The organism is Alteromonas sp. KUL17 (assembly GCF_006538305.1).
Classification (GTDB): domain Bacteria; phylum Pseudomonadota; class Gammaproteobacteria; order Enterobacterales; family Alteromonadaceae; genus Alteromonas; species Alteromonas macleodii.
In genome coordinates this window covers 1-49,008 of record NZ_BJKJ01000031.1, presented here as the reverse complement: position 1 = coordinate 49,008, position 49,008 = coordinate 1, and the positions used below count along the sequence as shown (strand labels likewise).

Below are 49,008 nucleotides of genomic sequence, written 5' to 3'. Positions count from 1 at the left end.
CGCGATGGAAGAAGGTCTTCGTTTCGCAATCCGTGAAGGTGGTCGTACAGTAGGTGCTGGTGTTGTATCTAAGATCCTAGACTAATCTAGACTTAGCAACACAAGCCAAAAAAAGCGCACTTAGGTGCGCTTTTTTTATGCCTGCGATTTAGTTCGTGATTGTTGTGCCCTCTGAAACACGCCGTAAACCCATCCTTGCTTTTATGTAAGAGCTCCGATACCGCATCCCTGCGGTGTCAGGTTTAGAGAGTGATTTCCCTCTGTAATAGGCATAAAAAAGCTAGGTCTATGCCTAGCTTTGTTTTTTCGGTTGGCAGCAAAGTGGGGTTACATTTGCTCGACTTTGTAGCCTTTCGCTTTTAATAAGGCGATAACACTGTCATCGCCAACTAGGTGGCCAGCACCGACTAAGACAAATTCTTGGTCATCATCGCCAAACATGGCTTCGATTTGAGGTAGCCAGTTTTGGTTGCGCTTAGTAAAAACATCGTCGTACGAAGCGGGAGATTCACGTTTGAATGTGTCTACCACCAGTTCATCGATTTTCTGAGTATTCCCTTCTCTCCATGCTTTTATGGTGCTTTTAAGCATGTCTTTTAGCTCTGGTAGCGTTTCCAAAGTTTCAGAAATGAGGCGGTCTTCTTCACCGGCTCCCATATTGGCAAGCATACTGATTTGAAAATCTAACGATTCCAGATATTCACTGGCTTTTCCGTCGCGAGCAGCTAACTGCATGAAGTAGGCATCTACACCTTGTCCAGCTAGCTGAGAGCGTTGTGCTTCCATAGCTACCAGCATTGATGCAACCATGCCTGGCTTAAACTGCGCTAACTGATCGGCTGTTGCGCCAAAGTTGGCTAAATAAACATTGAGAGCCTGATAGGTCTCTTCTGATACATCATCTTTAAGCGACTTACCGTCTTTGTAAGCTAGCCCAGCCATCATTTTTCGCTGACCTTCTATATCCGTTGGGGCAGGCATTTTTACTTCAAAAACTAATGTGTCACTTTTTTCATAGGTTTCAGTGAATGTAGCGGGCAATGGAAATTCAGAGATTGGCAGAATATGTATTGTACCACCTACATAAACTGCATCATCGCCTTTCGACACTTTCCAAACCGAGGTCTGGTCGTGCTCTACATTTCCTGCAAAGGCTGTTGCCGAAATAGCGAAACTTGCCGCCATTGCCCATTTACGAAGGGGTATTCTTTTCATTGTATATATCCTTATTAACTATTCTACCAAGATGTCTTAGAGTGTATTGGCTACATGCAGCTTAATTCTTCCTGTCTGCCCCCAAAACACGCTGCGCTCGACTAGTATTTCCAATCATATCAGATGCACAACCAAGTAAGGACTGATCTTCAATACAGATTTTATTACTCTTTGTTGTGTCACCTTAATGTAGAACCAATATACCTGTGGTAACACGCCGCGGTCGCGAACATTTCAACTCTCGCTGAGTGAGTAATTATCTGTGCGGACTGGTATAAACTATATGTTGAAGCTTCGGGCGAGTGAATACGTTACGCTAAGCACTCCATATTCGGTGTAGGCTGGTAGGATTTATACATTATTGGCACCAACTCGCTGCTTATTAACTTTAACACTGCAAATAATGTCAAAACCTAACGAACCAAAAACACAGACCGTTAGTGATGCTCTTAAGCATGCTATCGAAAAATTTCCGACGACACCTATCGCAGAGGTTAAGGCAACGGTACCTCAAGATGCTGCTAGTTGGCGGGAGCTCGTGCAGCAACGAAATGCACAGCAAAAGAAAAAATAAAGAACATGCGTAAACAATTAGATGTCAGTGTGGAATTACTGGAAATAGCCGGCGTAACAGTTCGTAAGCTCACACCGAAAGAGGTGTCACCGCATTTTGAAAACCATGTTTATATAGACGTGCATGGGGGCGCCTATGTATTTTTTGGCGGCTTGCCGAGTATTGAAGAAGGGTTATTGATTGCATCACGGTTAGGAATAACCGTATTGAGTGTAGATTACGCTATGCCGCCAAATGCCCCAGCACCTGCCGCGCTTTGTGATTTAAAAGCTGTATACCTAGCGCTTTTAGATAGCGTTGAGAGTCGTCGCATCCTCGTTGGAGGGACATCTGCAGGCGCAGGGCTGGTTCTTGCGCTTATACAATCACTGGCCGCCGAGAGTATAAGCCTTCCTTGCGCTATCTATACAGGCACACCATGGGTAGATTTAACGCAGGCAGGGGATAGTCGACAAGTTAATGAAGGTGCTGATCGTGTGCTGGTTACCTACGAAGGACTACTACAATCTGCGGCAGCGCTTTACGCTGGAACTATCGACTTATCACACCCTAGTGTTTCGCCTATTTATGGTGACTTTACTTCGTTTCCGCCTGTTTTCATCGTGGCAGGAACACGCGATCTATTTTTAAGCGATGCAGTCCGTCTGCATAGGAAAATTCGCGATTTCAACGGTACGAGTCAACTTGAGATTGTGGAAGGGCTGTCTCATGCGGAATACCTCATTGCCCATGAAACTCCAGAGTCTTATATGACTTATGATGAACTAAGGGCATTTTTCTTACAGAATCTCTAGCTCAATTCTACAAAACCATACTGTTACAAAACACCTTTAGCCAATGAAAAAGAAAGCCATATAAGCTTGTGCTTATTCTTAATCAACCCGCGTTTTATCAGTTCTGACTGTCAGTTTAGTGTAAATTTTTAAAAGCATATGCAAATAATAATAATTTGCATTTAGATTAATCTCTCTGTATTTTACTCGGTGCCAAAATTCAACTCGGTACATTTAGGCATTTAATCACACACTTAAAAGCACTAAAGGGACTTCTTTTTCATGAAGAAAATGAATACAAAAAAAAGCGCACTAGCGCTGACAGTCACCGCAGCAATACCATTTGGAACCGCACTCGCTCAACAAGAGAATACCGCAGTTCAAGAGTTAGAAACCACTAAGGTTCAAGCTACCGAAGAAGCGGGTTATAAAGTTGACGAAACCTCTTCAGTAAAGCTAACGCAACCCATCGCGAATACCCCTCGTTCGATCAACGTGATTTCAGAACGCCTTCTTGAAGATCAGGGGATTACCAACTTAAACGATGCGCTTCGAAACGTTGCAGGCGTATCAACGTTTGGTGGTGGTGAAGGTGGTGGCGGTGTCGTGTCTGCCAGCGACAAGGTCACCATTCGTGGTTTTGATGCACGCTCAAATATCTATGTAGACGGTATTCGCGATATAGCTGGTTACAGCCGCGATACTTTCAACTACGAAGCTGTAGAAGTTATCAAGGGCGGAAGCGGCTCGTTAGACGGTCGCTCTACCGGTGGTGGTAGCGTTAACCTGGCAACTAAGCGTGCGCGACTTGAAGATTTTGGTGCAGTGTCAGGTCGCTATGACTCTTTCGAAAACGCACGTGTAACACTGGATTACAATAAGAAGCTTTCTGAGAATGTTGCGGGCCGTTTAAACCTGTTATACAGCGATGGCGGTGACTTCTTTGACAATGGCGTTGAGGAATACCAAACCACTGGTGTGGCGGGCTCATTACTTTATAAAGTGAATGAAGCAACAGACATAAACCTTGATGTATTTGTGATGGAGCAGGATAACGTTCCGGTGCTTGGTCTTCCCTTCCTAACTTCAGCGGCTGCAGAAGCTACAGGTCAGCCCGAAGGACCGATAGATTCGGGTTTGTGGGACGAATATTACAGTGTGCCGGGCCGTGACTTCGAAGAAGTGTCGACACAAATGTACACCTTAGTTATCAATCACAAAGTAAACGACGTGGTAACGCTTCGTAGCCAAACCCGTTTTGGTAGCAACGAAAAAGAGTCAGTAATTGGTCGTCCGTGGTGGAATTCAGGTGAAGAAGCTAACCTATTGAATGCTGAGCGCTTGCAAGCATTGGACGAAGAGACTGATTTATTTGTATCACAACTAGACGCAATTCTTTCACTTGAATCAGGGGCTTTGAAGCATCGAGTTGTGCTGGGTGCAGAAGTAGCAGAAGAAGAGCGTACCAGTTTTGGTGTGACAGCAAATTACACCTATGTCGATGGGCAAGGCAATGTGTTGGAAGCTCCCACCATTACCCCTTTCGACTTGCAAAACAACGTGTTTGTAACAGGTGGTACAACGCGTAGCGGCAATGACACTTCGGGTGATGCGAGCACGGTAGCCTTATATCTTCTAGATACCATCAAAGTCGGTGAGCACCTTCAAGTAGACATAAATGCGCGTTATGACGATTTTGATATCTCCGGTTCTGCGTGTGGTCGACGTAGCGGTTGTTTCGATGGGCTCGACGCTCAAGACAGCTACTTTAGCTACGGTGCAGCGGTGAGCTATATGCCTACAGAGAACGGTAATATTTACCTAAGTCACAGTAATTCTAAGCAGCCGCCCGGCGTAGCGTTAGCGCTATCAACCAACGCCGCGCAAAATGCGGTAAGGCCTGAAAATGCAGTAACCACTGAACTTGGTGTGAAATGGCAGTTCTTTAACGACCAGCTACTTGTGAGCGGTGCGGTATTTGAAACAACAAAAGACGTGGTCGATTCACAAAATATCGAAGACGGTGTCACAGTGTATTCGTTAGCGGGTGAACAAGAGTCTAAGGGCTATGAAGTCAGCGTTACAGGTATGCTTACTGATTCACTGTCAATCTCGGCAAACTATGCGAGCTTAGATACTGAGGTCACGCAGGATACCACTGCTGAGTCTATCGGTAACGGTCTACAAGCGTCGCCAGATGATACGGCTAACATTTGGGTTAACTATGCTGCAATGGATAACAAACTGAATGTGGGCGGTGGTATCTATTACAACTCTGGTGAAACATACTGGCGCAGAAATACGGCTTATTTCACGGTCGATTCTTACACTACGCTTTTCCTAATGGCATCTTATCAAGTGACAGAGGATTTAAAGCTTCAGTTAAACGTTGATAACTTAACAGATGAAGAGTACGTGGTAGATTACAGCGCTAAAGGGCACTTCCGTCCAGGGAACCCTCGAAGTGTAGCTGTCTTTGCTAACTATACTTTCTAATTGAGTATTCGTTATTATAAAACCAGCCTTAGGTAAAAAGACCTCTGGCTGGTTTTTTATATTTTACTCGCTTTGCCACAATGGGAACATCATGCTGGTTAGAATTGAGAACTTCCTTACCAAACAAGAAGTCACCGATGCGGTGTCGCTTCTTGAGAAAGCCGATTGGGTTGATGGCGCTGTAACAGCGGGGCATTTAGCGTTACATGCCAAGAAAAACCTGCAGTTGCCTGAAGATTCTCCCACGGCACGTCAGCTCGGAGATTTCATTTTGAGCTTGATGGGTCAGTCGCAGCATATTCTTGCAGCAGGATTACCAAACAAAATATACCCTCCCATGTTCAACTGCTATCAGAGTGAAGGAGAGTTTGGCGATCATATCGACAATACCATTAGGCGAGTGGCAGGAACCGCTGTTAAGGTTCGTACAGATATCTCAATGACGGTTTTTCTCAGTGAGCCCGAAGAATATGAAGGGGGAGAACTTGTAATCCAAGATACCTATGGAGAACAACGTGTGAAGTTCGCTGCGGGCGATATGGTGATGTATCCCTCGACCAGCTTACATAGAGTGACGCCAGTTACAAAAGGCCGTCGGCTCGCGTCCTTTTTTTGGATGCAAAGTTTAGTAAGAAGTGCTGAACAACGCCGTATTCTGTACGACTTAGATATGAGTATTCAGGCACTTAGCGCCGAGACGCCTAATAACGCTGAAATTGTCAGGCTTTCGGGTGTGTATCACAATCTGTTAAGACAGTGGAGTGAAACCTAAGCTTAAAGACCTGCAAGTAATGCGTGTTTGCGCGGTGAAATTTTCTAAGAAATTATCTAATCTGTGGGCCATAAACAGTGCTTATTTATTTCTTCTATGGTGCCTACGCCGCAAAGCGCCATTGTCATTTCAAGCTCGTCTCTCAACAATCGAATAGTGTGAGCAACACCTAATGCCCCCGCCGTGGCTAATCCGTACATCAGAGGCCGACCAATAAGCACGGCGTTAGCACCCAGTGCCATGAGCTTTACCACATCAGCGCCTCTGCGCACACCGCTGTCGGCCAGTACCATCATTTCATCACCAACCGTTTGGCGAATAATAGGAAGCATTTCTACCGGTGAAGGCACGCTGTCCAAAGCACGGCCGCCGTGATTCGACACTACAATACCCGCTACGCCAAGTTCCGCTGCTTTTTGAGCGTCCAGTGGATTAAGAATACCTTTCAACACAATGGGCAATGATGTGTGTTGCTGGATAAAAGTAATATCGTCCCATGTAGGAGCCTGTGCCATAAGCCCTTGAAATACCACGCTCTTGCCTTCTCCAGGGTGTGCTAAGGGAGGAGGCGTATCTATATTGACCGCGCGCACATTTGGAGGGAGCGAAAATTCAGTTCTCTGCTCACGGTTTCGCAAGCCGTTAATTGGCGCATCGATGGTGATTACCAATGCTGAAAACTGAAAATGTTCTGCTTTTTGTATGAGTTCTAGAGTTTGTGAAAGGGTAGGTTGAACATAGAGTTGAAACCAGCGGGGGCTTTCCACCTGACTAGAAATATCTTCAAAGGAGCAACTGGCTAACGTGCTCATCACCCATAAGCCGCCTTGAGCTTGTGTTGCCATCGCCGTAGCAATCTCACCACCGGGATGCGCTAACGCTTGATAAGCAACAGGCCCTGAAATTATAGGGTGTTCAAACTGCTGCCCTAACAAGGTGGTTTTAGTTCCCCCCAGTTTGACATCTTTCAAAGCGCGGGGAAGTAAACACAGGTCGTCTAATTTTTCTCGATTTCTTCGCATCGACAATTCATCTGCAGAGCCACCGGCAATATACGCCCACGATTGTGGAGTTAGTCGCTCCCGAGCCAGGTTCTCGTAATCAGACAGTGCTGCAAGGGTTTTAGGAATTGTATTTAGCGGTGTTTTAAGCATATTCGTCAGTTTTATGTAAAGAAAGTAAAAAGCCTTTCAATATTAATTAAATTGCAAATGATAATAATTGTCATTAAGATGCAGTGCGATTTGAGCACGATTAGCCACTTCTTGCAAATAAGAAGAGAAATAAAGCGATGAAAATTCCCTATGACAGACAGGGGATGCAAGTTTCTACGGATAGTCTCACTTTTGGGCATTCTTTCTTGGAATAACAATAATCACACCAATTGCCCTAACTCAAATAGTTAGTGCTTTGCTCATGTTTGGCGTTAGAGCCATTTATGAAGTTAAGCCGCGCGTAACAAGACACAACATTTTGAAATGGCGAGCCACTGGCTGGCCAACACTCAACACATTAAGGATTATCAAATGCCTGTAAATGGTAAGCGCATTATTTTGTTAGTAACCCTGTTTCCCATGTTGTCAGCGGGTGTGCTGGCGCAAAGCGAAGAGATAGAAACGCTCGACACCACCGTTGTGCAATCTGCGTCTGAAGAGCTGAAGCAAGCCCAAGGCGTGTCTATCATTACGGAAGAAGATTTCAAACGTCGTCCTGTCACTAACGATATCGCTGAAATTGTAAGAACCATGCCGGGTATCAACCTTACAGGTAACTCAAGCTCAGGACAGTATGGCAACAAACGTCAAATCGACATTCGCGGAATGGGTCCAGAAAATACGCTTATTTTAATTGACGGCAAGCCAGTGTTGTCGCGTAACTCTGTAAAAATGGGCCGTTCAGGCGAGCGAAACACACAGGGCGACAGCAACTGGGTTCCAGCTGAAGCGATTGAGAGCATTGAAGTTATTCGTGGTCCAGCAGCGGCTCGCTATGGCTCTGGCGCATCAGGTGGTGTTATCAATATTATCACTAAGTCTCCTGATGAAGCTTCTACCTCTATCACCGCTCAGACCGAGCTTTCTTCAAATAAATACGAAGGCGACAACCGTCGTTTTAACCTAGTAACAAGTGCGCCTTTATCTGAGCGTTTCTCTCACCGCACTATTGTTAACTACAACGAACAGGACGCTGACGACCCACGCGTAAATTTAGACGCAACAGACGTAACAACTGGCCGCGGCGGTACAGCAAAAGCGGTAGGTGCAGGACGTGAAGGTGTTGAAAATATCGACGTGCGTACTCTTGTTCGCTTCGACCAAGATGATATTAATCGCTGGGACTTTGAAGCAGCCTATAGCCGCCAAGGCAACCGCTATGCCGGTGACAATGCATTTCAAGGCGTAAGCTACCCCGTTGATGAAAACGGCAACGTCATCATACCTGAACCTGAAGACCTGGCAGAAACCGATCCTCAGAGCCTAATTGGTGAAGAAACACTAGTAATGCACCGTCGTACGTTCGGCGTAACACACAATGGTGAGTATGACTTCGGCGATTCATTTAGCTATATCCAATACGAAAGCACGTCTAACAGCCGTTTAGGTGAAGGCTCTGCAGGTGGTGGTGAAGGTCGCATTAATAGCCTTGAGATGACCACCATCAAATTAGAGAACATTACGGCAAAGACCGAGTGGAATGTGCCTTTAACGCTAGGCGGCTTCAATCAAACCGCAACGTTTGGTGCGGAATACCGCAAAGAGATCCTAGACGATTCAGTTAGCAATCAGCTTTCTCTGAATGTGGTTGATGACGGCACTATTCCTGGTGTAGAGACTGACCCAGAAAATCGTCCATCTGAAACCGACGCCACGCTTGTAGGTGTGTATGTTGAAGACAACATCATGCTAACGGATTCAATCACGCTTACGCCTGGACTACGTTTTGATGATCACAGCAAAGCGGGTACAAACCTTAGCCCGAGCTTGAATGCATCATGGCAGGCATCGCCTAATATTGTGGTTCAAGGTGGTATTAGCCGTGCTTTTAAAGCACCAAATCTCTATCAATTAAACCCTAACTACGTGTACTACACCCGAGGTAATGGTTGCCCAGTTGACTTCTCTAACCTAGGTGGCGGGTGTCACATTCTAGGAAACCCTGACCTAGAGCACGAAACCTCAGTAAACAAAGAAATTGGTGTTAACTACACCAACGAAGAGGGTTTGAACGCGGGTATTACTTACTTCCACAACGACTATAAAGACAAAATTGGCACCGGTAATGTACCGCCAGAGTATGTGTTACCTGGCGAAGAAGGTGGCGAGGCAAACGTTCAGGTATTCCAGTGGTTTAACGTTCCTGAAGCGGTTATTTCTGGCCTTGAAGGTAACTTGTTGTTCCCTGTAACCAGCACTATTGAGTGGTCGACCAACTTTACCGTGATGCTTGAGTCAGAAGATAAATCTACTGGCCAGCCATTATCTATCGTTCCTGACTACACAGTGAACTCGCTAATAAGCTGGCAAGCCACCGATGCACTTGAGCTTGTGCTTAGCGCTCAACATTACGGTGAGACAGAAAGCCCTACGGCCAGCGTTAATTCGGGCGCCGTTATCGAAGCCGATGATCGCGAAGCCTATACCATAACCAACATTAACGCCATTTACGCGTTCGACGAAAACTTAAGCTTCAACGTGTCGGTTAAGAACTTGTTTAACGAAAGCGTTAAGCGTGAAGGTACACAAGCATCTAACGCAGGGGCGAATACTTTCAATGAACCAGAAAGAAGCTTCTTGTTGTCTGCTACTTACCAGTTCTAATACTTAGCAAGCAGTAACAAGACATTAAAAATGCCGGCCTCGATAGCGATATCGACGTGCCGGCAATCTCATTAATTCAGCCAAGAGATGTAAGGGATTTGAATGAAAGTTAAAAGAAGTGCAGCGCTTTCTTTTGTACTGGTATCACTTGCCGTGGCCTCATCAGGTATTGTGATGGCAGCAACAAAAGCCAGCGATATCGACGGGCTCACTGAAAAGTGGATTAGCATTGAGCGCCAGACGCAAAAGCTAGAAAACGAGTGGCGTGAATCAGAGCCTGCATTGCGTCAGCGTATTCAACTGCTTAAAGCTGAACGTACTCAGCTGCAGAGTATGATTGACGAAAGTAAGGCTGCAACCACCGACGTAGAAGCCCAGCGAGAAGCACTGCTTTCTGAGCAAAGTGAGCTTGAAGCACAACAGGGTGGGGTAGAGCGTGCATTGACTGGAGTAATAGGGCAAGTAGACAGCCTTTACTCGTCGCTGCCTGAAATTATTCGCCAGACGTGGGATAAAGAGCAAGCCGAATTAGCGGCTTACGCCGACACGTCAAATAAGCTTCAGGTTACCCTTGCAAAACTTTCATCCCTTCAACAATTTAATAGCAAGCTTCTGGTTAACGAAACCGTAATGCGTGCTCCCGATGACAAAGATGTATTAGTTAAGCAGTTCTTTGTTGGCAGCAGCTATGCGTGGTTTACCAACGCCGATGGTCAATATCAGGGTGTGGGTCGCGTTCGAAACGGGGAATGGCAGTGGCAATTCAGTGACAATGTAGATAGCGAAGCGGTGGCCCTTGCCGTTGCTATTTTCGAGAAGAAGCATGAGCCCGATTTTGTTTCTTTACCACTTACGCTGGCTCAAGGAGAAGGCGAATGAAATGCTTATCTCACGTTTTCACAGCATTTAATCCAATGTTGAGATCCTCTCTCATCGCAGCATGTGTTGCTTTGTGTGCTGCTGTGGTTTGTGTACCGGCAGTGGCAGCGCCTGAAGATAGCATGCTGGCCAATATTAAAGACGCGAAAACTCGTCTGGATCGCACCGAAAGTAAAATTAGTAAAGAGCGGGTAGCGCTGGCTAATGAATTGCGTGCGCTTGAACAGCAGGTAATGAAACTACGCAATGAAACCACGGTAGCCCGCCGTAAAATGGACGAAAGAACCCTTAGTCTTTCACAGTTAGAAAATCGCCTATCGAGCTGGAGCGAGCAACAAGAGTTCCAACAAAATTTGTTGAGCCGTTTCCTGCTTCAAACTGGTGTAGACAGTCTGTCATTAAGCGAAATAAGCTTGTCTGACAAAGTCCAGAAAGTGGGTGAAAAAGCGAAAGAGTTTGCCAATCAACAAACCCCTAATTTCAGTACAGGAAAGGTTGTACTGGCGAATGGCGAAGTGACCCAAGCAAAAGTGCTTACTCTTGGCCCGGTGACGTGGTATCTGGCGCAAGCACAAAACGTTGCGGGTACGGCAGAGCGTAAGCAAGACCTGTTTACCTCTACGTCCACTTTTTCAGATACCGATACCGAAAGCCTTGCAAGCTTGGCAAGCAGCGGCAATGGCAGCATTAAAATAGATCCTACCCTTGGCCGCGCAGCAACGCGCGAGCAAGCGTCAGAAGGGGTAATTGAACATGTTGTGAAAGGCGGAGTGTGGGTGATCCCTATCGTTTTGTTTGCCCTTCTCGCTACGCTTATCGCACTGTTTAAAGTTATTCAGCTATGGCGCTTACCGAAGGTTAAGCAAGTAGCATCAGGCAAAGCTCTGGTGAACATGGTGGGCAGTTCAGGTGTGGGCTTCTTTGATGGCATGCAGCGCGAGCTGTATGACATAACTAAGCGTGCAAGCACGCCAACTGAACGCGACGACGAACTGTTTTCTGCACTCCAGCAAGACAAAATCAAGCTAGAAAAATACAACGGTACCATTGCTGTAACTGCTGCCGTTGCACCCTTGCTAGGTCTTCTAGGTACGGTAAGCGGCATGATTGAAACCTTTAGAATGATGACGGCATTCGGTTCAAGCGACCCCGAAGTTATTTCTGGCGGGATCGCTAAAGCCTTGGTTACGACAGAGTTAGGCTTAGTTGTGGCCATACCGGCATTAATTCTAAATGCCGTACTCTCTCGCAAAGCGCGACATTACTACGAAGAGCTCGAAAGTTTCGCGCTTGTACTTAGCAATGACGAGCCTGACGTTGCTGAGAAAAGCGACCAAAAGAGTGATGGTCAACAGCAAGCGAGCGCAAGCTAATGATTGAACAGCTAGCGGGGAATGCATTGTGTTGGTTAATGCTGCTGGTGGCATGGTTTGCTTACCAGCAAATCTTTGTGTTGTTTACTACACGCAAAGAGATAGCCCAAGTGCGTGATGGAGAGAAAGAGCTTACAAAGCGAGAAATGGTACCTGCCGTACTGGTTAGTGCTCTTCCCTTGATGGGCCTGCTAGGAACAATTGCAGGCCTACAAGTGAGTTTCACCGGAATGATGTCGTTAGGTGTCGATAGTCAAGTCGTCACTGGTGGCATTGCCGATGCACTTTTTACCACTCAGCTTGGCTTAACCTTGGCTATTCCTGGCTGGCTTTTGTTGATGTTTGTTAATGGTGCGGTAAAGCGCGCCGTAGCAAGGGAGGCGTAAACATGGCAAGTCGATTACAGCGACGCCTTGAAAACCAGCAAGCGCAAGGCATTGATATGTCTCCGCTACTAGACGTGGTTTTTATACTTTTAATTTTCTTTATCGTTTCAACAGTTTTTGTAAAAGAGACTGGGGTAGAGGTAGATAAACCACAGGCAATATCAGCACAAAAGCTCGATCAAATGGCCATTATGCTGGCAATTACCCGAACCGGTGAAGTGGTGTATGACAGTGCCAATATCGGCGTGAGCGGTGTGCGCTCTACCGTTGAGCAATTGTTGATGAAAGAACAACGCCCAGTAGTCATTCAGGTAGATAAAGCCGTTCGCTCTGAATTGTTGGTAGAAGTCATAGATGAAGCCAAACTGGCGGGTGCCGACACGGTAAATATCGCCACTTTGAAGCCATAGCGAACGAGGCAAAATTCAATGAAATACAATCTTCAACCTTCTCTACTTAGCGGTGCGGTGCTCGTTAGTGCACTTGGCGTTATGTGGCTAGGGCACCTTTTGTCTAATCTGCAGCCCGACACTATGGTTGTGCGCAAGTTGGACATTGCGGTAACGCCTCCGCCACCGCCGCCCCCGAAAACGCAAAATGTAGTAGAAGAAACTGAACTTGTGATGCAGGTAGAGGGCAGTGGCGCAGCCATGACCATGGCGGATTTAAGTGTTGAGCCAGATATTCAAGTGCCAAAGCCCGACATGCCAAACGTCAAAGTGACCCAAACCCAATGGGATATGCCTGATATTGAATTGGACGCCTTTGGGCTAAGCGAACTGGATTCGAAGCCTACCTTGCTGACTCCGGTCAAAATACGTTTCCCCAAGCGACTCAAAAAGCAAGGTATCAAGCGGGTGATTGTAAAGCTCGACGTCATTATTGACGAACACGGCAACGTAAAGCTGATGGATATTGTCGAGAACCCGCATCACGAGCTCAATAAAGAAATAATGCGTTTTGTTAAAGCCAGCAAATTTACATCGCCCTACAAAGAAGATGAAGCGGTGAAGGCGCGTTTTATTTGGCCCGTAATTATAGAGGCCTAATAGAAGCTTAATAGAGGCTTGGTTTAGCGCAGTAAAGCGAAATAGAAGCTAAAGAATTTAGAGGTTGATTGAGACAATGTTAAAGAAAATTACAGCCGTAACTGTCCTCAGCTGTGTAGTGAGCGCGCTGGCTTTTGTTAAGCCGGTAAGTGCAAAAATAACGGTGGAATTGGAAGAGCCCGATTGGCAGTTTGTCCTGCGTCAGCACCATAGAGATGATCATCGTGAACGTATATCCCGTGAAGAAGGTGAGTTTATCGGGCGCATTCAGGCCGACTTGCAAGCAGGCAATTATTCAAACGTTGCCAGCGCATTTGCAACCCAGGATATTTCTCAATTTAGTCCACGCTTGCGTGAGCTTTACGGACAAGTGCTATTGAATGAGAAGAACTACGCGCTTGCCGAAAAAGTGCTGTTAGACGTTATAGACGCTATGCCAAACCTTCCATCGGCGCACAGAAGTTTGAGCATGGCGTATTTAATGACAGATAAATTGGCCAAAGCACGCACTCATTTAACTAAAAGCGTAGAACTAGGTATTCAAGATGCCCAACTTTTCGGGCAGCTAGCCTATACCAATGTACAGCTTGGAAAACCTGTCACTGCTATTGGTGCTTATCAAAATGCGTTGATGCTCGAACCTGAAAACAAGCAATGGTATCAAGGCTTATTGTTCGCGCTTATTGAAAGTAATGCACTTGCACAGGCTGAAAGCTTGCTAAGCGAAATGTTGGTAGATGATGAAAGTAATCAGCAGCTTTGGCTCCAACGGGGACAAATAGCGTTAAAGCAGGGTGACATGGTAAAGGCGCTGAGCAGCTTAGAGACTGCCCTTTCTTTGGGTGACCGCTCGCTGTCGAACTTGATTTCAGTGGCCAAATTGCACGTTTCTGACGGCAGTTCGCGGCGCGCAGCAGACATACTGGCTAGCCATGCGAAGACTTTCATTACCGACAAAGATGGGGAAGGCTTCGACGCTTACTCTAAAATAGCGGCTTATTTAGCGGCCAATGAACAATGGTCTGATTTAGGTAAATTAACGCAAGCTGCCGACAATAACGTGAAAAGCCTCACGGCCTCTCAAGCAGCTACGCTTAATGTACTTAAAGCTCAGTTGGCTATGGGCAAAGGGCAAAGCAAAACGGCAATTTCCCTTTTAACCAAAGCCATTGCTGACGCCCCTGACAATGGAGAGGCGCTGTTGTCTCTTGCTTCACTTTATCGTCAACAGAACAACGTCGAACGTGCCAAAATGACCTATCTGCGAGCTGAGTCACTCGCCGACGTTAAACAGCGCGCCATGCTAGGACGTGCGCAAATTGCCATAGATCAGCGTCAGTACCAAGATGCACTTACGCTTTTACGACAGGTATACAAATCGTACCCATCCCGTTCTGATTTGCTTGGCAACATCCAGTCACTAGAAAACCTAGTGAAGAACACAATATGAAAAGCCAAACGGTAAACCGCGTCGCCATAAATCGTGAACGATTGGATGTCGCACTTAGAACGCTGATTGCTGTGGCACTGGGCTACGCTTTTTCAGCGTGGCTAAGCAGTGCTATCGCCAATTTTATAGGGGCTGACGGACGAGAGCACGAAGTGCTGGTAAGAATGCTGTTCTTTTGTGTTTACTGCACCTTCATCCTTTTTACGTTCATCTTTGATACGACGAAAAAGGCGTCCATCATAATGACAGCGCTCTCTGCGTTAGCCTTATGTCTTTATTCAATCAGTACAGGGCTTTAACATGAAAGGGAATGTCAGAAAGTCTATGACGTGGCTTCATACTTGGAGCTCGATACTTGTTGGTTGGTTACTCTTTGCGATTTTTTTACCGGTACGCTGTCGTTTTTTAGAACCGAAATAACCTATTGGATGCAGCCAGAACAACACGCCGCAGTACCCAGCGAAAAGGCGCTAGAGCACGGTTTACGTTATCTTGCGATCAATGCGCCCAATGCAAGTGAATGGCAACTCTCACTACCAGATGCGCGCTCGAATACACTCGACTTGTCGTGGCGCGACGCTAATGCAGGTAACGAGCGTCGTCGAGGTCCACGGGTCATGTTGAACCCGTCCACGGGTGAAGAGATAAAAGTAAGGGAAACGGCCGGTGGCAACTTCCTTTATCGTTTTCATTTCGAGTTATACGGTATCGACAGAACCATTGGACGCTGGATAGTAGGCGTAGTCAGTATGATGATGTTTGTTGCTATTATCAGCGGCGTCATCATGCACAGAAAAATCTTTGCCGATTTCTTTATGTTCAGGCCAAAGAAGAAGCTGCTGAGCTGGATAGATGGGCACGCCATAAGTGCGGTATTAGCACTACCATTTCATATCATGATCACCTTTTCTGGTTTGATTCTATTAGGCGCCACGCTATTGCCTTTTAACAGCGAGGAGCGCGTGCGGCACCGTCCTCAAGGTACAGAAGTACGCCAGAATGCGCAGCAGCAAAATCTAGCTTCACCAGACATTAATGCCTTATTGGCCTTACCCATCTCTTCGATGATTGCTCACGCTGAGCGCACATGGCAGGTGCCGGTTGAAAGCCTATCTATTACTCACCTGGGTAAAGCTAACGCTCAGTTTACGCTAAGTGGGAACAACAGAACGCAGTTAAGTGCGGGGCGTGGAGGAAGTAGTGCGCTGGTATTTAACGCACAAGGCGAAGTCATTAACGAGCGCCCAGCCTCAGTAGCCGCTAACGCCAGCCAGGCGACGTATAACTATTTGGATATGCTACATCAAGCGCGCTTCGCCGATACCCTTACTCGCTGGTTACTATTTTTTGCCGGTATTCTGGGTACCATTATGGTGGGAACGGGCTCTGTTTTGTGGGTAGTGAAACGGGCAAAGCAGCAGCTTGGAGAGTTTGGTTTTGAATTGGTCAGAGGCAGTAATATAGGCAGCATTGCAGGGTTAATGTGTGCAACCGGCGGCTACTTTTGGGTAAATAGACTACTTCCTGCTGATCTAACGTCTCGAAGCTTATGGGAAATTAAGGTGTTTTTCGCAATATGGCTGGTGTGTGTGGTTGCAGGGTTTATTTGGCGAGACAAAAAAGGGTGGGTAATTCAACTTGGCTTTGCAGCAGTGTTGTTTGCGCTTGTGCCTTTGCTTGACCACCTCACCTCAGCAACAGGCTTAGATTTCGCAATTGCAAATGGTGATAGCCTGAGAGTGGGTTTTGACCTTATGTGCATAACACTTGCGGCAGTACTCGGCTATGCTGCTTACCACGTCAAAAGAGCCAAAGCCGTGAAAGCAAAACGGGTGAAAAGCACACCGTCACCTAAGCGAAAAAGACAGAGCTCCCCAAAATAAGCCGCAAGGTGACAACAGCGAGGCATTAATATGAGTATCATTCTGGATGTGGTGTTCGCATTTGTGCTTACTTATTTGAGTTTCTTACTACTCTCGCTTGGCAACAAGAAGCATGCCGGTATCACTCGACTAACCAGCACACCTTCACCACTACTTTTAATTGTACTTCATAGTTTAGCGTATTTGCTTATGGCAATAAGCCTCATGAACTGCATAGACGTGTGGAAGACCGAAATTGGCGTGGTGGTATGGATAGGGCTTTTACAGCTTGCAAGCGTGATGGTTTCAGCAACGTTTACCTATTTACCTACCCTTTACACCGTGGTGTGTAATTACCTATTGCTTGTCGCTTTTTGGGGGCCTCGTTTACGCGAAAAGTGAAGCAATACTTAAAGGTTGTTGAGCAAAAAATACAATAATGAGAATAAATCTCATTTACATTGAAAAGGGTGGAAATATCTGTATTATCTAGCCCGTTGAATTAATCAATATCACCGAGTAGTACAGAGAGTTAGCAACGAAATTATGAGTTTTTCTTTAGGCGGCATCCGCCAATGGCACTGGATTAGTGGCGCAGTCTGTCTGGTCGGGATGATGTTATTTGCCCTAACGGGAATTACGCTAAATCACGCTGCAGACATTCCAGCGAACAGAACTGTAACGTCAGCTGAATCAAGCCTACCACCGTTGGTTGTCGAACAATTGGTTTCTCTGGACACCGGTGACATAGCCATTCCAAGCGAACTCGTCGCGTTTATGCAGTCGCAAGAGGGTATTTTACTACCTTCATCGGTGACGGGAGAGTGGGATGGTATTGAATTTTATGCCGCTTGGCCTGGACCCGGTGCTGACAGTTGGATAGCAGTAGATGCTGAACTTGGCACAGTGACTTATGAAAACGTTGATAGAGGATGGATATCTTATTTCAATGACCTGCATAAAGGGCGGAACACGGGAAATGCCTGGCGCTGGTTTATCGATATCTTCGCTGTTGCCTGCATTATTTTTAGCGTAACTGGGCTGCAACTATTAATGCGTCACTCGAAAACACGCGCGTCTACTTGGCCCATTACTACGCTCGGTGTGCTCATCCCGTTTGTCATTATTTTACTGTTTGTGCACTAGCGCGACGCTAGTGGCACTTACCTACACAATTTTAAGGAGTGTTTACATGAAAATGCGAAAAGGCGCAGTGATCGCATCGACTTTATTAAGTATGACATTTGCCTCTGGCGCTATTCACGCTGCAAGCCAAGCCAAACTTGACGTGGCCTTACCGCAACTTGATGTGGCTGAATATCACAAACCTTATCTTGCCGTGTGGATTGAAGACAGTAAACGCAAGGCTACTCAAGTCGCCGTATGGTACGACGTTGAAATGCGTGAAGACAAAGGGAAAGAGTGGCTTAAAGACTTGCGCCAATGGTGGCGTCGTGGTGGGCGAAGCCTTGATTTGCCTTATGACGGACTTACCAGTGCAACAAAAGGCCCAGGCGATTACAGTCTTGATTCGCAGTTAAATAAAGCGTTAGCAGAACTGCCAGAGGGCGATTACACGCTTCGCGTTGAGGCATCACGAGAAGTAGGCGGAAGAGAAGTACTGTCTCTGCCATTTTCATTACCGCTATCTGCTGCGTCACTACCGGTAGAGGTGAAAGGAAATTCAGAACTTGGGCGTGTAGTACTGCGTCTGGAAGACTAATCTGCTGAGGCGCTAATTCAACGCTCACTCAGTAGAGAGCCAATAAGAGGACATTATGAAAAAACTATCAGTAAAAGCTTCAGCCATTGCGCTAGCAGCAACACTTGCCGTGTCATTTTCAGCCAGTGCGCATCGCGCGTGGTTACTTCCAAGCTCTACCGTACTATCAGGTGAAGAAGCGTACGTGACGTTTGATGCTGCTATTTCAAATACTATTTTTCACCCTGACCACTTCGCAATGAACGCCAGTAACTTAGTGGTTCAATCGCCAGAAGGTGAAGCCGTAGACGTAGAAAATATGGCACGCGGTAAGTACCGAACCACGTTCGATTTGAAATTAAACAAAGAAGGTACATACAAACTTACGTCTGCCAGCAATGGCATTCGCGCATTTTGGCGAGATGAAGAAGGCAAGCGCAAGATGTGGCCCGGCCGTGGTGAAGAATATAAGCCGGAAGAGTTCGCAACAGCCGTGCCTAAGAAAGCAAAAGATCTTCGCGTAATGCAAAGCTCTCGCCGTGTAGAAACGTTTGTTACTCTTGGTGCACCATCGAATAAGGTGTTCACGCCTGATAACGTGGGTTTGGAGCTAGTGCCAGTGACTCACCCTAATGATTTATTCGCCACCGAAACGGCAACCTTCAAGTTACTTATTGACGGTGAGCCTGCGGTTGGCGCCGAGGTGGAAGTTGTGCGCGGTGGTATGCGCTACAGAAATGATCAGGAAACGATTAAAGTCACGTCTGACAAAAATGGTCAGATTGAAATTACATGGCCGCAAGCCGGTATGTACTTTGTAGAAATTGGCTATGAAGACGATAAAGCGCAAAAGCCTGCAACGTCTCGTAACGGTAGCTACTCAGGCACATTTGAAGTACTTCCGCTGTAATAACCGCACGTTATCGCGCAGCTAGGGGCTGTAAACGTTCTTTGAATACTCACAGAGCAACAGCCTCTTAAGTTTCTAGCTATTTCAATACAACGGCATAAAAGTTAAGCACATGACAGAAACACACCGTCTACTCATAGCAATAGTAAGCATTGGCATGTATATGCTGTGGGTAGCGGTGTTATTTTTTAAACATCGAAAGAAAAACAACTATGCGGTATCAGGCGAGGAGACCCTTGTCGTATACGCAAGCCAAACCGGTACGGCTGAAAAAATTGCCCGCGCAAAGGCTGCGGCGCTATCACAGCAAGAGCAAACGTCGGTAGTGTCCATGGCATCTTTGAAACTCAATACGTTAAGTAGTGTGTCGAAAGTCATTTTTGTTGTGAGTACCTACGGTGAAGGCGAGCCCCCTGATGCGGGTAGAACCTTTAGTAAAGCGCTAAAAAAAGCGTCGTCGAATCAATCTGATTACCTTTCCCATCTGTCTTTTGAAGTGGTGGGATTAGGCGATAAGCAGTACGCCGCGTTTTGCCAATTCGCAGTCACGTTGTTTGATAATATCAGTGCACTAGGCGCACGTGCACTTTCTCCGCTAACGACATTAGATTCGGGGAAAGGTGAGCATTTGTCTTTGCTTGGTTCGTTGCCACAGGATGAGCAGCACCCTACCCATGCTTTCACACTGAAAAATCGGGTTCAATTAAATGAAATAAGTCTAGTTTCTGGCGAGACTTCAAACGAACCCTCTGACCACTCTGAGAGCAAACCTTCAAACCCAGCGTCGCCAGGCCTGTTCGGCTTGTCTTTGAACGTTGACCATTCTAATCATACACAAGAATTACATGAACAATGGGAAGCGGGAGACGTGTTGGAAGTCCTTATTCCTCAGCAAGGGCAGTCACCGATTGTAAGCCGAAGCTACACCATTGCGTCGGTACCACAAGAACACGACGTAAAGCTTGTAGTTCGGCAGCTGGTTAAAGACAACGGCCAACTTGGGCTAGGTTCTGGATTACTTACCCGTTCTTTACCTGTATCTCAGACAGTACAGGCCTACATTCGAAAAAATACCAGCGCAATTATTACTAATACTCAGTGCCCATTGTTATTAATTGCTGCGGGTAGCGGCATTGCGGGGGTACGAGCTCAGCTTGCAAAACGCGCATTGCTTAAGAACGCTGGGCCAGTTTGGATATTTTTTGGCGAGCGTAATCCTGCGCAAGATGACGTGCTAGATAAAACGCTATCGCCTTTCCAGAATAGTGACTGTATTTTCAAAAAGTCAGTGATTTTCTCCCGACAAAAAGGTGGTGGTTATGTTCAACAGCGTCTTGTTGAGCAGCGAGATGAGGTCAAATCCTTCTTAGGCGATACCGGACAAGTATACGTATGTGGGCATTTTGAGGGAATGGGCCAAGGCGTTGACATGGCTTTGCAGTCCATACTTGAAGCGCAAGCCTACAATGCGTTAGCTGACGAAGGACGTTATCACCGCGACCTTTACTAATGTGGAGAACAGCAGGCAAATAATGTCTGTTTTACGCTTTCCTGTTCCACCGCTTAATCATCGCTAATAAACCTCAAAAGCCTTACAGCTAAATCCCAAACTTTGAGTTAGACTTTAGTCTAATGTGTCAGGCCCTTGCCTTGTCGCATGTTTAAATATGCGCAACAGTACGTTGGGCATACCTTAAATAGGTGTTTTCTTATTCAGGTATGACCTTTCGTCACCGATAATTGGTGTAATGTTTGAACTGAAAATAAGAAAATCAACAGGCTAGGGGCTGCTGACCTTTGTTGTACGTTTAAACCAAAATTCGTACACCAAAGAACAATAGGCCCTAGGGCCTGTCGATAAAACAAATTAGGACGACAGTATGCAGTCTATTGCCATTGTTATACTGGGCATCATCGGAATGTTGCTCGGCTGGTTCGTATATTCGAAGTTTATTGCGAGCCGTATATTTAAGTTGGATGATAGTTTTGTAACACCAGCCCATACAATGAAAGATGGGGTGGACTATGTTCCCACCAATAAAGTTGTATTGTGGGGGCACCATTTCACTTCCGTGGCGGGGGCAGCACCCATCGTAGGTCCAGCGATTGCTGTCTACTGGGGATGGGTTCCTGCGGTACTTTGGGTTGTGTTCGGTACGATATTGTTTGCCGGTGTGCACGATATGGGCGCTCTATGGGCCAGCGCACGCCACAAAGGCAAATCAATGGGCGCGCTGTCTGAGACCGTCATCGGAAAACGCTCTCGTTCACTATTTATGATAGTGATCTTCCTAGTACTCTTAATGGTTAATGCGGTATTTGGCGTGGTTATCGCGAACTCTTTTGTCTCCCAACCCAATGCGGTATTCCCAGCTTGGATGGCAATCGCAGTTGCATTAGTCATAGGTCAATTGCTTAAACGTAATTTCAGCCTCATACCCTTGTGTATTGTGGGGATTATTGTGCTTTATGCATCGGTGTATGCGGGCAGTTATATCCCACTAAGTCTACCGGAAACCATGTTTGGTTTAGCAGATAAAGCAAACTGGATCATTATCTTATTTATTTACGCCGCTATTGCATCGCTGTTACCAGTTTGGATGCTGTTACAGCCTCGTGATTTCATTAACGGTATGCAGTTACTTGTTGGCTTGTTCCTGCTTTATGGTGCTGTGTTCTTTGCTATGCCCGATATCACGGCGCCAGCGTTTAACGCTCAAACCGCTGTCGATTCTCCAAGTCTTATCCCGCTGTTGTTCGTTACTATAGCGTGTGGCGCTGTTTCTGGTTTCCACGGTATTGTGTCTTCAGGTACTAGCTCTAAGCAGCTAGACAAAGAGACCGATGCACGCTTTGTTGGTTACCTAGGCGCGGTCGGTGAAGGTTCACTGGCACTTATTACCATTGTCGCTGTGAGCGGCGTTGCGTTTGCAGCTTCTCCAGAAGAATGGCACGAAGTATACAGCCATTTGGGTGCGGGTAGCGTGGGTGCATTTATCACTGGTGGTGCGAACCTAATTCAGCAGGGTTGGGGGTTGCCGGTAGATTTCTCGTCAACGATCCTTGCGGTAATGGTTGTTCTATTTGCTGGCACCACCATGGATTCGGGCGTGCGTCTGCAGCGCTACATAATCCAAGAATGGGGCGATATCTATTCAATTGGTGCACTTAAGAACGGCGTGGTTGCAACGCTCGTAGCTGTTGGATGTTGTTTATTGCTGGCCTTCGGTGCAGGTGGTGCGTCAGGCAGTGGCGGTATGATTATTTGGCCGTTATTCGGTTCTACTAACCAGATACTAGCCAGTTTAACCCTGTTAGTAATCTCGGTTATGCTGATTAAATTAGGTCGACCAGCGAAATATACGCTGATTCCAATGGTGTTTGTACTGATTATGGCCTTCTTTGCTGGGCTTATTAAACTTAAAGAATACTACGTTGAAGGTAACTATCTATTGGTATTCTTAGACGCAGTAGTACTTATTGTGTCTGTGCTTGTTATGCTTGAAGCTTTTTCTGTGGTGTCAAAACTCAAAAAGGAATCGAAGCTTAAAAAAGAGCAAGCCAACGGATAAGTCACTAGCGACAAAAACTTTCATGGTTGACCTCGTGGTTTAAAATCACACTTTCGAGACAGTCAACATTCGGCCAGTGCATTTGTACTGGCCATTTTTCTTTCCTTTAAAAGCAAAACGCACTCGCATAAATCAGGTTAATCAGTTTTGCTGATTTTCTGTCATACAGCATATCTGTTATTATACTTACCGTTCTAAAACACCGTTATTTTTGTTGTCAAAAGCCGCGTTCTTCAACGTGACCTTTCAACAAAATAACCTGTGAGGCTTTGTGTCAGATATCATTTTACTTGGACAAAATTTCCTAGCACTTTTCGTTGAATCCGCGCCATGGTTACTTCTCGGTTTGCTGGTGGCGGGTATCATGCACGAATTGGTACCCGTTTCGTTTTTGGAAAAGCACATGGGCAGCTCATCGTTTGGCTCAATTACAAAGGCCGCGGTTATTGGTGCGCCTTTACCTCTGTGCTCTTGCGGCGTTATCCCAGCGGCACTTGGGCTTAGACGTAGCGGTGCATCTAAATCTTCCACTATCTCGTTTTTAGTGTCTACGCCCGAGACGGGCGTAGACAGTGTTTCTGTGTCCTATGCATTGCTTGGACCGTTGTATGCCATTGTTAGACCCATCGCGGCCATTACAAGCGCTATTTATGCTGGATTGATGGTGCGTTTTTTTCGCAGAAGCAGAAGAGGCTCAACAACGACAATCTGACGTGACGCAGTCATCGTGCTGTGGTTCAAAGCAAGCACCTAAATCAGAGCCGCAAATACAGGCCAGCACGTCCTGTTGTTCAAGCGAAAAAACACATGCTCATAACCACGAAAGCACAGACAAGCCCAAACACGAGTCTTCGCCTTCGAAAATCACAAGCGTGCTTTCATATGCCAGTGGCAAGTTACTTGAAGACATTGTGATATGGTTATTAATTGGATTAGCACTTGCCGCGGCAATTAAAACGTGGGTACCCACCGACTTTTTAACGCAATGGGGTGATGGCGTGGTCGCCATGCTAGTGATGGCGCTAATCGGCATTCCTATGTACATATGTGCTACAGCATCAACGCCACTCGCGGTTGGGTTTCTTGCGGCGGGGCTATCGCCCGGTGCTGTTTTAGTGTTTTTAATGGCGGGACCCGCCACTAACGTATCAACGATGGGAATGATCAAACAAGAAATGGGCACGCGAACGTTAGTGCTTTACCTTTTCAGTGTTATCTCTGCGAGTATTGGTTTTGGTTACGCACTGAACTACCTAGTATCTTCGTTTTCTTTAGCCTCTATGATCAAAACGCAAAGCCATGTTCATGAGCACGGTGCAGACGTTCAAGTGATTTATGGGCTATGCGCGATTTTATTGGCGGGGTTAATGTTAAGGCTGGGTCTGAAAAAGCTGCAGCAACACCGTCATAACCAAGAGCAACATTCGGCGTGCTGCGGCTAACAGTAGCCCAGCGGATGTCTTTCATAATAAAGCGCTCAAATGATATTCATAGAGCGCTTGTATATCCCGCTCTATTATCCATAATAGTCGTTCAACTTATTAAAATTAAAACGCGTTTAAACCTACAAGGACGCTTGGAATAACTACATGCTTTTACTTATTGTGTACGTCTTCATTGCACTGGGCTTTTCTTTTTTGTGCTCCATTGCAGAGGCTGTGATTCTGAGTGTTTCGTCCGCTTATATCTCTGTGTTAGAGAAAGAGGGCAAAGCCAGTGGTGCGCTACTACGTAAGCAAACCGATAATATAAATACGCCTTTATCAGCAATATTAACGCTGAACACTATTGCTCATACTATGGGGGCTGCCGGGGCAGGTGCGCAAGCGGCAGCAGTATTTGGTGACGCCTATCTAGGCGTTATTTCAGCAGTCCTTACACTCCTTATTCTTATTTTTTCTGAGATTATCCCTAAAACACTTGGTGCAACCTATTGGCGAACACTAGCGCCAGTAACCGCATATTTTCTTAAATACCTTTCAATTGTACTTATGCCGTTCGTTAAAATGTCTGAGCTAATGACGAAAGGCTTTAAAGAAGACAGCCCACTTCGCGGGTTAAGCCGCAGTGAGCTACACGCCATGGCAGAGTTGTCGGGGCAAGAAGGTCAGCTAGCGAATCACGAAGCGGCGTTTCTGCAAAGCTTGTTAAGTTTGCACGAGCTGAAAGTGAAAGATGCGATTACCCACCGCACGGCGCTATTTAAAGTGTCGGAGTCGATGACGGTAGAAGGCTTTTTCCACAAGCACGCCAATATAGAATTTTCTCGTATCCCTGTGTTTGAAGACAGCGACTCAGAAAACATTACCGGCTTTGTGATGCGTTCTGATTTATTGGTGGCACAAGCCAGAGGTAACACTGATAAGCCGCTTTCTGAATACGCAAAAGATATGGTTACCGTGTTAAACACTATGCCGCTGTCAGTCACCTTCGAGCACTTCATCAATAAGCACGTGCATATGTTACTGGTGGTTGACGAGTACGGCGGTTTAGAAGGGGTGCTTACGCTAGAAGACCTGCTCGAACGCTTGCTAGGTGTCGATATCGTAGATGAAAAAGACACCACGGTGAGCATGCGTAGGCTTGCCAAGATGATGATGAAACGCAAAGAACAAATGATGATCAAAAACGTACCCGATGCGTCGCTTGAGAGTTCGTCTAAAAAGTAGAATTAGCGCTAATTCGCCCGTAATGTTTAGCCATTATTAAGGATGATGAATATGAAACAGGATTTATGGAAAAAAGCAGTAAGAACAGAATATTCAGCCCAGGAAGGCATTGTTAAGCGAATCCAACCGTCGCTCGTTTTAGCGGCTTTGCTCGCTACAGGTTTCACGGCAAGTGCAGCTGCACAGGAACTGAGTATCCCATGTGATGATCTTGAAGAAAAAGCGCTCGCTGAATCGAAAGCTGATGAAGTAGAGCGCATAAGCGCATTTACACCAGCGACGCCTTTGAAACGTGTCGATCCTAGATACCCATCTCAAGCCATTAGAAAAGGCCGAGAAGGTTGGGTTAGGCTAAGCTACGTTATCGACGAAGAAGGCAGAGTGAAAGACCCTGTTGTAGAAGACTTCTTTGGAAGCCCTTCTTTCAAACGCAGTGCACTGTCAGCGGTTAAGAAATGGCAGTATAACCCCGCGATCAAAGATGGCGAACCTACCCAGCAGTGTCATCAAGCAGTCCAAATGGATTTCGCTATAAGCGGAAAAAGCGGTGCCACACGCAAATTTATTAAAGCTTATAAAGACGCAGAAGAGCGCTTTAATGCGGGTGATGTTGACGCGGCTGATGAAGCACTTAAAGAGCTTCTAGCTTGGGATACGCTAAACCGCTATGAAAATACGTGGTTGCTAAACTTGGAGTCTCATATAGCGAGCAAACAAGGCGACGTAGAGAGGGAAGCGCAAAGCCTAACGCGATTACTTGCCAGCAACGGTAGTAAGCGCTTCAATAACATGGTGTTTGATGAAGATTATGTGGCATACGCCCTTCAAAGAAAAATCATACTCGATGCTCAGCGCGGATATTATGCAGAAGCATTAAAATCCTACACCACACTTCAAGACATGGAAGCGCAAGAAACGCGTATTGGCGAGATCGCGCCGCTAATTAGTCAGATTGAAGAATCTATTGCATCTGAGCAAAACTTAACCGTGCCCGTAACGATAGGAAGTGATGGGAATTGGTTCCACACTCTTGTGCGAAGTAAGTTTGCTTTTGGCAACATCCAAGGCGAACTTGATACCGTTGAAGTCCGTTGTGATACTCATCGAGAAAAATTCACGGTTGCCGAAGCGCATGTTTGGCAAATTCCAAGCTCTTGGGGACAGTGTCAGGTGATGGTGAAAGGTGACAGCGAAACAAAATTTGATTTAATTGAAGTGGCCAAAGGGTAGGACGAACAACAGTCGCGTCGCTACAGAGTTACAGTGAATGCCAGTTGAAATAGTTGCTCTCTATAGTCCTCGTCGGATTGGAAAAAACGCAAATTCTCCTGATGCCCTGAATTTAATTGCCATTCTGTGCTAACGGATAAATAAGCGGTAATGTCGTACCTTACGCTAACGGTAAAGGCGTTACCTCTGCTTCCATTCGGGTCATACATAACATCATCGTTATCTACCACCTGATACCAGTCCCCACGCATGGCTAAAGTTAAATCTTCCCAGCCTAATTGCTTTAGGTTGTATGCCGCACCGATATACGCACTGGAAAAATCGTTGTCTACGATATGCTCCCCCATCAAAGTGTCACCTAGTAGCACTTGAGAAAACACCGTTAACTCAGGTCGTGGTAAATATCGCAGTGTTAATGAATGAAAGCGCGTATGCCAGGCATAAATGCGGTCTGGGTCAACAATGTTCGGGTCTGCATTATTGTCGTAATAGTAATAACGCAACTCGGCCTTTCTAGCATAGGCTAAGTGAGCTCCTACGTAGTACCCTAACCGATTGTCAATTTCTCTGAAGGGTTCAGTCCATGCCGGTGCGTTTAACTTATCTTCATCGACGACGCCGGGAATGGGGAGGAAGTTTACGCGATCATTATAAACGGACTGTCTGTCGTGAAGGGCAAACCCTCGCCAAGAAAGCAGAGTGCCGGTGGAATCATTACCTTTGAACACGCTGCCTAATACTTTCCATGACCAGTGGCTTTTTATTTGCCTGCCATTTTGTCGTAGACTTACTTCGATACCGCCCGTTCTTAGTTCTTCACCCACCCAACTATTAATTGCTGAGTTACTCAGAAAATGAGGCGATAACCAACCCGCGTCGGTATTTTCCGCTGAGAGTGCGGGAAAAAATGCCCCTATTTTTACTTCAGGCTTTATGCTGGATGCGACTAACGGGCGATATTTTAAATAAAGTTCGGAGAATCCAACCTTTTGTTCCCCATCGCTATAACCATTGATGACGCCAACTGCCGACCAACTATCCGCTAACATAAAGTCAGCTATCACTACAGCATGAGAGAGCTGTATGCCGCTACTTTCATAACGCTGATGGCCGGTCCCCATTTGCTGAAAGCTTCGCGAATCATCTTTTGCCACAAAGCTTGTTCTTACTAGGGCCTTGGTTTCTCCGTGAACCTGAAGTGTTAAACTCGTGCAAAGCAAACAGACGGTTAAGGCAAAGACATTACGCATTAATAATCGCCAAATCCTTCGTCGAAGTCATCGTCACTGAAAACTGCATCAAGAACAAATTTGTATTCTTGTGAGTTGGTGATATGCAATGTTGAGCTGTTAAATAGTTTCACATCAGGTTGCTGCGGGTGCCAGGTCATAACACTGTACTCGCCTACCGGAAGTGAAACATTCATTAGGCCTTCTTCATCGGTTTTTGCGAAAAATGGACTGTCGGTTACCACAATATAGCCCAGCATCCAGTCGTGAATATTGCAGCCAATATCTACAATACCAGCTTGCTCAAAGCGAAGCGGTTCAGCGGTAAACTCTTTATAGAGTTTTAGCTCAAACTGTTTTGTAGGGGAAAAAGAATACACGTGATGAAAAAGATTATCTGCGTTTGGAAACGAAATATCTGTGCCTGATTGAACAACAAGCACGTGAGGCGCAAATTGTTTATCGATTTGATTCATTATGGCGGGCTCTTCTTCACGCTGTGGTGTTGATGAAAGCGTAAAGTTAGGCGTTAGGGTTAACACCATATCTTTCACAGGCTCCCCATTGGCGTCGCTAACGTATATCGAAATGCTTGGCGTTGCTGATAAGGATGTCTCAGCGGCATGTGCCCATGAAAGGGTAGCGCCGGCTAGTAAGAGAGCGCTCGATGTGAATGTACCTGTGATGAAACTAGTTATGTTGAACGTGCTCGTCCTTCGATGAGAGGTAAAGAAAATAGAAAGCGCAAATGACATGGATTTAATCAATAACGAGTTGTTTTTTGGCATTGTAATTCATTCTTTAAAATGGCTTTAGCCTTAGACAGAAAGGCAAAGCGCTATGCGTCCATTGTTGACACGAAAGCATATGACTACGTATAGCCTATTCAATACCAATCCGTATAGATAATAACCTATGCGGACTGGTATGAGGTATGTGCTCGGCTTTCGCTATCGATGTAGCAAAGTTTATTAGACTTTAACTATAGACCGAGTTGGACGTTTTTTCATTCATTTATATCAAAGGAAAACGCGCGCTGACGACTACACCTGTACTATCCTTCCGATTGGATAACGACAACTGACCTTTGTGGAAGGTCATTATGATATTGGCAATATAAAGCCCTAGCCCCAAGTGCGGTGAAGAGGCATTTTGCACATCGTTTTCTTTTCTCACCGACACCATAGACTGAAGCAACTGAGACCTCATTCCTTCAGGAAGAAGCGGCCCGGTATTACTAATGGTTAACTCAGCTTGCTTGTCCTTAACCGTGATACTGACTTGGATTTCACTTTCTTTTTCACTGAAATCTACGGCGTTAGCGATAATTTTATCGAACATTTGAGCCGTAAGTTCAGGGGAACCAAGTATGCGCGCAGTATCAGCATTGTGGGTAAAACTAAAGCGTCGATGGCTATAGGCATGTTCGTAACCAGCAATACACCCAGATATCACCTTAACTAAGTCGAATGGTTCTAAATCTTCTTGTTGAATGGCCTGCTCTAATCGGGTGGCTTCACTCATACTGTTTAATATTGTACTTAGGCGGTTCACCCCTGATTGCGCCCTCTCAATAAAAACGGCTTGTTGGTCGGCGTCATTAACCTGAGTCAGCATATCCAGCGACGATTTTACCACGGCAATGGGCGTTCTAAGTTCGTGAGACAAGCGGGACGCCATGTTTTCTAAATAGGAGTTGTACTGCTGTAACCGTGAAAGCACATCCGCAAATGAACGGGATAAATCACCAATTTCATCACGCTGATTTGAAACCGGAAGGGTGCCAATGATTTTGCCATTATCATCTATCACCGCTTCGGTGTTATCGCGAAGGGAGCGAATGCGGTTTGAAATTCGCGTAGCGAACAGCAGTAACCCTAAAGTACCTATGGTCATCACTGCTAAAATCACGTGAAAGAGCTGTTCCAACGCCCGGTTCCGCAACGTACGAATACCATTGGTGGTTTGCTCTACAATAACCGCCCCCATTACGTTGCCTTCAATAAAAATAGGGTAGGCAGCGGAAAGTACTATGGCTTTGTTATCGGGTGACAAACGCCATAGTGAATCGGGTTGGCCATTCAGCGCAGTGCCTAAATCCTGCCCTACCAATGCATAAGCATCGTCTAGCTCGTCAATGAAGTCGGCCGGTGGCCGCGTAAGAATCTGATAATAAAGTGGAAGTAACCACTCACTTTCAACCCAGTGCCAAATTGCATTTGAAGAGGTTTCTTTTTCATCTACTTCAATACCAGTGGCCGATTGAATGTCACCAGCGCGGGCGAGTACCCGCTTGTGCTTATCTACAACCCAAACCCGTGAATCGGCATATTTTAAACCTGCCAGAATGCGCTCAATTTCAGGGGAAGGAGTGATAACAGTACCTAATTCAGCGAGCTCTTTTGTATTCGCCGTACCTAACGCGTACTGCTTCAATCGACTTGCCCTGTCGTCCACATCGACAATTGAAAATGCTAAGCCGCCTGTGGTCATAGATAGCGGAAAGCGCAGTTCAATGTTGTAGCCCGTGGCAGTCTCTTGCCATCGGCCTTGAATAGAGAGCGCGTTCTCTACCGCCCGAGTTGTCGCTGTGTTATCTGCCAGCTTGTACGCATTTACCCAGCCACTTTCATAAGGGGCGACAACATACCTTGCTAATTCTCCCTGTGGAGTTTCCATGCCCACAAGTAAGTGGTCGCCAGTCTCCACGCTTAAACTATTGGGTTGCCGCCACAGCAGTACGTCATCACTGACTTCAAACATGGCATACAGAAATTGACCGTAGCGCCCCACCATATGCTTGAACGATAAGCTGGTAGGTTCTCCCGCGTAGCCATTGTAGTACTCAATAACTTCGCCACTGTCATACTCACTCATTAACTCGCTGACTTGCTGCCAGTCGTTAAGTTCGCCATCAAGTCGAATGGGGGACGGGATAGGTGGCGCGTAAAGATCTGTTCCAGGGCGCACGTCTTGAAGATACGCCGATTGGCTATCAAATAAAGCGGGACGCTCGTGAAGGGCAGTGGCAACAGCTCGCGCCGTGCCAATCATGGTTTGTTCTTGACCGTTTCGCAGATACTGCTCAAGCTCCCACACATAGTTATAACCTAAGTAGGGTATGGTGAATAAGAACAGCGACAGCACCATAAGCTGAAGGCGTATTGAAAAGCGAAATCCCATGTTTTTAGTCGGTTGCCCTTATCTTTTAATCAGACGAAACGCAATTTTAGTCGAAAGCCCGCTACAGCTGCCAGCGATATCCCATGCCGTACACGGTGTCGATATGATCGAAGTTTGGGTCAAGCTGCACAAACTTTTTACGCATACGTTTGATATGCGAAGTAATGGTGGTGTCGTCTACCACCATTCTGGACTCATCCATTAGCTGTTGGCGGCTTTTCACATGACCAGGGCGCTTAATGAGCGCATGCAGCATCCAAAACTCTGTTACCGTTAACAAAACGGGCTGGTTTTGCCAGCTTACCGTCATTCTCGACACGTCTACTTTTAAGTCGCCCACTTTTAGCTCATCTTTTTGCTCTGTGGGGGCAGCAAGTAAGTCTGTACGCCTGAACAAGGCTGCAATGCGTGCTAGCAGGTGAGCCATGCTGATATCTTTGGTCAGGTAATCGTCCGCGCCCATTCTAAGGCCGCTGATAGTATCTACGTCGTTATCTCGTGCAGTAAAAAAGATGATAGGTAGGGTTTGTGATAGGCCTCGCAGTTGCTGACACAGCATAAAGCCCCCCTCAATTTCATCTTTCAAACCAATATCGATAATGGCTAAGTCGGGTAAGGTGTGGTTAAACGCTTCAGCAGCAGAAGGCCTGTCCTCATAGGCATTCACGCTATAGCCCTGCGCTTTAAGCGCCATAATGTAATTTTCGCGAATGGCCGCGTCATCTTCCACTAATGCAATTGTCTTTGGCATACATTAACCCGCAAATATAATTCTGATAGAGCGCACACTATACCTATGAATGACAGCTATTGCCTAAGTTCGGCATAAAATCCTCAAGCCTGCCTCATTTACGCCATAATTGAGGGGCTTATCGTGAACTTTATCTTTGGCGGCAGCCCCACACAACGTCCCCAAGCACGGATTAATAAAACGCTTGTAGTGCAGTTTCACATGCTAAATCTACAGGAAAGCTAAATCACCACCACATTTCCACAATTACGCGCTTTTTTTGCCATTAATAACGGGTTTAATAGTATTTGTCCGTCGAGTTTAGCGCACTGCTTTTTTTAAGTGCCAGGCAAGCGAGGCGGATTGCACTGTAGAAGCCTCTTCAAAGACTAGGAGAGGGGAAACAGTGCCGTGGAAGCGGTAAGGCTGAACTTCTACGTAAAAGTCTTAATTATCTATTCAGACTGGTATTAAGCTACCCTTTGCGCTGCGTACTACCCCAACGGTACGCGGCGCTTTTTTATTGGGGTTGAAAAAAGGCGTTTTCGCTCTCATTTAGAAGACGAAAGCTTAAACTGTTTAAAGCAACCACTAAACGCGAGTGTATTCATTTAATAGCATGAACTAGGTTACACTTCGTTGGTTGTAAGTTGTTAGCGACAGATAACTGCATCTCACTAAAGTTAATTAGGGCGTGCTGACCTTTGGTTTGCATCAAAGGTCAATACGTCTTAGTGATCACACTCTCACTACGGGCAAATCATGAAAGCGTTGGACATTAAAGGGTTAACCAAAACCTACAAAGGTGGCGTACAGGCACTAAAAGGCGTCGACCTTACAGTACAAGAAGGAGACTTCTTTGCATTACTTGGCCCAAATGGGGCGGGTAAATCTACCACTATTGGTATTATCAGTTCACTTGTAAACCAAACCAATGGCAGTGTGTCGGTGTTTGGTTATGACCTCACAACGCAAAAAGAGCAAGCCAAAGCCTGCATTGGTCTGGTGCCACAAGAGTTCAATTTCAACCAGTTTGAAACTGTACTGCAAATTGTATTGAATCAGGCAGGTTACTACGGTGTGCCGCGCAGTATTGCGAAAGAGCGTGCTAAAAAATACCTTGCTCAGCTTGACCTGTGGGAAAAACGTGATGCCCGCGCGCGTGAGCTATCGGGCGGTATGAAGCGAAGACTGATGATTGCTCGAGCACTCATGCATGAGCCGAAATTGCTTATTTTAGATGAGCCTACCGCGGGCGTAGATATTGAAATTCGTCGCTCTATGTGGGGCTTCTTGGAAGAGATTAACCGTCAGGGGATTACCATCATCCTCACTACTCACTATCTTGAAGAAGCAGAAATGCTGTGTCGCAATATCGCCATTATTAACAAGGGCACCATTGTCGAGAACACCAGCATGAAAGCTTTATTGTCTAAATTAAGCCTAGAAACCTTCGTATTGGATATCAAAATACCTGAGGGCATGACGACGACAGATGACCTACTAACAGGCTTTGAACACCGTTTGATTGACGACCATACCCTTGAAGTTGATGTTGAGAAAACGGAAGGATTGAACCCGGTTTTCACCCAGCTAAGTGAAAAGAGTATTCAAGTGATGAGCATGCGCAATAAATCAAATCGCCTTGAAGAGCTATTTGTGCGTTTAGTTGAATCAGCGAAGCAAGCTGGCTAAACCCACAGCAGGTAAAGGTGAAAAACATGAAAACTGAAAGTACACAAATGAACACAGAAGAAAACGTGGGTTGGTTTAAGCAAAACTATGTGGCGCTAACCACTATTTGGATAAAAGAATGTACGCGCTTTTTGCGCATTTGGGTACAAACCCTTGTGCCGCCAGCTATTACAATGAGTTTGTACTTCGTGATATTCGGTAGCCTCATCGGTAACCGTATCGGCGAAATGGGCGGCTTTACTTACATGGAGTTTATTGTGCCCGGCCTTATTATGATGTCGGTGATCACAAACTCCTACGCCAACGTGTCCTCTTCATTTTTTAGTGCTAAATTTCAGCGCAATATTGAAGAGCTGTTGGTGTCACCAGTACCCACTTCGGTCATCATTCTTGGGTATGTGGGCGGCGGCGTGGCCCGCGCCATACTTATAGGTATTATCGTTACCTTAGTGTCGCTGTTTTTCGTTGATGTTCAAATACACAATTTGGGCATTATTGCGCTCACGTTGTTACTCACTTCTACCTTGTTTGCGACTGCGGGTTTAATTAATGCGGTATTTGCGAAGACCTTTGATGATATTAGCGTGGTTCCAACGTTTGTATTAACACCGTTAACTTACTTAGGTGGTGTGTTTTATTCACTTACCCTATTGCCTGAATTCTGGCAGTGGGTGAGTAAGGCGAACCCTGTTGTGTATATGGTCAACGGGTTTCGTTATGGGTTCTTAGGGGTCTCTGACGTAAATGTAACCTTGTCGCTTGCCTTGTTAGTGGGCTTTAATGCACTGCTATTTGGTGTGGCGTACTACCTACTTAAAACGGGTAAAGGTATTCGTAGCTAATGGCCAGCGGTAATTCTAGAGAAATCACAACATCGCAGGTAGGTATTCACGATAAGTTAGACGACTTAGTGAAAAAGTACCAAGCGAGTGAAAATAAGCGACCGATTAGCGACCATACACAAGCTGCGTTTGATGATGTCAGCGCGTGGCTTGATGGCTTTAGCGGCGAGATCATTTTAGATTCATGCTGCGGCGTTGGCGAAAGTACGGCGAATATTGCAAGAGCAAACCCCGATGCGCGTGTTATCGGTATCGATAAGTCGGCGCTGCGGGTGGATAAACATGAACATTACAGCGCACAGCAAGACAACTATCGGGTTATTCGTGCCGATGTGAACGACTTTTGGCGCTTAGTAAAGCAGTCTAATTGGAACGTGACTCAGCACTTTTTGCTGTATCCCAACCCCTATCCTAAAAAGACGCAGGTTCAAAAGCGCTGGCACGGTAGTGCGGCCATGGTGGACCTGATGGCGATCACTCCAAATATTGAAGTGCGTAGCAACTGGCTTATTTATCTAATGGAATTTGCGCAAGCGGCTAAACATTACGGCATGGTATCTGATTTATCTGAAGTCACTGGCGATGATCACATGACGCCGTTTGAGCGAAAGTACCGAGGGAGCGGTCAATCGTGCTGGCAGCTTAACTGCCGTAGCGAAGAAGGCTGAGTCTGCTATAGCAGCAAGAAATACTGAAAGCTGATAAAAGTGGGGTGAGATGAAAATCTCGCCCCGTTTGTTATTCAAATTCGTATAATTCGCTTGTTAATGGCGCGCAGTGGCACTTCGCACATTTGCCATGGGCGGACTAAACACATATCCCTGTGCATAACGAATGGGCAGGCGTTTTACGCGTTCTAGATGCGCCTCATCTTCTACGTGCTCGGCAATAGTGCTTACTCCATGGCGTTCACATAGCGACAGCAGATAGTCTACATATTCCCTCACTGCCTCTTGTTCGTCATAGTGTTTAATTAGCCCGCCAGCGAGCTTAATCCCCCGAACCGGCAAGTTCATAAGCGCTCGTATGTTACCTGGGCACGATCCAACGTTGTCGATGAAAACACCCAGCCCCACATGCATGCTTTTTTCGATAAATGCAGTAAGGCTTTTCGGATTGGATAGGGCAGTAGAAGCACTCACTTCTATACTTACACGCTCTGGCGTGGGGTAGCTTGCTAAATGGGTGATGAGGGTATTAGTAAGCTCTACATTGTGAAGGTCATTGGCAGTTATATTGATGTTCCAAGGGATATTAACGTCGTGAAAATAGCTGGCACATTGCACAAACATGCTCGCTGCAAGCGTATTTACGTGTTGTTCGCGCTCTATAAGGTAGAGAAATTCGCTAGGTAAAAAAGTCTTATCACCTTGGGTTATCAAGCGTGCCAGGCACTCGTAGCGCCATACTCCTTGGCTTTGTAAGTCAACGATGGGTTGAAAATAAGGCACGATATCATCGATAGAGAAATCCTCGGAAATTTCACGAATGGGCATAAACAGACCCCCTTGCTTTGAAGCAGTACTTTATCGCAGCGATGAATGCTTGAATGTGAGTTCAATGGCTACTTAGGCTCGCAATTAGAAGATGGAAAACCAATACGAGAGACCCGTGTTGGTACTATTCATAAATTAAATATAGTAGAGACTGATAAAATTTGCGGTACAAAATTCGGGGGAATTCGTTTAAATACGTGTGCAGAGTTAACCGCTTCATAAGTTTTTTGCATGTCATAAAACGTTAATAGTCGCTTAAATGCCGTGCGCTAACCCTTGGCGAGCATTGCAATCTGATGTAAAGTGCGACACCCTGAAAGTATTGTGATAAGTTTTCAGGTTTGGCAACGAATGGACCGCGTCAACGCGCATTAGCCCTGCCGATGTACCGTTAAGGGATATGTTGGATAAATAGCTGCACCAGTCGCAAAGTAATTGTGTCGAATGCTATTTGGCTAAAAGGAAAAGTAAGTGTCAGGCCGGTGTCCTACAAAACCGCCTGTTGATTTCGCCCAATAAATGCAAGCGAAATGTGTGATTGTTTTAAGTATGAGGTGTGTTGAGTGGGTGAAGCGCAAGTTAGTTTAGAGCACCTGTTTAGGGTCTTTACCAAGCCTGAACACAAAGACTCAAAGCTGGCTCAAATAGAGCAGCATTTATCTGACAATATCTTAGATTTTTTGTCGCAGCATGTTGTGACAAAGAAGACATCGTTAGAAGAAATTGAAAAAGACTTCTCAGACTCCAAAGTGCCTGAGTCACCTGAGTTTGTGTCTACTCATGCTGAAAGCTTGCTCGATAAGCTCGTTGCGCACTCTGTAAATACTTACTCGCCAACGTTTATCGGTCACATGACCTCTGCGCTGCCTTATTTTCATCTGCCGCTTTCTAAGTTGATGGTAGGCCTTAATCAGAACCTGGTTAAGATTGAAACATCTAAAGCTTTCACGCCACTAGAACGTCAAGTGCTGGGAATGATGCACAACCTTGTGTACGACCAGCCTCAGGGGTTTTATGACAATCATCTACACAGTGCGGCCCATTCATTAGGGGCATTTTGCTCTGGTGGTACCATTGCCAATATTACCGCGTTATGGGTGGCTCGCAATAAACTACTTGGTCCACAAAAAGGGTTTTCTGGCGTAGCCAAAGCCGGTCTTGCTGCTGCCTATCGCCACTACGGCATTGACAATTTAGGGGTGATGTGTAGCAAGCGCGGCCATTACTCGCTTTCAAAGGCTGTGGATGTCTTGGGATTAGGTCGCGAGCAACTGTTAACTGTGCCTGCACCGAAACAAACCCTCGACCCAGCGAAAGCCCTTCGCATTGGTAAACGCTATCAAGATGAAGGCAATAAGCTTCTTGCTATCGTTGGGGTAGGCGGCACCACCGAAACAGGGCACGTAGACCCGCTAGACGAGCTTGCTGACGTAGCCGAAGAGTTGGGGTGCTGGTTCCATGTGGATGCAGCTTGGGGCGGCGCAACGCTATTCTCGGCGCGTTATCGCGACAGACTAAAAGGTATTGAGCGAGCTGACTCTGTCACCATTGATGCACACAAACAAATGTATGTGCCCATGGGCGCGGGTATGGCGCTTTTCAAAGACCCACAAAATGCCAATGCGGTAAGGCATCACGCCCAATATATTTTACGTGCAGGCTCTAAAGACTTAGGGGCTACCACGCTTGAAGGCTCTCGTAACGGCATGGCCATGATGGTGTATTCGGCGCTGCATATATTCGGTCGAAAAGGGTATGAACTGCTTATTGATCGCAGCATTGATAAAGCCAAAGACTTTGCGCAGATGATTGATAAAGCCCAAGACTTTGAATTGACGACCACACCTATTCTATCACTGTTGACCTATCGCGTTTGTCCCGCTGAAGTGCAGGAAAAGCTGAAGCATGTGAATGCTAAAACCCGCAATGCTATTAATGAGAAGGTTGATGCCCTTGTTGTTGCGGTACAAAAGCAGCAGCGTGAAGCAGGTAAGTCTTTTGTGTCTCGTACTCGCCTGGAAGCGCCTGATTACCCTTCCCAGTGTATTACCGTGTTTCGCGTAGTGTTAGCGAATCCGCTTACTAGCCATAACGACTTGGCCGCAATTTTGGCTGAGCAACACTTAATTGCGAAAGAGACTCAGGCTTGGAAAGAGCTAATGGATTTCGTTCGCGAAACAGAAACCGTTGCTTCTTAACAGCGGACTCTAATAGCTGATGTTAACAGCTGACGTTAACAGCAACACATAAAAAAACGCCCGATACAGGCTCTGTTTAGGAGCGTTGCATCGGGCGTTTTCTTTTGTAGTTCGAGATTATCCGCAAGGATTGGTATTACGCTTAATCTCGCGTAATTTGCATATTATCAATTAAGCGCGTCTTGCCCATAAACATAGCAACCAGTAAAACTAACTCTTTGTCGCTGTCGCCAGCCGGTTCAAAGGTGGCGGCGTTAACTACCTGACAGTAGTCCTTCTTAAAGCCTTTCGCTTCAAGGTTACTGACCATAATGTTTTCAAGCTCAACAAAGTTGGTGTTACCGCTTTCTATACCCGCTTTTATACGCTGCATTTCTGCAAAAATAGCACTCGCGGTCGCTTTTTCTGCGTCTGTGAGGTAGCCATTTCTAGAGCTCATTGCCAGGCCTGACGTTTCGCGCTCAGTAGGCACACCGTGGACCTTTACAGCCATCGACAAATCACGAGCCAAAGCGCGAATAACTTGTAGCTGTTGGAAGTCTTTTTCACCAAAAAACGCATCGTCTGGCTGTACCATGTTGAAAAGCTTGGTGACCACGGTAGCGACACCGCGAAAATGGCCTGGACGACTTGCCCCGCAATGAGAGTCGGAAATACCGGGTACTTCAACGAATGTCTGCGCATCCAGACCTGCCGGATACATTTCCGCTACGCTAGGTAAAAATACCGCGTCAGCACCCACAGAAATAAGCTTAGCTTTATCTTCTTCGATAGTGCGTGGATAGGCGTCTAAATCTTCGTTCGCACCAAATTGCATGGGATTAACAAAAATGCTAACCACCACTTTGTCGTTGTGCGCTTTCGCTTTTTTAACTAGTTTGAGATGACCATCGTGCAGGTTGCCCATAGTGGGTACAAAACCTACGGTTTCACCATTACGTCGCCATGCGTTCACCGTGCTGCGTAATGCTGAAATACTATCAACCACCTTCATAATTTACCTCGTTACTCGAAGCTGTGTTCAGCCGATGGGAACGCACCGCTTTGCACATCTTCAATATATTTTGATACGGCTTTGCGCATATCGCCGGTTTCTACAAGGTAGTTCTTTGAGAACTTCGGCATATAGTTTGCGCTGATGCCAAACATGTCGTGCATCACCAGAATTTGACCGTCGGTATCTTTGCCTGCCCCAATACCGATTACCGGTATGGTTAGGGCTTCGCTAACCGCTTTGCCTAGCGATGAAGGCACGCACTCAAGCACTAGTAACTGAATACCGGCTTCTTCCAACGCTTTCGCTTCGCTAAGCAGTTTTTCAGCCTGGCTCGCTTCGCGGCCTTGTACTTTAAAACCACCGAATACGTGCACTGACTGAGGCGTTAAGCCTAAATGGCCACACACAGGGACGCCGCGCAGGTTTAAGCCTTTGATGGTGTCGCACAACCAGCTTCCACCTTCCATCTTAACCATACTTGCACCTGCAGCCATAAGCTTTGCTGCATTGGCGTAGGTTTGCTCAGGAGTGGCGTAAGACATAAACGGCATATCGGCTAATACGAAGGCGCGTTCAGTGCCGCGACGCACACTTTTCGTGTGGTAGGCAATGTCATCGATGGTTACCGGTAGGGTGTCGTCTTCACCTTGAAGAACCATGCCTAGAGAGTCGCCAATAAGAAGGGCGTCAACGCCTTGTTCGTCGAACATTTTGGCGAAGCTGGCGTCGTAAGCGGTTAAAGAGGTGATCTTTTCCCCGGCCTGCTTTTTCTTAAGCAAGCCCGATACAGTTACTTTCTTCATGACATGTCTCAGATTGATATTGTTGGTATCGTGTGGCGAACTATACGGATTTTGCCGCTAATTGGAAGAGCGCAGGCGACGAAGTCCATCCAGCGAGCAGTTAGCGACCCATGCCGAGATGGGTTTGCCATCGTGCATAACCATATTGGGCGCAATTTCAAACAGCGGCACCATAACGAACTCGCGTTCTGCCATGCCGTAATGGGGAATGACTAAGTCTGCGGTGTCGATGGTTTCGCTGCCGTACAACAAAATATCCAAATCCAAGGTGCGCGGACCCCAGCGCTCACCTTTGCGCTCACGGCCTTCTTCCAGCTCAATGCGTTGCAGCTGCTTCAATAAGCCGTGTGGCTTCAACGAGGTCTCTATTAAGCATACCGCGTTAATATAGTCAGGTTGGTCTTGCGGCCCCATCGGTTTACTAGAATAAAGTGAAGAGGTTTTAAGTACGCGGGTGTCTTCTATTTGACCTATAGCATCAAACGCACGCTGTGCTTTTCCCTGGCTATCGCCGAGGTTGCTACCTACACCAATGTAAACGTGCTCTTTATGCATCAGGACCTCGCTTCGCTGGTTTACGCTTGCGCTTACGCGGGGCACCTTTTGCGCCGCCTTCGCTTTTGCGAAGGGCGTTAAGCATGCCTTTCTGCTTACCGTTGTCAGCGTGCTGGAAGTGCGTCCACCACTGAGCTAGCTCTAATAGATCGCCACCTTCAATTTGGCCTCGGGCAAGCAAAAAGTCATAGCCAGCTCTAAATTTAGGGTGCGTGAGCAATTGGAAAGCGCGACGGCCAAAGCGCTTAGGTAGGCGTTGCTGTAAAATCCAGATGTCCCGAACCACGGTAGAGAAGCGTTTAGGGATCATAATACGTTGTGTTTGACGTGCGATAACCTCGCCTGACGCAATATTAAATGCATCGTGAGCATTTAAGCCAGACTCACTTTGTAAGCGTTGTGACTCTTCTTCAACCGGATACCAGAGTAGCGCGGCGTAAAGGAACGCTGGCGTAACTCGCTGGTCGCTATTAATACGCTCGTCGGTATTGGCAAGTACGCGACGTACAAACTGCATTTCACGGCTGTTTTCATCTTTCAAAAACGGCGTTAGCTGAGGGAACAAAGGCTCGATTAAGCCGTATTCGTGCAGCATTAAGAAGGTTTCTTCTCCCTTACCCGATAAAAACAGTTTAAGGGTTTCTTCAAACAAGCGCGCTGGTGGAATGTTCTGTAAAAGGTTGGCCAGAGATTTTATCGGTGCAGCGGTTTTTGCTTCAATGCGCATGCCAAGCTTAACGGCAAAGCGCACCGCACGTAGCATGCGTACCGGATCTTCACGGTAGCGTGTTTCCGGGTCGCCAATAAGCTCAACTTCTCGTTTTTCTATGGCGGCTAAGCCATTAGCGAAGTCTTTTACCGTAAAGTCTGCCACGCTGTAATACATGGCGTTAAAGGTAAAGTCACGGCGTTCAGCATCTTCTTCAATGGTGCCGAATACGTTATCGCGTACTAATTGACCGTGAGCGTCGCGCTTTGCGACAGCCTTCCCCTTGGGAAGGTTGTCGTCTTCGTCTGACTCTTGGTGATGCCCGCGGAACGTGGCTACTTCAATGATTTCACGGCCAAACACAATATGGGCCAAACGAAAGCGCCTGCCGATAAGGCGGCAATTTCTGAACAAGCCTTTAATTTGTTCAGGTGTGGCGTTCGTCACCACGTCGAAATCTTTTGGTTCGTGACCCATCAAAATGTCGCGTACACAGCCCCCTACCAAATAGGATTCGAAGCCAGCTCCATTAAGGCGATACATTACTTTCAATGCATTTGCGCTTACGTCTTCGCGAGATATACCGTGTTCTCCACGGGTCATAGTCCTTGGCTTTAAAGCGTTAGGAGACGAACTCTCTTTTGAAAAAGCGCGCTTAACAGATTTAAAAACACGATGAATGATGATGGTATCTCCGCAGACTATAAAGGTTCGCTATAATAAGTGGATTCATGCTGTGGAACAATAATTTCGGGTGTTTTCACTACTTTTTTCCTATTCCACATTGAAATAGCCGTCTTAAGCGCCGAATCAATATCACCAAATTCTGACGCATTTGGAAAGGAAAAGCCTAAAAAGTGCATCACACGCACGAGATTATCTAAAGCTGTTTCGTTTTTAACTGGCGCTGCACGGTTTTGTTTACTTAGTTTTCTGCCTGGTGCCACGGCAGCGACCGGCACGTGACCGTATTCAGGAGTAGAATAGCCCAGCGTGTGATATACGGCGCGCTGTAAAGGCGTGACATCAATTAAATCACACCCTCTAATGACATGGTTAACTTGCTGAAATACGTCATCTAAAATCACGACAAGGTTATACGAAAATAAGCCGTCTCGACGTTTCAGTACTACGTCTTCGGCTATTAAATCAGAGCTTGAATTAGAGGGCATAACTTTGCCCATAAGCACGTCATCAAAGGCTTCAAGTTGAGTATCTACTTTTAAACGAACTGCACAGTCCTGTGTGTTGGAGTGTACTGGCTCAGTCCGACAGTGGCCGTTATAAACACCGCCCATGGCTTTAATTTGCTTACGTGTGCAGGTACAAAAATAGGCTTTTTGTTGTGTAAGTAAGTCATCGAGAACCGCTTGATAACGGGCATGTTGTTGGCTTTGATAGATGACGTCGCCGTCCCAATACAGGCCGTGGGCTTCTAGGGTAGTGAGTATGTCTTTATCTACACCTTTAATACAGCGCGGCTCGTCTATATCTTCCATACGTAGCAGCCATTTTCCGTTATGGCTTTTGGCATCTAGGTAGCTGGCAACAGCGGTAACTAACGAACCGAAGTGAAGTTGGCCGGATGGAGAGGGAGCAAAGCGCCCTACATAGTGGTTATGCATAATAAAGGCTTAACAAAAAGCCCCATCTTTTCGGGATGAGGCTTTCTATATCAACGTAATCGAGGCTAGTAACTTAACCTTGAAGTTGTTTTTCTTTAATTTCAGCCATGGTCTTACAGTCGATACATAAATCTGCTGTAGGACGAGCTTCTAAGCGACGAATACCAATTTCGATACCACACTGGTCACAGAAGCCGAAATCGTCTTCTTCAATTCGCTTAAGCGTTTTTTCAATTTTCTTTATTAGCTTACGCTCACGGTCACGTGTACGTAACTCAAGGCTGAACTCTTCTTCTTGAGCTGCACGGTCTACAGGATCAGGGAAGTTTGCTGCTTCATCCTTCATGTGCGTTACTGTACGGTCAACTTCTTCACGAAGTTGGTTGCGCCATGCTTTAAGCAATAGACGGAAGTGCTCCATTTGGGGCTCGCCCATGTACTCTTCGTCAGCTTTTGGCTCGTACGGCTGTAAACCTGCCAGCGCTAATAGTCCTAGGGATTTTGTTTCTTTTCCTGTTGGCATCTGCCACATCTCCTACACTACGACATCCATCTTGTCCTGATTGGACCGATATCTATATCAGACTCGACAACTTCAGGCAATCAATCGTGTCTATGTAATTATTATGCTGGTGTATTGCTTTCATAAATTAGCCAGGTGTTTTTTCATTTAGCCCGCTGGCTACCAGCAAACGCATTAGTGCGTTCTCCCACTAAAACAAGGCGCAAATATGAAGGCGAAATGAAAAAAATCAACCTATTTTTTATAAAATCAAAGGGAGTGTTTGATTTAATAGGATTTTTTGTTCGTCTATTATACAGCTTGCCGCCAAAACCGTTACGCCAGCGTTTGCGGCAATCTTTACGCTTTCTGCATAAGTTGGATCAATATGCTCGGCCACTTGTACACTTTCGATGGCGGTGTGTTGTACGCAGAATAATAGATTGGTTTTTATACCACTGTCAGATAAACGAGCAAGTTCTAAACAGTGCTTCGCGCCGCGTTGCGTGACTGCGTCGGGGAAGAACCCTTTGTTTTCATCTGCTAAGGTGACGGATTTAACTTCCATATACTCAGTAACACTCTGATGTTCGGCATTTTTTCGAGTTAATGCAAAGTCGAACCGGCTATTGGCGGTAGGAGGTGTTACTTCTGCTTTCCAATCTGTGATGTCTGAAAATTCGCTTAGCACCTTGTTATCTAGCGCTTCCGCCACCAGTTTATTAGCATTGTGCGTATTAATGCCGATGAAGTGACCATCAAATGTTTGGGCTAGCTCCCATGTATACTTGAGTTTTCGATTTGGGTTGGTGGACTCACTTAAAAAGACAGTGTATCCAGGAACAGCGCAGCCAGTCATAGCGCCAGTATTTGGGCAATGTGCAGTTACAATAGTGCCGTCGTCTAACTCAACATCGGCAAGAAATCGCTTGTACCTTTTTATAAGGGTGCCGCGTAATAAGGAAGGTGAAAACTTCATGTGTCGCCTTTTTTAGAATGTAGGTGAAAACACGTTAGTGTGTTTCGCTAATTGATATGTGTGCTTTTGAACGAGCACGTATAGCGTATGCGCTTAGCGAACAAAGCGTATGTGGTTAGCGAACAACAAGCGCAGTAAACAAGGCGCCAAAGAGTAACAAACATTTGTGCAAGCGCAAAAAGCGCTTTGCAATAATATAACGATGTAATAAGGAATAAAACGCGATGGCAGAATTTACCGTTAGCCTTTCTAGAAACAGTGCTGAAGCAGTGTGGGGCGAGAGTGCTAAGCTTTCTTTCACTGAATCAGGTGCAGTTATTCACCTGCCTGACGACAAGCTTAATGAGCGTTTAATTCAGCAAGCGGCAAGAAAACTAGATGGCTTAAGCCTGCCAGCAGTTACGCTAAGCGGTGATTGGCACAAAGAGCAGCAGTGGGCTTTTGCACTTAGCTTCACGCGTGCGCGCAAACCAGCGTTAATAAAATGGGCCGAAACGGCTGACAAAGAAGCGCTAGAGCAAGAATATGCGGCGTTACTATTTACCCGTCAGCTGGTAAACGAAACACCTGAAGATCTAAGCCCTGAAACCTTAGCAACCCGAGCAGCACAGTGGCTTAAGTCACTGGGTGATGACAAGGTCACTTACTCAATGACGGTAGGTGAAGATCTTAAAGAGCAGGGCTGGATTGGCATTTATAATGTGGGCCGCGGTAGTGAACGTCCGCCTGCAATGCTGGTACTTGATTACAACCCAACAGGTAATACGGATGCGCCGGTTGATGCCGTGCTAGTTGGAAAAGGCATCACGTTCGACAGCGGTGGCTACAGCATTAAATCAAGCGAAGGCATGTTAGATATGAAATGTGACATGGGCGGCGCAGCGACGGTAACAGGGGCATTAGGGCTATCTATTTCTCAAGGCAGTGAAAAGCGTATTCAGCTTATTTTGTGCTGTGCAGAAAACCTTATTAGCGGTCACGCTTATAAGTTGGGTGATGTGCTTACCTATAAAAATGGGGTAACCGTTGAAGTGGTTAATACCGATGCTGAAGGACGTTTAGTGTTGGCTGATGGCCTTATGGCGGCAACAGAAACGGGCGCACCGCTGATTATTGATGCAGCAACACTAACCGGTGCTGCAGTGGTTGCACTGGGTTCTGATTACCATGGCGTATTCTCGTTAGATGATAATGCCCGCGAACAAATGCTTAAAGCAGCAAAGGCAGAAAACGAACGTTTTTGGCCGCTACCACTTGAAGATTTCCACGCAGAGCGCTGTCCATCGGCGTTCGCAGATACAGCAAACAGTCGCCCGATGAAAGGTGGCGGTGGTGGCGGTGCATCAAACGCTGCGGGCTTCTTATCACGCTTTGTTAAGCCAGAAGGCTGGGTACATTTGGATTTAGCCGCTGCTTACCATGGCGGGGCAACATCTGAAATGCCGGTAGGGGCAACAGCGAAAGGTATTCGCTCAATTGCGAGAATGCTGAAAGACTTCAGTGCATAAATAAAATAGCGTTCGACGCCCTAACGGCTGTCGAACGCTGCTCTATTTTTAAACGTCGCACGTTGTGCCACGTGGATGTGTAGAGGCAAAGCGAATAGCGTTACTTGAACTAACGTCGCTTCGCGCAAAAAAATAAAAAGGGCGTGACTTTGCAAAAAATCACGCCCTTTTTCTGTAAATTAGATCCCGCCTAAACGCTCAGCTAGCGTTTTATAGCGTTCAACGTCGCCACTGTCGAAAAGTGGGTTACCGTCGGTGTCTTTATCTTTCGAAACCAAAAGGCTTTCACGCTCAAGGCGCTCTACGCGCACTTCTTGTACGCCAAGAAAAGCAGCCACTTCTTTAACAGTCATCAAACTCATTGCAATATTTCCTATTTTTGGTTGTTCTTATTGAGGATTAACAGGTTCCAACGCCGAACAATGCGCAGAACAAAACGTTAAACAAAATGATGTTACTCACTATTACATCAAAAGCTCTGGAGATAAGACATTATCCAAAAGGTGTAGAAAAAGCCAATTGGGCTGTTTGAATTCTGACCGTGAATAAGGCGAAAACACCGCTTAGAAATGACAAACACTTCTCCCTACGCTTTAGTAAAGCGCACTTTCGTTATTTTTCGAGTATTTTTTGTAGGCTCTAGATAAATGAAAAACAATCATGCCTTAAAAGGTGTTTTTAACTAAGTCAGCTTGGTTTACCATTGCGCGCCTAAAACGACCATCTGTAAGAACTTTGAGTTATACTCAATGGTTTACGCGCAAACGGGCTTAGCCTCACAACCGGAGACAGTAAAAAAATGGATACTTGGTCTGCTGCCATCATGCTCTTTTTGATCATGGATCCCTTAGGTAACCTCCCTGTGTTCATGTCGGTACTCAAATCGATAGAACCAAAGCGTCGTCAAGTCATCCTAATTCGAGAATTATTATTTGCTCTTGGCATCCTGTTTCTCTTTTTGTTCAGTGGCCAATCGGTTCTCAATTTTCTGAACGTGGAACAAGAGACAGTAAGTATCGCTGGGGGAATTATTCTGTTCCTTATTGCGCTTAAAATGATTTTTCCATCATCTGGTAACCCCAGTGGATTAGCTGTAGGTGAAGAACCTTTTCTAGTACCTCTAGCTATTCCTATGATAGCGGGCCCTTCAACGCTGGCTGCGCTTATTCTTCTTGCCAACCAAGCGCCAGACAGAATGGCTGACTGGTCGATTGCGCTTGCGGCTTCATGGTCGATAAGCGCAGTGATCTTACTATTTTCAAATGTGTTCCATAAAATTCTGGGGGAGCGCGGTCTAGTTGCGATGGAGCGATTAATGGGTATGATCCTGGTTATGATTGCTATCCAAATGTTGCTGGATGGCGTTACCCAATATTTCATGCATGCCACTGGAGCCCTTTAAATGGCAAAGCAAAAACTTAATACCTTTGGGCGCGTTCGCGCCTTGGAAGGCTGGAAAGCCGTTGCATTCGGTGCTGCATTACTTGAGCGTATGCTACCCAACTACACGCTTTTCTGTGAATTAACGGAAAGTGGTGATGCAAGCGCATTGCGCAACTGTTTGAATTTGGTGTGGGAAACGTTGAAATCACCCAAGAGCAAATTCAACATTGCGGTACAGCTTGAGAAAGTTGAAGTGGCTACACCTGATACCAGTGAGCATGACAACTATGGCGTTTATCCAGCAATTGATGCAGCTATTGGTCTAGCTGGTTTGCTAAATTTGATGGCAGGCGACGATCCGCAAGGCGCAGTGGTCATCAGCAAGTTATCGCAAGGCAGCGTAGAAGCCTATTTGCTAGAAAGCGAAGAAGCCGGTGACGAGACTGTAAAAGGGCATCCGCTGATGGAGTTTGAAGTTGAGGTACAAAACGAATTGCTTGATTATGTAGAGCAAGCCAAATACCCAGCGAAAGCGGCAGACGAAATGAAGGCACTTGCCTTGGAAGCTGGAATCTCCAATATTGGTCTTGAGCTTTAATGACAACGCAACTTGATCTTGCTTAGGTAAAACGAGCAACAGATCCTTAGCTCATATGCTCAATAAAAGCCGTGTACTTAGTTAAAGGTCACGGCTTATCTCTCCTCAATTGAGGCACTTCAATCGTTATCAATCAACATATCTCAATTAACATATAGCGCAGCGCGCTAGTTTGTTTGTCTTTAATGATTTGCCAATGGGCGGGGAGAGCGGGTGTTGTTAGCGCACTTTCGTGCTCCAGATACACCACGCTACCACTATGAACAAGTTTGTTATCTTCTAGCGCAGCCAGCGTAGGTGCTACCAATGATTTCGCAAAAGGCGGATCGACAAAAACAATATCATAAGGCGCTTGGCTGATGCCTTTTAAAATACCTAGTGCGTCCCCTTGATGAACGGTTGCTGACGCCGGTTCATTTGCTTTTAATAAGGTAAGATTACTTTTAAGCTGGCTTGCTGCCTGTTTATCCAGCTCTATAAAATCACAATGTGCTGCATAGCGAGACAGAGCTTCTAAACCTAGCCCACCAGAACCCGCAAATACATCCAAGCAGCGTGCATCGTTTATGTACGGCATTAACCAGTTAAACAAGGTTTCTTTGTTTCTGTCTGTGGTTGGCCTTAACCCTTCTGCATTGAGTACGGGTAGCTTCCTACCACGCCATTGGCCACCGATAATGCGTATTTGCCCAGGACTATTTGTGCTTTGGGTTTTCCCTGATTTTTTCCCTTTTTGGGATGAATAAGGTTTTTTTGCAGAAGATGGTGCCCGAGTAGGGCGAGAAACTCGCTTCATAGTGGCTGACAATGGTATCATGCGTTCATACATTAGGCGGCAAGTGTAGCCGAAATTGCTAAGAATTTATAAGGATTTGTCCTAACGATGTCGAAACTTTTTGGCTGGTTCAGTAAGAACAAAAAAGCAGATAAACAAAAAGCCCAAGCGGAAGAAGAAGCTCGCTTACAGGCAGAAGCTGAAGCAAAGGCGAAGGCGCAAGCGGAAGAAGAGGCTCGCGCAAAGGCAGAAGCTGAAGCACAGGCGAAGGCCCAAGCGGAAGAAGAAGCCCGCGTAAAGGCAGAAGCTGAAGCACAGGCGAAGGCTAAAGCGGAAGAGAAGCCCGTAGCTAAGGCAGAGGACTGAAGCACAGGCGAAGGCGCAAGCGGAAAGAAGAAGCTACGCGCAAAGGCAAGAGGCTGAAGCGACAGGACGAGGACGCAAGCGGAAGAAGAGTCGCGTAGCAAAGGC

46 protein-coding genes and 1 pseudogene are annotated in these 49,008 nt (G+C 46.2%); 31 read left to right on the top strand and 16 right to left on the bottom strand.

The window, feature by feature from the left end:
- Positions 1–85 (top strand): hypothetical protein (locus KUL49_RS21545; protein WP_131138255.1); only part of this gene is annotated, 85 nt, incomplete at its 5' end.
- 242 nt (positions 86–327) lie between these two features.
- Here the strand turns inward: KUL49_RS21545 and KUL49_RS18740 are convergent.
- Positions 328–1,215 carry a TraB/GumN family protein gene (locus KUL49_RS18740; protein ID WP_131138253.1) on the bottom strand — a complete coding sequence of 296 codons (888 nt, stop codon included), beginning with the start codon at positions 1,213–1,215 and terminating at the stop codon, positions 328–330.
- A gap of 403 nt (positions 1,216–1,618) precedes the next feature.
- Between KUL49_RS18740 and KUL49_RS21365 the strand changes: the two genes are divergently transcribed.
- From KUL49_RS21365 to KUL49_RS18725, 4 genes are all read left to right on the top strand, one after another.
- On the top strand, positions 1,619–1,789 hold the full coding sequence (locus KUL49_RS21365) for a hypothetical protein (RefSeq protein ID WP_242633893.1): 171 nt from the start codon (positions 1,619–1,621) through the stop codon (positions 1,787–1,789).
- A 5-nt stretch (positions 1,790–1,794) separates the two neighbouring features.
- Positions 1,795–2,583: an alpha/beta hydrolase fold domain-containing protein gene (locus KUL49_RS18735; protein WP_242633892.1), complete on the top strand. Its 789-nt coding sequence runs from the start codon at positions 1,795–1,797 to the stop codon at positions 2,581–2,583.
- Between the two features lie 261 nt (positions 2,584–2,844).
- Positions 2,845–5,058 (top strand): TonB-dependent siderophore receptor, encoded by a 2,214-nt coding sequence (locus KUL49_RS18730; RefSeq protein ID WP_131138252.1) that lies wholly within the window; start codon positions 2,845–2,847, stop codon positions 5,056–5,058.
- A 91-nt stretch (positions 5,059–5,149) separates the two neighbouring features.
- Positions 5,150–5,830 (top strand): Fe2+-dependent dioxygenase, encoded by a 681-nt coding sequence (locus KUL49_RS18725; protein ID WP_014951030.1) that lies wholly within the window; start codon positions 5,150–5,152, stop codon positions 5,828–5,830.
- Between the two features lie 56 nt (positions 5,831–5,886).
- On the opposite strand, the gene KUL49_RS18720 is transcribed toward KUL49_RS18725, so the two are convergent.
- Entirely contained in the window at positions 5,887–6,984 is a 1,098-nt protein-coding gene (locus tag KUL49_RS18720; protein ID WP_131138251.1) for an alpha-hydroxy acid oxidase, read from the bottom strand.
- Between the two features lie 372 nt (positions 6,985–7,356).
- On the opposite strand from KUL49_RS18720, the gene KUL49_RS18715 reads away from it, so the two are divergent.
- The 18 genes and pseudogenes from KUL49_RS18715 to KUL49_RS18630 all read left to right on the top strand — a co-directional run bounded on the left by KUL49_RS18715 (position 7,357) and on the right by KUL49_RS18630 (position 26,730).
- Complete coding sequence (locus tag KUL49_RS18715) at positions 7,357–9,648, top strand: FepA family TonB-dependent siderophore receptor (RefSeq protein ID WP_131138250.1); 2,292 nt, start codon at positions 7,357–7,359, stop codon at positions 9,646–9,648.
- 102 nt (positions 9,649–9,750) lie between these two features.
- Positions 9,751–10,527 (top strand): DUF3450 family protein, encoded by a 777-nt coding sequence (locus KUL49_RS18710; protein WP_131138249.1) that lies wholly within the window; start codon positions 9,751–9,753, stop codon positions 10,525–10,527.
- Entirely contained in the window at positions 10,524–11,900 is a 1,377-nt protein-coding gene (locus KUL49_RS18705) for a MotA/TolQ/ExbB proton channel family protein (protein ID WP_131138248.1), read from the top strand. Before KUL49_RS18710 ends, KUL49_RS18705 begins: the two co-directional genes overlap by 4 nt.
- Positions 11,900–12,286 (top strand): MotA/TolQ/ExbB proton channel family protein, encoded by a 387-nt coding sequence (locus KUL49_RS18700; protein ID WP_014951025.1) that lies wholly within the window; start codon positions 11,900–11,902, stop codon positions 12,284–12,286. The genes KUL49_RS18705 and KUL49_RS18700 overlap by 1 nt, the downstream gene beginning before the upstream one ends.
- A 2-nt stretch (positions 12,287–12,288) precedes the next feature.
- Positions 12,289–12,696: a biopolymer transporter ExbD gene (locus tag KUL49_RS18695; protein WP_014951024.1), complete on the top strand. Its 408-nt coding sequence runs from the start codon at positions 12,289–12,291 to the stop codon at positions 12,694–12,696.
- Between the two features lie 18 nt (positions 12,697–12,714).
- Entirely contained in the window at positions 12,715–13,335 is a 621-nt protein-coding gene (locus KUL49_RS18690; RefSeq protein WP_131138247.1) for an energy transducer TonB, read from the top strand.
- Between the two features lie 76 nt (positions 13,336–13,411).
- Positions 13,412–14,785 (top strand): tetratricopeptide repeat protein, encoded by a 1,374-nt coding sequence (locus KUL49_RS18685; protein ID WP_131138246.1) that lies wholly within the window; start codon positions 13,412–13,414, stop codon positions 14,783–14,785.
- Complete coding sequence (locus tag KUL49_RS18680) at positions 14,782–15,084, top strand: hypothetical protein (protein ID WP_049589007.1); 303 nt, start codon at positions 14,782–14,784, stop codon at positions 15,082–15,084. The genes KUL49_RS18685 and KUL49_RS18680 overlap by 4 nt, the downstream gene beginning before the upstream one ends.
- Before the next feature lie 30 nt (positions 15,085–15,114).
- Positions 15,115–16,668, top strand: coding sequence for a PepSY domain-containing protein (locus KUL49_RS18675; RefSeq protein ID WP_242633891.1), 1,554 nt, complete (start codon positions 15,115–15,117; stop codon positions 16,666–16,668).
- 30 nt (positions 16,669–16,698) lie between these two features.
- Positions 16,699–17,049 carry a DUF3325 domain-containing protein gene (locus KUL49_RS18670; RefSeq protein ID WP_014951019.1) on the top strand — a complete coding sequence of 117 codons (351 nt, stop codon included), beginning with the start codon at positions 16,699–16,701 and terminating at the stop codon, positions 17,047–17,049.
- 144 nt (positions 17,050–17,193) lie between these two features.
- Positions 17,194–17,793 carry a PepSY-associated TM helix domain-containing protein gene (locus KUL49_RS18665; RefSeq protein ID WP_165477923.1) on the top strand — a complete coding sequence of 200 codons (600 nt, stop codon included), beginning with the start codon at positions 17,194–17,196 and terminating at the stop codon, positions 17,791–17,793.
- Positions 17,794–17,839: 46 nt separating this feature from the next.
- Positions 17,840–18,370, top strand: coding sequence for a DUF2271 domain-containing protein (locus tag KUL49_RS18660; protein ID WP_014977604.1), 531 nt, complete (start codon positions 17,840–17,842; stop codon positions 18,368–18,370).
- A gap of 55 nt (positions 18,371–18,425) precedes the next feature.
- On the top strand, positions 18,426–19,259 hold the full coding sequence (locus tag KUL49_RS18655; RefSeq protein WP_014951017.1) for a DUF4198 domain-containing protein: 834 nt from the start codon (positions 18,426–18,428) through the stop codon (positions 19,257–19,259).
- A gap of 112 nt (positions 19,260–19,371) precedes the next feature.
- A complete protein-coding gene (locus tag KUL49_RS18650) occupies positions 19,372–20,769 on the top strand; it encodes an NADPH cytochrome P450 oxidoreductase family protein (RefSeq protein ID WP_131138245.1) in 1,398 nt (465 codons plus the stop codon).
- 370 nt (positions 20,770–21,139) lie between these two features.
- Positions 21,140–22,831, top strand: a complete 1,692-nt coding sequence (locus tag KUL49_RS18645; RefSeq protein WP_014951015.1) for a carbon starvation protein A — start codon at positions 21,140–21,142, stop codon at positions 22,829–22,831.
- Positions 22,832–23,102: 271 nt separating this feature from the next.
- Positions 23,103–24,273 (top strand): annotated as a pseudogene (locus KUL49_RS18640) (SO_0444 family Cu/Zn efflux transporter).
- A gap of 147 nt (positions 24,274–24,420) precedes the next feature.
- Entirely contained in the window at positions 24,421–25,500 is a 1,080-nt protein-coding gene (locus KUL49_RS18635) for a CNNM domain-containing protein (protein ID WP_014951013.1), read from the top strand.
- A gap of 51 nt (positions 25,501–25,551) precedes the next feature.
- Positions 25,552–26,730, top strand: a complete 1,179-nt coding sequence (locus KUL49_RS18630) for an energy transducer TonB (protein ID WP_131138244.1) — start codon at positions 25,552–25,554, stop codon at positions 26,728–26,730.
- A gap of 20 nt (positions 26,731–26,750) precedes the next feature.
- On the opposite strand, the gene KUL49_RS18625 is transcribed toward KUL49_RS18630, so the two are convergent.
- The 4 genes from KUL49_RS18625 to pdsR form a co-directional block, all read right to left on the bottom strand.
- Positions 26,751–27,884 (bottom strand): outer membrane beta-barrel protein, encoded by a 1,134-nt coding sequence (locus tag KUL49_RS18625; RefSeq protein WP_242633890.1) that lies wholly within the window; start codon positions 27,882–27,884, stop codon positions 26,751–26,753.
- Positions 27,885–27,979: 95 nt separating this feature from the next.
- Positions 27,980–28,747 carry a methylamine utilization protein gene (locus tag KUL49_RS18620; RefSeq protein ID WP_131138242.1) on the bottom strand — a complete coding sequence of 256 codons (768 nt, stop codon included), beginning with the start codon at positions 28,745–28,747 and terminating at the stop codon, positions 27,980–27,982.
- A gap of 226 nt (positions 28,748–28,973) precedes the next feature.
- The gene (pdsS, locus tag KUL49_RS18615) at positions 28,974–31,142 is read right to left on the bottom strand and encodes a proteobacterial dedicated sortase system histidine kinase (protein ID WP_131138241.1); all 2,169 of its coding nucleotides are present in this window, start codon (positions 31,140–31,142) and stop codon (positions 28,974–28,976) included.
- Positions 31,143–31,203: 61 nt separating this feature from the next.
- Complete coding sequence (pdsR, locus tag KUL49_RS18610; protein ID WP_014951008.1) at positions 31,204–31,893, bottom strand: proteobacterial dedicated sortase system response regulator; 690 nt, start codon at positions 31,891–31,893, stop codon at positions 31,204–31,206.
- Between the two features lie 741 nt (positions 31,894–32,634).
- Between pdsR and KUL49_RS18605 the strand changes: the two genes are divergently transcribed.
- The 3 genes from KUL49_RS18605 to KUL49_RS18595 are packed head-to-tail and all read left to right on the top strand — an operon-like array spanning position 32,635 to position 35,077.
- Positions 32,635–33,567, top strand: a complete 933-nt coding sequence (locus tag KUL49_RS18605; RefSeq protein WP_131138240.1) for an ABC transporter ATP-binding protein — start codon at positions 32,635–32,637, stop codon at positions 33,565–33,567.
- Positions 33,568–33,593: 26 nt separating this feature from the next.
- Positions 33,594–34,409, top strand: coding sequence for an ABC transporter permease (locus KUL49_RS18600; protein WP_014951006.1), 816 nt, complete (start codon positions 33,594–33,596; stop codon positions 34,407–34,409).
- Entirely contained in the window at positions 34,409–35,077 is a 669-nt protein-coding gene (locus tag KUL49_RS18595; protein WP_014951005.1) for a tRNA (guanosine(46)-N(7))-methyltransferase TrmB, read from the top strand. The genes KUL49_RS18600 and KUL49_RS18595 overlap by 1 nt, the downstream gene beginning before the upstream one ends.
- 96 nt (positions 35,078–35,173) lie before the next feature.
- On the opposite strand, the gene KUL49_RS18590 is transcribed toward KUL49_RS18595, so the two are convergent.
- Entirely contained in the window at positions 35,174–35,905 is a 732-nt protein-coding gene (locus tag KUL49_RS18590) for an EAL domain-containing protein (RefSeq protein ID WP_131138239.1), read from the bottom strand.
- A 563-nt stretch (positions 35,906–36,468) separates the two neighbouring features.
- Between KUL49_RS18590 and panP the strand changes: the two genes are divergently transcribed.
- Entirely contained in the window at positions 36,469–38,103 is a 1,635-nt protein-coding gene (gene panP, locus KUL49_RS18585; RefSeq protein ID WP_131138238.1) for a pyridoxal-dependent aspartate 1-decarboxylase PanP, read from the top strand.
- Between the two features lie 142 nt (positions 38,104–38,245).
- On the opposite strand, the gene panC is transcribed toward panP, so the two are convergent.
- The 7 genes from panC to sfsA form a co-directional block, all read right to left on the bottom strand.
- On the bottom strand, positions 38,246–39,097 hold the full coding sequence (gene panC, locus KUL49_RS18580; RefSeq protein ID WP_131138237.1) for a pantoate--beta-alanine ligase: 852 nt from the start codon (positions 39,095–39,097) through the stop codon (positions 38,246–38,248).
- Positions 39,098–39,108: 11 nt separating this feature from the next.
- Positions 39,109–39,903, bottom strand: coding sequence for a 3-methyl-2-oxobutanoate hydroxymethyltransferase (gene panB / locus KUL49_RS18575; RefSeq protein ID WP_014977593.1), 795 nt, complete (start codon positions 39,901–39,903; stop codon positions 39,109–39,111).
- A gap of 57 nt (positions 39,904–39,960) precedes the next feature.
- Positions 39,961–40,458 (bottom strand): 2-amino-4-hydroxy-6-hydroxymethyldihydropteridine diphosphokinase, encoded by a 498-nt coding sequence (folK, locus tag KUL49_RS18570; protein ID WP_131138236.1) that lies wholly within the window; start codon positions 40,456–40,458, stop codon positions 39,961–39,963.
- The gene (pcnB, locus tag KUL49_RS18565; protein ID WP_131138235.1) at positions 40,451–41,770 is read right to left on the bottom strand and encodes a polynucleotide adenylyltransferase PcnB; all 1,320 of its coding nucleotides are present in this window, start codon (positions 41,768–41,770) and stop codon (positions 40,451–40,453) included. Before pcnB ends, folK begins: the two co-directional genes overlap by 8 nt.
- Before the next feature lie 98 nt (positions 41,771–41,868).
- Positions 41,869–42,792, bottom strand: a complete 924-nt coding sequence (gene gluQRS / locus KUL49_RS18560) for a tRNA glutamyl-Q(34) synthetase GluQRS (protein ID WP_131138234.1) — start codon at positions 42,790–42,792, stop codon at positions 41,869–41,871.
- A 73-nt stretch (positions 42,793–42,865) separates the two neighbouring features.
- Positions 42,866–43,315: an RNA polymerase-binding protein DksA gene (gene dksA / locus KUL49_RS18555; RefSeq protein WP_014950997.1), complete on the bottom strand. Its 450-nt coding sequence runs from the start codon at positions 43,313–43,315 to the stop codon at positions 42,866–42,868.
- Positions 43,316–43,556: 241 nt separating this feature from the next.
- On the bottom strand, positions 43,557–44,273 hold the full coding sequence (sfsA, locus tag KUL49_RS18550) for a DNA/RNA nuclease SfsA (protein ID WP_039234061.1): 717 nt from the start codon (positions 44,271–44,273) through the stop codon (positions 43,557–43,559).
- 224 nt (positions 44,274–44,497) lie between these two features.
- Between sfsA and pepB the strand changes: the two genes are divergently transcribed.
- Entirely contained in the window at positions 44,498–45,781 is a 1,284-nt protein-coding gene (gene pepB / locus KUL49_RS18545) for an aminopeptidase PepB (protein ID WP_131138233.1), read from the top strand.
- Positions 45,782–45,960: 179 nt separating this feature from the next.
- On the opposite strand, the gene KUL49_RS18540 is transcribed toward pepB, so the two are convergent.
- Complete coding sequence (locus KUL49_RS18540; protein ID WP_014950994.1) at positions 45,961–46,143, bottom strand: hypothetical protein; 183 nt, start codon at positions 46,141–46,143, stop codon at positions 45,961–45,963.
- A 437-nt stretch (positions 46,144–46,580) separates the two neighbouring features.
- On the opposite strand from KUL49_RS18540, the gene KUL49_RS18535 reads away from it, so the two are divergent.
- Together KUL49_RS18535 and KUL49_RS18530 are read left to right on the top strand one after the other, a co-directional pair.
- Positions 46,581–47,183 carry a YhgN family NAAT transporter gene (locus KUL49_RS18535; RefSeq protein WP_014977587.1) on the top strand — a complete coding sequence of 201 codons (603 nt, stop codon included), beginning with the start codon at positions 46,581–46,583 and terminating at the stop codon, positions 47,181–47,183.
- Positions 47,184–47,762, top strand: coding sequence for a YjaG family protein (locus KUL49_RS18530; protein ID WP_131138232.1), 579 nt, complete (start codon positions 47,184–47,186; stop codon positions 47,760–47,762).
- Positions 47,763–47,895: 133 nt separating this feature from the next.
- On the opposite strand, the gene rsmD is transcribed toward KUL49_RS18530, so the two are convergent.
- Positions 47,896–48,579, bottom strand: a complete 684-nt coding sequence (gene rsmD, locus KUL49_RS18525) for a 16S rRNA (guanine(966)-N(2))-methyltransferase RsmD (protein ID WP_131138231.1) — start codon at positions 48,577–48,579, stop codon at positions 47,896–47,898.
- A gap of 66 nt (positions 48,580–48,645) precedes the next feature.
- Here rsmD and KUL49_RS18520 point away from each other — a divergent pair, with 66 nt between their 5' ends.
- Positions 48,646–48,903: a hypothetical protein gene (locus tag KUL49_RS18520; RefSeq protein ID WP_181412779.1), complete on the top strand. Its 258-nt coding sequence runs from the start codon at positions 48,646–48,648 to the stop codon at positions 48,901–48,903.
- The last annotated feature ends 105 nt before the right edge of the window (positions 48,904–49,008 follow it).

Coding starts and splice junctions, on each gene's coding strand:
- sfsA (WP_039234061.1), bottom strand. CDS start 44,273: ATGAAGTTTTCACCTTCCTTATTACGCGGCACCCTTATAAAAAGGTAC.
- KUL49_RS18635 (WP_014951013.1), top strand. CDS start 24,421: ATGCTTTTACTTATTGTGTACGTCTTCATTGCACTGGGCTTTTCTTTT.
- KUL49_RS18590 (WP_131138239.1), bottom strand. CDS start 35,905: ATGCCCATTCGTGAAATTTCCGAGGATTTCTCTATCGATGATATCGTG.
- pepB (WP_131138233.1), top strand. CDS start 44,498: ATGGCAGAATTTACCGTTAGCCTTTCTAGAAACAGTGCTGAAGCAGTG.
- pdsS (WP_131138241.1), bottom strand. CDS start 31,142: ATGGGATTTCGCTTTTCAATACGCCTTCAGCTTATGGTGCTGTCGCTG.
- KUL49_RS18690 (WP_131138247.1), top strand. CDS start 12,715: ATGAAATACAATCTTCAACCTTCTCTACTTAGCGGTGCGGTGCTCGTT.
- KUL49_RS18595 (WP_014951005.1), top strand. CDS start 34,409: ATGGCCAGCGGTAATTCTAGAGAAATCACAACATCGCAGGTAGGTATT.
- KUL49_RS18630 (WP_131138244.1), top strand. CDS start 25,552: ATGAAACAGGATTTATGGAAAAAAGCAGTAAGAACAGAATATTCAGCC.
- KUL49_RS18730 (WP_131138252.1), top strand. CDS start 2,845: ATGAAGAAAATGAATACAAAAAAAAGCGCACTAGCGCTGACAGTCACC.
- KUL49_RS18680 (WP_049589007.1), top strand. CDS start 14,782: ATGAAAAGCCAAACGGTAAACCGCGTCGCCATAAATCGTGAACGATTG.
- KUL49_RS18660 (WP_014977604.1), top strand. CDS start 17,840: ATGAAAATGCGAAAAGGCGCAGTGATCGCATCGACTTTATTAAGTATG.
- KUL49_RS18530 (WP_131138232.1), top strand. CDS start 47,184: ATGGCAAAGCAAAAACTTAATACCTTTGGGCGCGTTCGCGCCTTGGAA.
- KUL49_RS18540 (WP_014950994.1), bottom strand. CDS start 46,143: ATGAGTTTGATGACTGTTAAAGAAGTGGCTGCTTTTCTTGGCGTACAA.
- gluQRS (WP_131138234.1), bottom strand. CDS start 42,792: ATGCATAACCACTATGTAGGGCGCTTTGCTCCCTCTCCATCCGGCCAA.
- KUL49_RS18735 (WP_242633892.1), top strand. CDS start 1,795: ATGCGTAAACAATTAGATGTCAGTGTGGAATTACTGGAAATAGCCGGC.
- rsmD (WP_131138231.1), bottom strand. CDS start 48,579: ATGATACCATTGTCAGCCACTATGAAGCGAGTTTCTCGCCCTACTCGG.
- panB (WP_014977593.1), bottom strand. CDS start 39,903: ATGAAGAAAGTAACTGTATCGGGCTTGCTTAAGAAAAAGCAGGCCGGG.
- pcnB (WP_131138235.1), bottom strand. CDS start 41,770: ATGACCCGTGGAGAACACGGTATATCTCGCGAAGACGTAAGCGCAAAT.
- KUL49_RS18600 (WP_014951006.1), top strand. CDS start 33,594: ATGAAAACTGAAAGTACACAAATGAACACAGAAGAAAACGTGGGTTGG.
- KUL49_RS18705 (WP_131138248.1), top strand. CDS start 10,524: ATGAAATGCTTATCTCACGTTTTCACAGCATTTAATCCAATGTTGAGA.
- dksA (WP_014950997.1), bottom strand. CDS start 43,315: ATGCCAACAGGAAAAGAAACAAAATCCCTAGGACTATTAGCGCTGGCA.
- KUL49_RS18710 (WP_131138249.1), top strand. CDS start 9,751: ATGAAAGTTAAAAGAAGTGCAGCGCTTTCTTTTGTACTGGTATCACTT.
- KUL49_RS18620 (WP_131138242.1), bottom strand. CDS start 28,747: ATGCCAAAAAACAACTCGTTATTGATTAAATCCATGTCATTTGCGCTT.
- KUL49_RS18685 (WP_131138246.1), top strand. CDS start 13,412: ATGTTAAAGAAAATTACAGCCGTAACTGTCCTCAGCTGTGTAGTGAGC.
- KUL49_RS18520 (WP_181412779.1), top strand. CDS start 48,646: ATGTCGAAACTTTTTGGCTGGTTCAGTAAGAACAAAAAAGCAGATAAA.
- panC (WP_131138237.1), bottom strand. CDS start 39,097: ATGAAGGTGGTTGATAGTATTTCAGCATTACGCAGCACGGTGAACGCA.
- folK (WP_131138236.1), bottom strand. CDS start 40,458: ATGCATAAAGAGCACGTTTACATTGGTGTAGGTAGCAACCTCGGCGAT.
- KUL49_RS18655 (WP_014951017.1), top strand. CDS start 18,426: ATGAAAAAACTATCAGTAAAAGCTTCAGCCATTGCGCTAGCAGCAACA.
- KUL49_RS18645 (WP_014951015.1), top strand. CDS start 21,140: ATGCAGTCTATTGCCATTGTTATACTGGGCATCATCGGAATGTTGCTC.
- KUL49_RS21365 (WP_242633893.1), top strand. CDS start 1,619: ATGTCAAAACCTAACGAACCAAAAACACAGACCGTTAGTGATGCTCTT.
- KUL49_RS18670 (WP_014951019.1), top strand. CDS start 16,699: ATGAGTATCATTCTGGATGTGGTGTTCGCATTTGTGCTTACTTATTTG.
- KUL49_RS18725 (WP_014951030.1), top strand. CDS start 5,150: ATGCTGGTTAGAATTGAGAACTTCCTTACCAAACAAGAAGTCACCGAT.
- pdsR (WP_014951008.1), bottom strand. CDS start 31,893: ATGCCAAAGACAATTGCATTAGTGGAAGATGACGCGGCCATTCGCGAA.
- KUL49_RS18650 (WP_131138245.1), top strand. CDS start 19,372: ATGACAGAAACACACCGTCTACTCATAGCAATAGTAAGCATTGGCATG.
- KUL49_RS18740 (WP_131138253.1), bottom strand. CDS start 1,215: ATGAAAAGAATACCCCTTCGTAAATGGGCAATGGCGGCAAGTTTCGCT.
- KUL49_RS18715 (WP_131138250.1), top strand. CDS start 7,357: ATGCCTGTAAATGGTAAGCGCATTATTTTGTTAGTAACCCTGTTTCCC.
- KUL49_RS18605 (WP_131138240.1), top strand. CDS start 32,635: ATGAAAGCGTTGGACATTAAAGGGTTAACCAAAACCTACAAAGGTGGC.
- KUL49_RS18700 (WP_014951025.1), top strand. CDS start 11,900: ATGATTGAACAGCTAGCGGGGAATGCATTGTGTTGGTTAATGCTGCTG.
- KUL49_RS18535 (WP_014977587.1), top strand. CDS start 46,581: ATGGATACTTGGTCTGCTGCCATCATGCTCTTTTTGATCATGGATCCC.
- KUL49_RS18695 (WP_014951024.1), top strand. CDS start 12,289: ATGGCAAGTCGATTACAGCGACGCCTTGAAAACCAGCAAGCGCAAGGC.
- KUL49_RS18720 (WP_131138251.1), bottom strand. CDS start 6,984: ATGCTTAAAACACCGCTAAATACAATTCCTAAAACCCTTGCAGCACTG.
- KUL49_RS18665 (WP_165477923.1), top strand. CDS start 17,194: ATGAGTTTTTCTTTAGGCGGCATCCGCCAATGGCACTGGATTAGTGGC.